A 55091-nucleotide genomic window follows, 5' to 3' on the forward strand; every position below is an offset into this window, starting at 1 on the left:
CAATGCCGGAACCCAGGCGCTGACCGTGGCGGTCCGCGCGCTGGCCACGAAGGACCTCACCGTCTCGAACGTCTGGCGCGTGGTCCGGCGCGAGGCGGCGGTGGGGGTCATCAACGGTTTGCTCTTCGCCCTGCTGATGGGGATCGTGGGGGTTGTCTGGTTCGGTTCGGGTGCGCTGGCGCTGGTGATCGCGGCGGCGATGATCATCAATCTCGGGGTTGCGGCACTGGCAGGCATTCTGGTGCCGGTGATGCTCGACCGTTTCGGGATCGACCCGGCGCTGGCCTCGGGGACCTTCGTGACAACGGTGACCGATGTCGTGGGCTTTTTCGCCTTTCTCGGCCTCGCCTCGATGGTGCTTTTGTGATCGCCGAGGCGAAGGCCACGCTGCGGAGCGAGGCACAGGCGCGGCGGGCCGCGGCGCATGATCCCGATCGCGGCGCGGCGGCGCTTTCGCGGCTCGAGACGGTTCTGACGCCGCATCGGGGCCGTCCGGCCGCGGGCTATCTGCCGATCCGGACCGAGCTCGATCCGCGCCCGGCAATGGCCGGTCTGGCTGCTGCGGGGCCGGTCGGCGTGCCGGTGATCGAGAGCAGGGGCCGGCCGCTCGGCTTTCGGCTCTGGGCACCTGACTGCGTCCTGGAGGCGGGGCCCTTCGGCGTGGCGGTTCCGGCAGGGGCGCGACCGATGGTCCCGGAGGTGCTGATCGTGCCGCTTCTGGCCTTCGACCGGCGCGGCATCCGGCTGGGCTATGGCGGCGGTTTCTACGACCGGACGCTTGCGATGCTGCGCGCCCGTGGGCCCGTTCTTGCGGTCGGTCTGGCCTATGCGGCACAGGAAATGTCCGATCTGCCGGCCGAGCCGACCGATCTGCCGCTGGATGCGATCGTTACCGAGACGGAAGTCATCCTGCCCTAAGAGGCTTGCGCGCGCCGCCGCTCCGTCCTAGGCGTGACGGTCATGAAATTGCTGTTTCTCGGAGATGTGATGGGCCGCTCTGGCCGGTCGGCCGTGGCCGACCGCCTTCCGGCTCTGCGCGAGGCCTGGGGCCTCGATTTCGTGGTGGTCAATGGCGAGAACGCCTCTTCGGGCGCGGGGCTCACACCCGCCCATGCCAGAGGTCTGCTCGAGGCCGGGGCCGATTGCGTGACGCTCGGCGATCATGCCTTCGACCAGAAGGACATGCTGGGCTTCATCGAGCAAGAGCCGCGTGTCCTGCGGCCGCTGAACTTCGCAAAGGGCGCGCCGGGCAAGGGCGCGCGGCTGTTCAATGCCAGGGGCGGGCGCAAGGTGCTGGTGGCTCAGATCCTGGGCCAGGTCTTCATGAAGCGGCCCTTCGACGACCCGTTCTCGGCCATCGAGACCGTTCTGAAGGCGCATCCTCTGGGCGGGCTTGCCCAGGCTGCGGTGGTCGATGTGCATTGCGAGGCGACCTCCGAGAAGATGGCGCTGGGCCATTATTGCGACGGCCGCGCCAGCCTTGTCGTCGGCACCCATACCCATGTGCCGACGGGCGACGCCCAGATCCTGCCCGACGGCACCGCCTATCTGACCGATGCCGGCATGTGCGGCGATTACAATTCGGTCATCGGCATGGACCGGGCCGAGCCGATGCGCCGTTTCGTTACCGGCATGTCCAAGGGCCGCTTCACCCCCGCCATGGGCGAGGCGACGCTGTCGGGCGTCTATGTCGAGACCGACGACCGCACCGGCCGTGCCACGCGCGTGCGCATGATCCGCCAGGGCGGACGGCTGGAGCAGGCCGCGCCGTGACCGCGGCCCCCCCGGGGGCCGGTCTTTCCAATGACGGCGCGCGGCCGGGAGGTGTGAACCGCCCCGGCCAGCCAGACCATTTTCGACCCGGCCGGGAGGCTTGCCGCGGCCCGGCCGGGCACAGATATTTGTCTCGAAGCCAGTGAAGGGTCGTCGATGATTCCGATTTCGCTCCCCCCCACCGGCATGGCGCTGCTGGCGCTGGCGGTCGTGGTCGCGATGTTCGTGGCCTTCGTGCGCGAGCGTTATCCGGCCGAGGTGATCGCGATCTGCGGCGCCGCGGTGATGCTGGTGCTGGGCATCCTGCCCTATGAGGACGCGTTGCGGGTCTTGTCGAACCCCGCGCCCTGGACCATCGCCGCGATGTTCCTGGTGATGGGGGCTCTGGTCAGGACCGGCGCACTTGACTGGGTGATCCATGCCGCCGAGCGCGGCGGCAGGCAAAAGCCCAGGCGGGCCATTGCCACGCTGATGGCCTTCGTGGTGATTTCATCCGCCTTCGTCTCGAATACGCCGGTCGTGGTGGTGATGCTGCCGGTCTTCGTGCAGCTCGCGCGCAGCCTCGGGGTCTCGACCTCGAAGCTTCTGATCCCGCTCAGCTATGCCGCGATCCTCGGCGGCACGCTGACGCTGATCGGCACCTCGACCAACCTGCTGGTCGACGGTGTCGCCCGGACCCAGGGGCTCGAGCCCTTCTCGATTTTCGAGGTCACGCCGCTGGCGGTGGTGCTGATCCTCTGGGGCATGATCTATCTGCGTCTCTTCGGGCCGCGGCTTCTGCCCGCCCGCGACAGCATGGCCGACCTGCTGTCGGACAAGTCGAAGATGAAGTTCTTCACCGAGGCGGTGATCCCGCCCGACAGCAACCTGATCGGCCGCGAGGTCACGGGGGTACAGCTTTTCAAGCGCGAGGGCGTCCGGCTGATCGACGTGATCCGGGGCGACGTCTCGCTCCGGCGCGATCTCAAGGGGGTGACGCTGCAGGTCGGCGACCGGGTGGTGCTGCGGACCCAGGTGACCGAACTGCTGTCGCTCCAGCGCAACAAGTCGCTCAGGAGGGTCGACCAGTTGTCGGCGGTCGAGACCTCTACGGTCGAGGTGCTGATCTCGCCCGGTTGCAAGATGATCGGGCAGACGCTTGGCTCGCTCCGGCTCCGGCGGAAATACGGGCTCTATGTGCTGGCTGCGCATCGCCGGAACCAGAATATCGGGCGCCAGCTCGACGATCTGGTGGTGCGTGTCGGCGACACGCTGCTGCTGGAGGGCGCGCCCGGCGACATCAAGCGGCTGGCCGCCGATATGGGGCTGGTCGATATCACCCATCCCTCGGGCCGCGCCTATCGCCGGACCCAGGCACCCATCGCCATAGGTGCGCTGGTGGCCATCGTGGCGCTGGCAGGGCTGGGCGTCGCACCGATCCTGCTGCTGGCGGTGGCGGCGGTGGCGCTGGTTCTGGCGACCCGCTGCATCGATGCCGAAGAGGCCTTCACCTTCGTAGAGGGGCGGCTGCTGGCGCTCATCTTCGCGATGCTGGCGGTCGGTGCGGCACTCGAGGCCTCGGGCGCGGTCAAGCTTATCGTCGACGGGCTCGCGCCCTATCTTGGCCAGCTTCCGCCCTTTTTCGTGGTCTGGGCGATGTATCTTCTGACCTCGGTTCTGACCGAACTGGTCTCGAACAATGCGGTCGCGGTCGTGGTGACGCCGATCGCGGTGGGGCTGGGCCATGCGCTGGGCGTCGATCCGCGGCCGCTGGTGGTTGCGGTGATGATCGCGGCCTCGGCCAGCTTCGCGACGCCGATCGGCTATCAGACCAACATGATGGTCTATGGCCCGGGCGGGTATCGCTTTACCGATTTCCTGCGGGTGGGCATTCCGCTGAATCTGACCATGGGGCTGCTGTCCTCGGCGCTGATCCCGCTTCTCTGGCCGCTATAGCCGGGGTGCGATCGGATCAGGGTGCGCCGAGGTGCAGTGCCAGCCAGATCGTGCCGCCAAGCCCCAGGGCCCAGCCATAGCCCGCCGTGACCCAGACCAGGATCAGGAGCACGAAGAAGGCGAGGAAACCCGACACCAGGAAGGCGCGGATATAGGGCTCGGCTGGGCGTATGGGACGGTCTGACATGGTCCCAGACTGCCACGAATCGGGCCGCGATGGGTAAACGCGGCTCAGCCCCGCTCAGCCCCGCGCGGCTGCCAGCGCCTTCGGCAACTCGTCGGCCAGAACCGCCAGCTGATCTTCCGGCCCCGAGGCGATCCGGATGCAGCGGTCGAGCGGCGCGACGCCCGGCATCCGCACGAAGACGTCGCGCTCGGTCAGCCCGGCCAGCACCCTCCGGGCGAAATCGCCGTCGCCGCCGCAATCGACCGTCACGAAATTGGTGGCGGAGGGCAGGGCGCTCAGCCCGTTGGCCTCGGCGATCCGTGCGATCATGGCGCGGCCCTCGGCGACCTGGGCCTTGACCTCGGTCAGCCAGGCGGTGTCGGCCAGCGAGGCCAGCGCCCCGGCCTGACTGATCCGGCACATGCCGAAATGGTTGCGGACCTTTTCGAAGGCCGCGATCAGCGGCGCCGCGGCGATGGCATAGCCCACCCGCGCCCCGGCCAGACCATGCGCCTTCGAGAAGGTCCGGAACCGGATCACCCGGGGATCTTCGGGGTCGATGGCGGGCGCGGTGCCCTCGGGGGCGAATTCGATATAGGCCTCGTCCAGCACCATCAGCGTGCCCTCGGGCACCGCCTCGATCATCTCCTGCACCTGCCCCGCTGGAAGCCAGGTGCCCATCGGGTTGTCGGGATTGGACAGATAGACCAGCTTGGCCTTCAGTTCGGCGGCCTTGCCGATCAGCGCCTCCGGGTCTTCGTGGTCGTCGCGATAGGGCACCTTGTGCAGCGCGCCGCCGAACCCCGCGACGTGGTAATTGAAGGTCGGATAGGCCCCCTCCGAGGTCACGACCGGATCGCCGGGCGCAATCAGCAGCCGCACCAGGTAGCCCAGAAGCCCGTCGATGCCCTCGCCGACCATGATGCAGTCTGGCGAGACCCCATGCGTCTCGGCCAGCGCCAGGCGCAGCTCGTGGTTCTGGGCGTCACCGTATTTCCAGGCCTCGCGCACCGCCGCCTGCATCGCGGCGACCGCCTTCGGCGAGGGGCCGAAGAGGCTTTCATTGGCGCCGAGCCGGGCCCGGAACGGGCGGCCACGGCTGCGCTCCAGCGTTTCGGGTCCGATAAAGGGCACGGTCGCGGGCAGGCTGTCGACGAGCGGGGTGAAACGGGGTCCTGTCATGGCCGGAGCAAACCCCAATTCGGCGCCGCCCGCAAGAGCCGCCGACGCGGCGGGGCTTGCCTCGACCTCGGTGCGCGCCTAGCGTCCGGCGGCAATCGACGACATCCGAGAAGGAGACCGGGGCCGATGACCGAACCGCAGATGCTGAGCACGCCCGAAGGCCGCCACCTGGCCTATCATCGGACCGAGGGGGCAGGGCCCGGCATCGTCTTTCTCGGCGGGTTCATGTCGGACATGGAAGGCACCAAGGCCACCCATCTCGAAGCCTGGGCCCGGGCGCAGGGGCGCGCTTTCCTGCGGTTCGACTATTCCGGCCATGGCCAGAGTTCGGGCCGCTTTGACGAGGGCGCCATCGGCGACTGGGCCGCCGATGCCCGTACGGCGCTCGGGGCACTCACCGAGGGACGCCAGGTGCTGGTGGGCTCGTCCATGGGCGGCTGGATCGCGCTTCTGCTGGCCCGCGCGCTGCCCGAGCGCGTGGCGGGCCTTGTCGGCATCGCTGCCGCGCCGGATTTCACCGAGGACAGCATGTGGGCCGGGTTCTCGGAGGCCCAGCGCGCCGAATTGACTGAAACCGGCCGGGTCGAGCTCCCCTCGGCCTATGCCGACAGCCCCTATGTCATCACCCGCCATCTGATCGAGGATGGCCGGCGGAACCTCGTGCTGCGCGCGCCGCTTGCCTTCGGCTTCCCGGTGCGGCTTCTGCAGGGCACGGCCGACGAGGATGTCGAGACTCGCGTCGCGCTCCGGCTGCTGGAGCGGATCGAGGCCCCGGATCTGCGGCTGACCCTCGTCAAGGGCGCCGATCACCGCTTCTCGAGCCCCGAGGCCCTTGCCCTGATCGAGCAGGCCATCCTCGAGATCGGCTGACGCTTCGGGCCCGAGAATCCGGCGTCGGGTCTTCTTCTTGGTTCAAATACCCATGCGCCGCAGGCGCCCGCGCCCTGTCGGGGCGCGGCTTCCGGTCAGACCGTTTTCAGATGGGCCCGCGCCGGTTGCGGATCGCCGGAATTGGCGTCGATGAAGTGCAGCACCAGCGGGCGGATGTTGTTGCGCCAGCTCTTGCCCGCGAAGATGCCGTAATGGCCCGCACCGGGTTCCAGATGGCTGGCCTTCTTGTTTTCAGGCAGCCCGGTCAGCAGATCGAGCGCGGCGATGCACTGGCCAGGCGCCGAGATATCGTCATTGGCGCCCTCGACGGTCTTGACCGCAACCTCGGTGATCGCGGCGATGTCGACCTTGCGACCGTTGACCGAAAACGCGTTCCGGGCGATCTCGCGCCGCTTGAAGACCCGGTCGACCGTCGTCAGGTAGAATTCCGAGGTCATGTCCATCACGGCGAGATATTCGTCATAGAAGCGGTTGTGCTTGTCATGATCGCCCGCATCGCCCTTGGCCGCGCGCAGGATCTGTTCCGAAAAGGCGCGGCTGTGCCGGTCCGAGTTCATCGACATGAACGAGGCCAGTTGCAGCATGCCCGGATAGACCAGCCGTCCGACGCCCGCATATTTGAACCCGACGCGCTGGATCACCAGCTGCTCGAGCTGGCCCATGGTCACCCGCCGGCCGAAATCGGTGACGTCGGTGGCGGCGGCATCGGGATCGATCGGCCCGCCGATCAGGGTCAGCGTGCGCGGCTGGGCGGCGGGGTCCTCCTCGGCCAGATAGGCGGTCGCGGCCAGCGCCAGCGGCGCGGGCTGGCAGACCGCGATGACATGGGTGTCGGGGCCCAGATGCTTGAGGAAGTCGACCAGATAGAGGGTGTAATCCTCGATGTCGAACTTGCCCTCCGAAACCGGGATGTCGCGGGCATTGTGCCAGTCGGTGATATAGACGTCGCAATCGGGCAGAAGGCTGGCCACGGTCGAGCGCAGCAGCGTGGCATAATGTCCCGACATCGGGGCCACCAGCATCACCCGGCGCCGCATCTGCGGCCGGCCATGTACCTTGAAATGGATGAGATCGCCGAAGGGCCGGGTCACGCATTTCTCGACCGAGACGATATGGTCGCGCCCGTCCGCGCCCACCACGGTGTTGATGTTCCAGTCGGGCTTTGCCACCATGCGGGCGAAGGTGCGTTCAGTGACTTCGCCCCAGGCGGCGATCATCTGGAAGAGGGGGGAGGGAACCATGGCGACAGCCGGATAGGACCCCAATGCGCGTGCGGTGGCGCCGAACCACTGGTTCGTGTTGCGCGCGGTCTCCATCAGGTCATAGGTCGTCATGAAATTCATTCGCCACTCCATCTGTGATGGTATATCGGGGGCCGGCCGCAACGGCCGGCTGCGCGCGTCTATGCTGCATCTGCGAAGGTTAAGGGGGAAACAACGTCGTGACAACAAAAGATGATGCGCCGGCCACCAATCTGGAGCGGCTGAACGAGAATCTGGTTAAGCTGGAAGAGCTGACGGAACGACTGGTTTCGGCGATGTCGAAGAAGCGGCGCATCGACCCGAACCTGCAGACGCCGGGGCATGATCTCTACATGAAGGCCGCGGCCGCCTACATGGCCGAGATGATGCAGAACCCCTCCAAGCTGATCGAGCATCAGGTGTCCTACTGGGGCAAGGCGCTCAAGCATTTCGTCGAGGCCCAAGAGGCGCTGGCCCGCGGCAAGCTGCAGGCGCCGACCGACAAGACGCCGAAGGATCCGCGCTTTTCCAATCCGCTCTGGCAGACCCATCCCTATTTCAACTACATAAAGCAGCAATACCTGATGAGCGCCGAGGCGATCTCGAGCGCGGTCAGGGATATCGACGGGCTCAATCCACGCGATGCAAGGCGGCTGGAATATTTCACCCAGCAGATCGTCGACCTGATGTCGCCCGCGAATTTCCTCGGCACCAACCCCGAGGCGCTCGAGCGTGCGGCCGCGACCGATGGCCAGTCGCTGGTCGACGGGCTCGAGAACCTGGTGCGCGACATCGAGGCCAATGACGGCGAGATCCTGGTCACGCTTGCTGATCGCGAGGCCTTTGCCGTCGGCCGCAACCTGGCTACCGCGCCGGGCAAGGTGGTGTTCCGCAACCGCATGCTCGAACTGATACAGTACGCGCCCGCGACCGAGACTGTTCACGCCACGCCCATCCTGATCTTCCCGCCCTGGATCAACAAGTTCTACATTCTCGACCTGACGCCGCAGAAATCCCTGATCCGCTGGCTCGTCGGGCAGGGCTACACGGTCTTCGTCGTGTCCTGGGTCAATCCAGATGCCAGCTATGCCGATGTCGGCCTCGGGCAATATGTCGAGGAAGGCTATCTGACCGCCATTGCCGAGGTGAAGGCGATCACCGGCGAAGACAAGATCAACGCGGTCGGCTACTGCATCGCGGGCACCACGCTGGCGCTGACGCTTGCGCTGATGCAGAAACGTGGCGACAGCTCGATCCGCTCTGCCACGTTCTTCACCACGCTGACCGACTTTTCCGATCAGGGCGAGGTCGGGGTCTTCCTCGACAATGATTTCGTCGACGGGATCGAGCGAGAGGTGATGCGGAAGGGGGTTCTCGACAGTTTCTTCATGTCGCGGACCTTCTCCTTCCTGCGCTCGAACGACCTGATCTACCGTCCGGCGATCCGCAATTACATGATGGGCGAAACCCCGCCCGCCTTCGATCTGCTCTACTGGAACGGAGATTCGACCAACCTCCCGGCGCGGATGGCGGTCGAATATCTGCGCGGGCTCTGCCAGGGGGACCGGTTTGCGACCGAGGGGTTCGAGATCTGCGGCGAGCGGGTGCATATCTCGGAGGTCCGCCTGCCGCTTTGCGCCGTGGCCTGCGAGACCGACCATATCGCGGCCTGGAGGTCGAGTTACGAAGGGGTGCGCAAGATGGGCTCGACCAGCAAGACCTTCATCTTGTCGCAATCGGGGCATATCGCGGGCATCGTCAATCCGCCCGAGCGCAGGAAATACGGCCATTACGTCAATGACGCGCCGATGAAGGACCTCGCCGCCGATGCCTGGCGCGAGGATGCCGCCTTCACCGAGGGATCTTGGTGGCCGCGCTGGGATGCCTGGCTGAAGCGTCGCTCGGGTCGGCAGGTTCCCGCCCGCGAGCCGGGGGCGGACGGCCACCCGCTGCTTGGAGATGCCCCCGGAACCTATGTCATGGGAAGTAAAGAGGACTGATATCAGGGGCTTGCCGTCAATGCTGCGCTGCAGCAAAATAATCTTGAAATGCTGCGCTGCAGCGTGTATATTCAGTCTCGGATCACAGCAGAGTTCGGGTGCAGTTTACCCGTAAGAGGAGAGAGACCCATGGCTGACGCACAAGACTTTACCAAGATGATGCAGGACATGATGTCGGCGTTCTCGATGGACCCGACCGCGATGCAGGACGCCTTCAGGACCCAGGCCGCCCTTGCCGAGAAGATGTCCAAGGTGGCGCTGGAAGCCGCCGAGAAATCGACCGAGATTTCCGCCAAATGGACCAAGGACACCCTGTCCAAGGTCGGCGAGGTGACCACGCTCAAGGACGAGCCCACCGATTACACCAAGGCCATGACCGACTTCGCGTCGACCTCGGCCGAGATGGCGGCCGAGAACATGGCGGCCTTCGCGGAAGTGGCGAAGAAGGTCCAGATGGAGACCGTCGAGCTGATGCTGGCTGCGGGCAAGGACTTCTCCGAGGATGCGACCTCGGCGATGAAAAAAGCCACCGCGACCGCGACCAAGACCGCCAAGAAGGCCACCACCGTCGCGTCGGAAAAGGCCTGACCGGACATTTTGTCCGGCAATCCTGAAGTCCTGTTGCCGGACCGGTTCGGGAAGGGCGGGTGCATCTGCACCCGCCCTTTCTTTTTGTTGCCGCTGCGCCTAAGCTTCCTGCCCTAAGCTTTCTGCGCTGCAATATCGGCGGCGAACCCAGCGGGGAGGAGTACAGTCCGTGACTGACGCGAAAGAGCCGCTTCTTATAAAGCGCTATGCCAGCCGGCGTCTCTACAATACGGAGACCAGCGATTACGTGACGCTGGAGGATATCGCCAAGGTGATCCGGACCGGCCGCGACGTGAAGATCGTCGATCTCAAAAGCGGTGACGACCTGACGCGCCAGTATCTGCTTCAGATCATCGCCGAGCACGAGAGCAAGGGCGAGAGCGTGCTGCCGATCAACGTGCTCACCGATCTCGTGCGCAGTTACACCACCTCGGCCCAGAGTGTCGTGCCGCAATTCCTTGCCGCAAGCTTCGAGATGCTGCGCGACAGCCAGTCGAAGATGATGGAGAATTTCGGCCGCATCAACCCGATGGCGATGCCGGGGCTGGGTGCGATGCAGGCACAGCAGGAAGCCTTCCTGAAAGCGATGACGGCCGGCTGGAGTGGCGGTGCGGCTCCCGGCACGGAAGGGGAGGGGGGCGAAGAGCGCGAACTGGAGCAGATCAAGCGCCAGCTCGCGGAACTGCAGCAGAAGCTCTCGAAGATGAACGGATAGGCTGCGGGCCGGGGCGCGCAGATACGGGGGGGCGTGGCGGGACGGCCGCGCGTGTCGCAGCGCCGGACCCTTCGGCAAGTCGGCCCCCAGCAAGTTGGCCTCAGCAATTCGGCCTCAGCAATTCGGCCTCAGCAATTCGGAATGTTGACGGCCAGCCCTCCCAGCGCGGTTTCCTTGTATTTCTCGTTCATGTCGCGACCGGTCTGGCGCATGGTCTCGATGCAGGCGTCCAGCGGCACGAAATGGTGCCCGTCTCCGCGCAGGGCCAGCGAGGCGGCCGAGACCGCCTTGATCGCGCCCAGGCCGTTGCGCTCGATGCAGGGCACCTGAACCAGCCCCTTCACCGGGTCGCAGGTCATGCCCAGATGGTGTTCCAGCGCGATCTCGGCCGCATTCTCGACCTGTTCGGGGCTGCCCCCCATCACCGCCGCCAAACCTGCCGCCGCCATCGCCGAGGCCGAGCCCACCTCGGCCTGACAGCCGCATTCCGCTCCCGAGATCGAGGCATTCTTCTTGATCAGCCCGCCGATCGCCGCGGCGGTCAGCAGGAAATCCCCGACCTTCGACGGCTGCGCGGCGGGCACATGGCTCAGCCAGTAGCGGATCGTGGCGGGGACCACCCCGGCCGCGCCGTTGGTCGGGGCCGTCACCACCTGCCCGCCTGCCGCGTTCTCTTCGTTCACGGCCATCGCATAGACGCTCATCCAGTCGTTGATCGTGTGCGGCGGCGTCAGGTTCATGCCGCGTTCGGCCTGCAGCGCTTTATGGATCGCATGGGCCCGCCTGCGGATGCCGAGGCCGCCGGGCAGCAGACCGTCGGTCGCGAGCCCCCGCTCGATGCAGTCCGACATGGCCGACCAGATCCGCGCCAGTCCGGTCTCGAGCGCCTCGGGCCCCATCCGCGCGATCTCATTGGCACGTTTCATGGCGGCGATCGACTTGCCCGAGGTCTCGGCCAGGGCCAGAAGTTCGGCCGCGCTGGCAAAGGGATAGGGCAGGGATGGCGCTGCGCCCCTGTCGGTATCGCCCGCGGCAAGCTCGGCCTCGGTCCGCACGAATCCGCCGCCGATCGAGTAATAGGTCTCGCGGGTCAGGATGTCGCCTTCCGCGTCGATGGCCGAGAGGGTCATGCCATTTGCATGGCCGGGCAGGGCGCGGTCGTGATCGAAGACGAGATCGGAGGCCGGATCGAAACGCAGCGGCGGCAGGCCTTTGGGGCGGACCTCGGCCTCGGCCCGGATCCGCGCCAGCGCATCCTCGGCGGCGTCGCGATCATAGCTTTCTGGGGTGAAACCGTCGAGCCCGAGGATCACCGCCCGGTCGGTGGCGTGCCCGATCCCGGTGAAGGCCAGAGAACCGTGCAGCGAGGCGCGCAGACCCACCGGATGGAAGGGTGAGCCCCGCAGCAGGTCGAGAAACCGCGCGGCCGCCAGCATCGGCCCCATCGTATGCGACGAGGAGGGGCCGATGCCGATCTTGAAGATGTCGAAAACGGACAGGTCCATGCGTGCCTCCCTTTCCAGCCAAGGTGGCCCGTGGCACCGACAAGTCCATTCCGAAAGCGACATTCGGCCGCCGCTCAGCGCAGGGCGGGGCGTCCCTGGCGCATTCTCAGGCCGTCGCGCAGATTGGCGCCCAGAAGCGTGAGATTGATCGCCCCCGCCGCCAGTTCGCTCAGTTGCACCACGACAAAGGCGGCGTCGAAATCCTGTGCCGCAGCCTTCTTGGCCAGGAACAGGGCCGAGGGCACGAGGATCAGCAGCCCGTTCAGCGCGACGAGCCGCATCCGCTGTGCCTTGCGGGCAACAAGAGGGCCGTGGCGGTCGCGCGCCAGCCGGGCCCCGCCCGCCCCGGCAACGATCAGCGCAGGCACCAGCAGGACAAGCCCGTAGGGGATCGCGGTCTTGACCGCCACGATCTGGGGCGTCGTTCCGAAAAGTTCGGCGCCAAGCGTCGACAGCCAGAACGAGGCGATCAGGGCAAGGCCAAGCGCGCCGGCTGCGGCATGCAGTCCGGGGAGGCGGGAGGTCTCGGTCGGGATCGGTGTCATGACGATTCTCCAAATGGATAGCCTGCTATTCAAAATGCCATTGTATAGCGAGCTATGCAATGGCAGAACAGCGCATGAGCTTTAACAAGGATGACTCGGCGGGATATCTCGCCAACCACATGGCGCGGCTCTTCGCGGCGGCGCTGACCCGGCGGATCGCGCCTCTGGGGCTGATGCCGGGGCAGTTCATGGTGCTGCTCGAGCTGTGGCGCGAAGACGGGCTGACCCAGCGCGATCTGGTCGAGCGGCTGGATGTGGAGCAGGCGACCATCGCCAATACCCTGAACCGGATGGAGCGCGACGGGCTGATCCTGCGCGAGCCTGACGCGGCCGACAGGCGGGCGCGCCGGGTGCGGCTGACCGAGCGGGCCCGCGCCCTGGAGGCGCCGGCCACCGAAGCCGCGACCGAGGTCAATGGCATCGCGCTGGCGCGGCTTGCGCCCGCGGATCGCGCCCGCTTCGCCGATCTGTTGCACGCGGTGATCGCGGCGCTCCGGGAGGGGCGGTAACCGACCGTCAAGGCTGTTGTGACAGATTTCTCTCCGGGGTCCGGTCGGCGCCGGAATGGACGGTCGTGGCCCCGACGATCCCTCTCTCGCTTTCCGGTCTTGCCTCCCTGTCGATGCCCGCTCCGGGCAATTCGGTCTCGCGGCTCTGACGCTTGGCGTCTATAACGGCCGGGACCGCACAAGGAGAGGCATCATGGCCGCAGAGCTTTCCCCCATCGAACTGGCCAAATATGTCGCCGGACGCCGCGCCGCCGATCTGATCGAGGACGGCATGCGCGTGGGCCTCGGCACCGGCTCGACCGCGGCCTGGCTGGTGAAAAGCCTGGGCGCGCGGGTGCGCAACGAGGGGCTCTCGATCACCGCCGTTCCGACCTCGGCCCGGACCGCGGCGCTGGCCCGCGAGGTCGGCATCGACGTGGTCAGCCTCGAGGATGCGCGCTGGCTCGATCTGACCATCGACGGCGCCGACGAATTCGACCCGGCCTTCAACCTGATCAAGGGTGGCGGCGGCGCGCATCTGCAGGAAAAGATCGTGGCGACGGCCTCGGACCGGATGGTGGTGATCGCCGACCCGGCCAAGGCCGTGGCCCAGCTCGGCGCGTTTCCGCTGCCGGTCGAGGTGATCGGTTTCGGCTGGTCGGCCAGCCGCAAGCTGATCGCCGAGGCGCTGGAGGGGCTCGATGTCCTCGGCCGCGAGATCACGCTCCGGATGGCGGGCGAGCTGCCGTTCCGCACCGATGAGGGCAATCTGGTGCTCGACCTGCATCTGGGCCGGATCGGCAATCCGCGCCAGCTGGCGCTGGTCCTGAACCAGATCCCGGGCGTGGTCGAGAACGGTCTGTTCATCGACATCTGCGACGCCGTGGTGATCGGAAATCCCGACGGCCGGGCCGAGCTGCGCGATGCCGAGGGCAGCGAGGAGGCCCGGGTCGATCTGCCCGAAAGCGACAATCTCTTCGCCGATCTCTGAGGGAGGGGACATGAGCTTCGATTACGATCTCTTCGTCATCGGCGGCGGCTCTGGCGGGGTGCGCGCGGCGCGTCTCGCGGCGGCCGAGGCCGGCGCCCGGGTCGGGCTGGCCGAGGAATACCGCATGGGCGGCACCTGCGTGATCCGGGGCTGCGTGCCGAAAAAGCTGATGGTCTATGCCTCGGCCTTTCCGCAATCGGTCGAGGATGCGCGGGCCTATGGCTGGCAGGTTCATGGCGGCGAGTTCGACTGGTCGCTGTTCAAGGCACGGCTCGATGACGAGCTGACCCGGCTCGAGGGCATCTATCGCGGCAATCTCGAGCGCGCGGGCGTCGAGATCTTCGACAGCCGCGCGGTGCTGGCCGATCCGCACAGGGTGCGGTTGGCCGATGGCACCGAGAAGACCGCGCGCCATATCCTGATCGCGACCGGCGGGCGGCCCTTCGTGCCCGAGTTTCCGGGCTCGGATCTGGCGATCACCTCGAATGACGTGTTCCTGTTCGAGCGCCTTCCGAAACGCATCCTGATCGTCGGCGGCGGCTATATCGCCTGCGAATTCGCCTGCATCCTCAACGGGCTCGGGGTCGAGGTCACGCAGTTCTACCGCGGCGCCCAGATCCTGCGGGGTTTCGATGACGAGGCGCGGGGCCATATTGCGGGGGCGATGTGCGCGCAGGGGGTCGATCTGCGCGTCGGCTGCAACGTGCAGCGCATCGACCGGGTCGAGGACGGGCTCTGGGTCAAGGCCACCGATGGCGGGGATGCGGTCTTCGATGCGGTGCTGTTTGCCACCGGGCGGCGGCCCAATACCGACGGGATGGGGCTCGAGCAGGCGGGCGTCGCGCTGAACCCCAATGGCGCGGTCTCGGTCGACGAATGGTCGCAAAGCTCGGTGCCCTCGGTCTATGCGGTGGGCGATGTCACCGACCGGATCGCGCTGACGCCTGTCGCGATCCGCGAGGGCGCGGCCTTCGTCGAGACCGTGTTCAAGGGCAATCCGACCCGTGCCGATCACGAGCTGGTGCCGGGCGCGGTCTTCACCCGCCCCGAATACGGCTCGGTCGGCATGACCGAGGAGGAGGCGCGCAGCCGCGGCCCGGTCGAGATCTATTCGACCGCCTTCCGGCCGATGCAGTCGGGCTTTGCCGGGCGGCCCGACCGGGTGATGATGAAGCTCGTCGTCGCGGCCGACAGCCGCAAGGTGGTGGGCTGCCATATCGTGGCCGATCAGGCGGGCGAAATGATCCAGCTGGCGGCGGTGGCGATCAAGATGGGCGCGACCAAGGAGGATTTCGACCGGACCGTGGCGGTGCATCCGACCATGGCCGAAGAGCTGGTGACGATGAAGGTCCCGGTTCGCACGGGTTGAATTCGGGCGCGCGGTGACCAGTTACAAAGCAGTCATCGCGAAAATGAGAACGAGATTGAGCAAGACAAGAGGTAAGACCCCATATGGCTGGAAATAGTGGCGGTCCCTGGGGGAGCGGAGGCTCTGGACAGGGTGGCGGAGGCAACCGGGGCGGCGGCGGTGGACGCGGCCCGGGCGACGAGCCGCCCCAGATTCCGGAAATCGACGAGCTGATGCGTCGCGGGCAGGAGCAGCTGCGCGTGCTGATGGGCGGTCGCGGCGGTCGTGGCGGCGGCCCGAAATTCACCCGGACCGGCGTGGCGCTGGCGGTGCTGGCGGCCGGCGTGGCCTGGGCCTGGGCCTCGTTTTACACGGTCAAGCCCGAGGAGCAGTCGGTCGAGCTTTTCCTGGGCCGCTATCTCGATACCGGCAATCCGGGCCTGAACTTCGCGCCCTGGCCGCTGGTCAGCGCCGAGGTGATCCCGGTCACCCGCGAGCAGACCGAGGACATGGGCGTGGGCCGGGCCGGCGTCGATGCCGGGCTGATGCTGACCGGCGACGAGAACATCGTCGATGTCGACTTCCAGGTGGTCTGGAACATCAACGATCCGGCCAAGTTCCTGTTCAACCTGCGCGATCCGCGTCAGACCATCCGCGCCGTGTCCGAATCGGCCATGCGCGAGATCATTGCCCAGTCGGAACTGGCGCCGATCCTGAACCGTGACCGCGGGCTGATCGCCTCGCGCCTCACGGATCTGATCCAGCAGACGCTCGACAGCTACGATTCCGGCATGAACGTGGTCCGGGTCAACTTTGACAAGGCCGACCCGCCCAAGGAGGTCATCGACAGCTTCCGCGAGGTGCAGGCCGCCGAACAGGAACGCGACCGGCTCGAGAAACAGGCCGATGCCTATGCCAACCGCGTCGTCGCCGGTGCGCGCGGCGAGGCGGCGCAGATCCTCGAAGAGGCCGAGGGCTACCGTGCCCGCGTCGTCAACGAGGCCGAGGGTGAAGCCAGTCGCTTCAGTGCGGTGCTGGACGAATATGCCAAGGCACCCGAGGTGACGCGCAAGCGGCTCTATCTGGAAACCATGGAAGAGGTGCTGGGCAAGGTCGACATGATCATGCTCGACAAGGACCTGACCGGGCCGGGCGGCGTGGTGCCCTACCTGCCGCTGAACGAATTGCGGCGCACCGATACCGGAGGGAGGAACTGATCCATGAAGAAGAGTGCACTCCTCATCCCTCTCGCCATTCTCGTCGGGGCCACGGCCCTGTCGTCGATGTTCATCGTCGACGAACGCGAACGCGCGCTCGTGCTGCAGTTCGGCCAGGTCAAGGCGGTGAAGTCCGAGCCGGGGCTGGCCTTCAAGATCCCGCTGATCCAGGAAGTCGTGAAATATGACGACCGTATCCTCAGCCGCGATATCGATCCGCTGGAGGTGACGCCGTCCGACGACCGCCGTCTGGTGGTCGACGCCTTCGCCCGCTACCGCATCGCCGATGTGGTCCAGTTCCGCCAGGCGGTCGGCGTGGGCGGCATCCGCGCCGCCGAGGACAGGCTCGACAGCGTGCTGCGCGCCAATACCCGCGAAGTGCTGGGCTCGGTCTCGTCCAACGACATTCTCAGCTCGGACCGGGCCGCGCTGATGATGCGGATCCGCAATGCCGCCGCTACAGAGGCAAGGGGGATCGGGCTCGAGATCGTCGATGTGCGGCTCAAGCGCACCGACCTGCCGGAGCAGAACCTCGAGGCCACCTTCGCGCGGATGCGGGCCGAACGCGAACGCGAGGCGGCCGACGAGATCGCGCGCGGGGACGAGGCGGCGCAGCGGATCCGGGCGCAATCCGACCGGACCGTGGTCGAGCTGGTCTCGGACGCGCGGCGCGAAGCCGAGATCATTCGCGGTCAGGCCGACGCCCAGCGCAACAGTGTGTTCGCGGAAGCCTTCGGTGCCGACAAGGAATTCTTCGAGTTCTACCGCTCGCTCAATGCCTACAAGGCGGCATTCGGCAAGGGGAATGCCTCGATGGTTCTCTCGCCCGACAGCGAGTTCTTCGAATATCTCGAGCGTGCCGACCGTCCTCTGGCGCCCGCGCCGTCGGCGCCGACCGGCCCCGCTGCGGCATCTGGCCCGGCTGCGGAGTGACGCGATGGAAAAGATCGTCCTGGGCCTTGGCATGGTCCTGGTGATCGAGGGGCTGGTGTTCGCACTGGCCCCTTCGCGTCTGGAGGAGGCGCTGGAGATCCTCCGCCGTATTCCGGCCGACACCCGGCGGCTGCTAGGTCTGGCCGCGATCGGCCTTGGCACGGCTCTCGTTTGGCTTGCCCAATCGCTTTGGGGCTGAAACAGTTGCGAACAGAGCCATTCACGTCCTGTTGAGGCGACCGGGCCCGTCCCCGTGTTGCACGGAGGGGCGGGCTGGCACCATAACTCACGGGAACCGGTCCCTTGCGCAAAGGGATGACGGCACAGCTTTCAGGAGGATATATCGGTGACATCGCAGGCCATCTCTCTTTCGGTCAGGGGCGCGTCGTCCTCGGAACGGTTGCGTCCGCTCTGGGCGCTGATGCTGGGCCTGGCGCTTCTCATGGCGCAGGCGAGCCTTGCCCTGGCCCGTGCCGCGCCCGAAAGCTTTGCCGATCTCGCCGAGAAGGTCAGCCCGGCCGTGGTCAACATCACCACCTCGACCACGGTCGAAGGCCGGACCGGTCCAAATCCGCTGCTGCCCGAAGGGTCGCCCTTCGAGGAATTCTTCCGCGATTTCATGAATCCCGACGGCAATCCGAACATGCCGCCGCGGCGCAGCCAGGCGCTGGGCTCGGGCTTCGTGATCTCGGAAGACGGCTATATCGTCACCAACAATCACGTCATCGAGAAGGCCGACGAGATCCAGGTCGAGCTGTTTGAGGGCGAGACGCTCGAAGCCGAGGTGGTCGGCACCGACCCCAATACCGACATCGCGCTTCTGAAGGTGAAAAGCGACAGGCCGCTGCCCTTCGTGCCCTTCGGCAAGAGCGAGATGATGCGGGTCGGCGACTGGGTGATGGCGATGGGCAACCCGCTGGGGCAGGGCTTTTCCGTCTCGGCCGGGATCATCTCGGCCCGCGGCCGGGCGCTCAGCGGCACCTATGACGACTTTCTTCAGACCGATGCCGCGATCAACAAGGGCAATTCGGGCGGGCCGCTCTTCAACATGGAGGGCGAGGTGGTCGGCGTGAATACCGCGATCCTGTCGCCCACCGGCGGCTCGATCGGCATCGGGTTCGCGATGTCCTCCGAAGTGGTGGCCAATGTCGTCTCGCAACTCAAGGAATTCGGCGAGACCCGGCGCGGCTGGCTTGGCGTGCGGATCCAGGACGTGACGCCCGACATGGCCGAGGCGCTGGGGCTCGGGCAGGCGCGCGGCGCGCTGGTGACCGATGTGCCCGAGGGCCCGGCGGCCGAGGCCGGCATGCAGTCGGGCGACGTGATTCTCTCCTTCGACGGCATCGATGTGGAGGACACCCACGGGCTGGTGCGGCAGGTCGGCAATGCCCCGGTCGGGAAGGCCGTGCGCGTGGTCGTGTTCCGCGAGGGCAAGACACAGACATTGCTGGTGACGCTCGGTCGTCGCGAGACGGCGGAAGGCGCCGGTTCGGGCGGCTCCTCCGACGGCTCCTCTGCCCCCGAGCCCGAGGCGGCCGAGATCCTCGGCATGACCCTGGTGCCGCTGACCGACGAGCTGCGCGATCAGCTTGGCGCCGGGAACCTGGCCGACGGGCTGGCGGTCAGCGATATCGACGAGGCCGGCGAGGCCTATTCCAAGGGCCTGCGGGCGGGCGATGTCATCACCGAGGCCGGACAGCGTCCGGTCGCCACCGCCGCCGATCTGCAGGAGCGGATCGAGGAAGCCCGCGATGCCGGCCGCAAGTCGCTTCTGCTTCTGGTCCGCCGTCAGGGCGAGCCCCGCTTCGTGGCGCTGTCGGTCGGGGAGTAGGCGGCTAGACCCGACCCTCGGGCACCACGCTCGGCTAAGGGCGAGAAATACGGCCGGAGCGGTGGCAAGCCGCGGCTCCGGCCTTATGCTTTTGAAGACGCGCTTATGTCTCCGCAGGGCACTCTCCCAGGGAGAGCGGCCTGCTTGCTGGCGGTCTCGCCTTGCGGAATGCCACCTGCTGCCTGGGCGCAGGAGCTACAGCCTTCGCGATCAACAGGCCGATGTTTCAGCGGCATTGCCGGACAGCGGGCGCTCAGCGATCGTCCCGGCGCTGCCGGAAATGCGTCAGGACATGCACCCGCAGCGCCGAGGCGAGCCCGACATCCATTCCGCGGCTGTCGTCGATCTCGGCGGCCAGCGCGTTGACCGCAATGCCCCGCTCGGCCGCGATGTCGCGGAGCGCGCGCCAGAATTCGTCTTCCAGCGAGACCGAGGTCCGGTGCCCCCGGAGCGTCAGCGAGCGCTTGACCGGCCGTCCGCTCATGCCTCGTCGTCCGGGGCCCGCCTGTGCCCGTCAAGGGCGTCTCGGGCGCGGGTGGCGTCAAGCTCCTCCCGCGCCTTCTGGCCCTTGCTCCGGCCGAAGCGGGCGGCATTCCCGTCGCCCTGCACCTTCTTCGCCGCCCGCTCGCGGGCCTTGCGTGCCTGACGCAGGTTGACGACGCCGCCCGTCATCAGTCTTTGGGGCCGATCATGTCTTCGGGCCGCACCACGCGGTCGAAGGTCTCGGCATCGACGAAGCCAAGCGCGATGGCCTCTTCGCGCAGCGTCGTGCCGTTCTTGTGCGCGGTCTTGGCGACCTTGGTGGCATTGTCATAGCCGATGGTCGGCGCCAGTGCCGTCACCAGCATCAGGCTTTCCTTCATCAGCTTCTCGATCCGCGCGGTGTTGGCCTTGGTGCCCGCCACCATGTTATCGGTGAAGCTCGACGCCGCGTCGCCCAGAAGCTGCATGGATTGCAGCACGTTATAGGACATCATCGGATTGTAGACATTCAGCTCGAAATGGCCCTGGCTGCCGGCAAAGCCCACGGCCGCGTCATTGCCCATGACATGGGCGCAGACCATGGTCAGGGCCTCGGCCTGGGTCGGGTTGACCTTGCCGGGCATGATCGACGAGCCGGGCTCGTTCTCGGGCAGGATCAGCTCGCCCAGCCCCGAGCGGGGCCCCGAGCCCAGCAGCCGCATGTCATTGGCGATCTTGAACAGCGAGGCCGCCACCGTCTTCAGCGCGCCCGAGAACATCACCATCGCATCATGCGCGGCCAGCGCCTCGAACTTGTTCTCGGCGGTGACGAAGGGCAGGCCGGTGATCTCGGCTATGCGGGCGGCGACCCGGCCGTCCCAACCCTTCCTGGTGTTCAACCCGGTGCCGACGGCGGTGCCGCCCTGGGCGAGCTCGTAGATGTCGGGCAGGGCGGACTTGACGCGGGCGATGCCCTTTTCCACCTGCTTGGCATAGCCCGAGAATTCCTGGCCCAACGTCAGCGGCGTCGCGTCCTGGGTATGGGTCCGTCCGATCTTGATGATATCGGCGAATTCGTCCGATTTGGCGGTCAGCGCCTCATGCAGCTTTTCCAGCCCCGGCAGCAGCACGTCGCGCGCCATCATGCCGATGGCCACATGCATCGCGGTGGGGAAGGTGTCGTTCGAGGACTGGCCCATGTTGCAGTGATCGTTCGGATGCACCGGGTCCTTCGAACCCTTCTCGCCGCCCAGCATCTCGATGGCGCGGTTCGAGATCACCTCATTGGCGTTCATGTTCGACTGGGTGCCCGAGCCGGTCTGCCACACGACCAGCGGGAAGTTGTCGTCGAACCGGCCGTCGATGACTTCCTGCGCCGCTGCAGCGATGGCCTCGCCCAGTTTCGGGTCCAGCCCGCCCTGGTCGATATTGACCAGCGCGCAGGCCTTCTTGATGACGCCGAGCGCGCGGATGATGGCCACCGGCTGGCGTTCCCAGCCGATCGGGAAATTCTGGATCGAGCGCTGGGTCTGGGCGCCCCAGTACTTGTCGGCGGGCACATCCAGCGGGCCGAAGCTGTCGGTCTCGGTGCGGGTCTCGGTCATCGCAATCCTCCGGTCGGGTTCGGCCCAGCTAATAGGCCGGGCCGTGCCTCGGAGCAATGCCCGTGCGAGCGGTCCGGGCGGACTACTTGCGGAACTTGTCGAGGCTCACGACCTGGGCGTCGCCGTTCCCGGCGCCGTCGTCATGCGGCTCGGCCTCGGGCTGGTCGGAGGCTTCGTCCTCCTCGTCTTCGTCCTCGTCGCTGTCCTGGGTTTCGAAGCGGAGCCCGAATTCGACAGACGGGTCGACGAAGGTGCGGATTGCGTCGAAGGGAATGAACAGCGGCTCGGGGCTTTCGCCGAAATTGAGCGTGACCGAAAAGCCGTCCTCGCCGACCGAGAGGTGATCGTACCAGTGCTGCAGCACCACGGTCATTTCCGAAGGATAGCGCTGGCGCAGCCAGTCCGCCAGCTGCGCCTCGGGATGGGTCGTATCGAAGGTGATGAAGAAGTGATGCTCGCCCGGCAATCCGTCGGCGGCAACATCCGACAGAACCGTGCGGATCAGACTCCGCATCGCGGCATGCATCAGATTGCCATACTCGATCCGGTCGGACATCGCGCTGATACCTCTAGGTTGTGTTGCGCCCAGCATAGGGGATTCGACGGTCAGGAAAAGGGGGCGATGCAACTGCATCGGTCGTCCGGCCCCAATTCCGGCCCAGTTCCCTGTGCGGCACGGACCGAAAGAGGCGCGGGTCACCCGATCTTCCGGTCGTCGTACCCGGGCTCGGTTGCATCCTTGGAAAGATGTCTGAAATGCCGGAAAAGACCAGCGAAATCTGGCCTCAGGATCTGTCGATTCCAGGCTCCCGGGATGTTTCAGGCCCCGCGGGGGGATCTGATCCATGGGCAACCTATACCGGCTTTCCGAGGCGAAAATGAAGATGGGGGGCTTGACGCCGTTCCTGCCCAAGAGCCACGGCCTCCCTTCGGGTCGATGACCGGCATGTGTGGCGAGGCATAATGTCATTCAATCGCAATGACCTGCTGTGTACGACGTGCCTGGCGAGCAGGGCCCCCTCAGGACATTCTGCAACCGGTGAACGCTCTGGAGCGAGAACGGTGTCCTTGTCCGGATCATGGCAGGGCCGGGGGCCGGGGGCGCCGAATACAAGACGATCATGATCGACGTGAGCAGGCCAATGCCCTGCATTCAAGCGCGCAAGTATCTGACAGCACATCCTGCGGCCCCGAGCGCGTCCGCCTTTCCTGGAATGGTATGGAAAGAAGGTTAAGTGGACCAATTGGCGCGCCTGGTCTTACCCGTTCAGCTCGGTTGCGAGGAAGCGTTCGAAGGCGTCGAGATTGACCGCCTCGAACTGGCCGAAGCCCTGCATCCAGATCGAGGCATCCCTCAGCGCGTCGGGTTCGAGCTTGCACCATTTCACCCGGCCGCGCTTTTCCTGGCTGATCAACCCGGCCCGGGTCAGGATCGCCAGATGCTTCGAGATCGCCGCCAGCGACATCTCGAAGGGATCGGCCACGTCGGTCACCGCCATGTCATCCTCGAGCAGCATCGCGAGGATCGCTCGCCGGGTCGGGTCGGCGAGGGCGGAAAAGACGATGTCGAGCCGGTCATCCATCGCCGCAGGATGCGCCTTTCCCGAAGCGATCGTCAACCGTCCGGTTGAATATGGCAAAGCTGTGCCAGGGCCGGGTTCTGCGCGGCAGCATCCGGCAAAAACACGTTTTTTCAATGACTTGAGCAAGACGCAATCCGCTTGACTCATTCCCCCCCTCTGACTAGCTTCGCCGCGACTGTCCGAGGGGGACGTTCGCATGGTTGACCCGGCCGAAAAGGAACGGCTCGCCCGGCTGGAAGCCCGGCTTGCCGAACTCAGGAAGGCCAAGGCCGCGCCCGCGCCCTCTCACATGGACTCGCATTACACCCAGGCACAGCTGGCCTGGCGCATGGTGATCGAACTGGTCTCCGGTCTGGGGATCGGCTTCGGCATCGGGTACGGGCTGGACTCCTGGTTGGAGACCATGCCGATTTTCCTGGTGCTGTTCATATTGTTGGGCCTCGCGGCCGGCATCCGGGTGATGCTGCGCACCGCGCAGGAGGTCCAGGGCCAACAGGCGGCGGCGGCCGCTGAGGACGAGAAGAGGGATTGAACGTGGCGAGCGAAGACGCGACCGGCGGAGTGAATATCGATACCATGCACCAGTTCATGGTGACGCCTCTCTTCGGCGATGGCGCCGTGCACTGGTATACGCCCACCAATGTGACGCTCTGGATGGGCATCGCCGTTCTCTGCACCGTGCTGCTTCTGGTGATGGGGACCCGGGGCCGCGCCATCGTGCCCTCGCGCATCCAGTCGGTGGCCGAGCTGGCCTATGGCTTCGTCTACAAGATGGTCGAGGACGTGTCGGGGCGCGAGGGGCTGAAATACTTCCCCTACATCATGTCGCTCTTCATCTTCATCGTCTTCGCCAACTTCCTCGGCCTGATCCCGGGCGCCTTCACCACCACCTCGCATCTCGCGGTCACCGCGACCATGGCGCTGGCGGTCTTCTTCGGCGTCACCATCCTCGGCTTCGTCAAGCATGGCGCGAGCTTCCTCAGCCTGTTCTGGATCACCGCCGCGCCGCTGGCGCTGCGCCCGATCCTGGCCATGATCGAGGTGATTTCCTACTTCGTGCGCCCCGTCAGCCACTCGATCCGGCTTATGGGCAACATGATGGCCGGCCACGCCGTGATGAAGGTGTTCGCGGGCTTCGCTGGTGTGCTCGGCGTCGGGGCCGTGTTCCCGGTCGTGGCGATCGGCGCCATCTATGCGCTCGAATTTCTGGTGGCCTTCATCCAGGCCTATGTCTTCGCGATCCTGACCTGCGTCTACCTGCGCGATGCGCTGCATCCGCATCACTGACGCCCGGTCCCGGATCACATCCTGAATCTGCCAATTCCAACGTAAGGAGAAATCGACATGGAAGGCGATATCGTTCAAATGGGTGCCTATATCGGTGCTGGTCTGGCCTGTACCGGCATGGGCGGCGCCTCCGTCGGCATCGGCCACGTCGTCGGCAACTACATCTCCGGCGCCCTGCGCAACCCCTCGGCGGCTGCCTCGCAAACCGCCACCATGTTCATCGGTATCGCGTTCGCCGAAGCGCTGGGGATCTTCTCGTTCCTCGTCGCGCTTCTGCTGATGTTCGCCGTCTGATCTCCGACTGAACCGATCCTTACGGCCGGGTGGGGCCTGACCACAGGCACCCACCCGGTGTGATCCGGGGTTCCAGGGGGACGACATGGCAACAGAACTAGAGGCCGCAGAATCTGCCGGGCACGCTGCCGACGCCGTCGGCATGCCTCAGCTCGACTTCTCGACCTATCCGAACCAGATCTTCTGGCTCGTCGTCACGCTGTTCGCGATCTATTTCGTGCTGTCGCGCATCGCGCTGCCGCGGATCGGTGCCGTTCTGGCCGAGCGCCAAGGCACGATCTCGAACGACATCGCCGTCGCCGAAGAACTGAAGCTGCAGGCCCAGGAGGCCGAGCGCGCCTATGAGAAGGCGCTGGCCGATGCGCGGGCCGAGGCGCAGCGGATCGTCGCCGAGGCCAAGGCCGAGATCAAGGCCGATCTCGACGCCGCCACCGCCAAGGCGGATGCGGAAATCGCGGCACGCTCGGCCGAGGCCGAGGCGCAGATCGCCGAGATCCGCGCCGGTGCGCTGGAAAGCGTGACCGAGGTCGCCAAGTCGACCGCTGTCGATGTGGTGGCCGCGATGGGCTTCAGGGCCGATGCGGGCACGATCGATGCCGCCGTCGACAGCAAGCTGAAAGGGTGAGACCGATGAAGAAACTCGCAGTCGCCCTGAGCTTCGTGGCGTCTCCGGCGCTGGCGGCGGAAGGCCCGTTCTTCTCGCTGAACAACGCCGAATTCGTCGTCACGATCAGCTTCATCGCCTTTCTCGCTCTGCTCGTCTACCTGCGGGTGCCGGGCAAGCTGATGGCGATGCTCGACAAGCGTGCGGCCGGCATCAAGGCCGATCTCGACGAGGCGCGGGCGCTGCGCGAAGAGGCGCAGACCGTTCTGGCCTCCTACGAGCGCAAGCAGAAGGAAGTCCAGGTCCAGGCAGAGCGGATCGTCGAGACCGCCAAGGCCGAGGCCGAGATGGCTGCCGCCAAGGCCAAGGAAGATCTCAAGGTCGCGATCGCGCGCCGTCTGGCCGCCGCCGACGATCAGATCGAATCGGCCAAGGCCGGCGCGGTCAAGGAAGTGCGCGACCGGGCGGTTGCCGTGGCTGTTTCCGCCGCGCGCGACGTGATCGTCAGCCAGATGACCGAGAAGACCAGTGACAAGCTCGTCCATGACGCCATCGGCGAGGTTCGCGGCAAGCTTCACCTGCACTGATCCGGAAGGCTGTCGGCGTCCCGCCGCAGCGCCTTTCCGAAGCCAGGACCCCGGCCTCGCGGCCGGGGTCCTGCTTTTTTGGCGACGGCCCGACAGGCCGAGGCGCGCCCGCTGTGCCGCAGCGGGGACCTGGCGTGATCCGCGCCCGATCTTCTGTTTTCCTGCGTTTCCCCGCGTCCCGGGCATCTCCTCGCCATAATTTCAGGGTCTGATGGGACTGCGTCGGGACGGTTCCCGATGCCGTCTCGCGATGGTGTTTCGCACCGCCGTTTCGCACCGCCGTTTCGCAGGGAGCCCCGTGATGATCGCCGCCCTCGTTCTTGCCCCGATCTGTCTTGCCTCGCTTGCCGGGATACTTGCCCTGACCTGTCTCGCTGCTGCGGCAGAGAGGGCGCGCCGGTCCGGTCGGGTCCTGCTTCCTGTCCCACTTGCCGTTCCGGTTCGGGTCCCGGCTTCCCACCGGGCGCCGGGCTCGTGGCGGCCGGTGAGCGGAGGGCGCAGAGCGGGGTAGGGCAGCGGCGCCCTGTCCGCGCGCCCGTTCCGACCCGCTGCCGCAAGCAAAGATGCCTGCTCCGCCCCGGAAATTCCCCTATCCCGATCGGCGTCCCGAGCCCGGCGACAGGTCCGCCCGCTGGACGGTCTCTGCGCGGCGGCAGATGCCGGGAGAGGGCAGAAACGCCTCGTCCGTCAGCCGGGCGCTGTTTCGACCGCGCACCTTCTCGGCGCTGCTGCTGGTGGGCGGGCTGGTTGCCTTGCTGGCGCTGACCGGGGTCGGGCCGGCCCGCCGTCTGCTGGAAAATCACAGTGCGGGCATACGTGCCGCGCAGCACGAGGCCGCCATCGAGGCGGTGATGGCCGAAGATCCGCTGCGGCAGCGCCGCCAGGATCTGACCGAGCGGGCGCGGCGCTATGCGGGCAATGCGGTCGAGGCGGGGTTCTTCCTTCGCACGCCCACTGCCGAGAAGCTGGCCTGCATCACCTTCCGGGGCGGCGACATGCATGCGCCCGAACCCTATCTGGTACGCATCGATCTCGACACCCTGGGCCGGATGCTGGCGGTGCGGGACGAGCTGGATTTCACCACCTACTGGGCGCTCTACAAGCGCTGCCGGACCCATGCCAACCTGGCCAACAGCGTGAACTGAGCGCGGTCGGCGCCTGTTCGGCCCGCGCTTCAGCCCCCGCTTCAGCCCTTGTTCAGCGCTTGCTCCAGCCGCTGGCGGGCGACGGCCTCGTTGCGCTCGACATCCTGATCGGCCCGGAGCGCCTCGACCACATAATCGAGATGGCGTTCGATCGCGGCGCGGGCGGCGGCGCCGTCGCGGGCCTGCAGGGCGGCATTGATGGCGCGGTGCTGGTCCAGCAGCATGCGTCGCGTGGTGCGCTGGCGGAACATGATCTGGCGATTGTAGAACACCCCTTCGCGCAGCAGCTCGAACATTGCCCGCATCACATGGGTCATCACCACGTTATGGCTGGCCTCGATGATCGAGAGGTGGAATTCGGCGTCGAGCCGCGCCTCTTCGGCCGGGCTGCGCCGGGCATGGGCGGCCTCCATCCGGGTGAAGAGCGTGTCGACGACGGCAAGGTCGGTATCCGAGCCGCTGCGCGCGGCGCGGTCGGCGGCCAGCCCCTCGAGATCGCGGCGGAAGGCGATATAGTCGAACAGCGCCTCGTCATGGGTGGCGAACAGCCGGACCAGCGCATCCGAGAAGGCCGCGCCCAGCATCTCGGCCACGAAGACGCCCGCGCCCGCGCGCCGGACCAGCAGTCCGCGCGCCTCGAGCGCCTCGATCGCCTCGCGCAGCGAGGGCCGCGACACGCCCAGCCGCTCGGACAGGTCGCGCTCGGCTGGCAGGCGTTCGCCGGGGCGCAGCACGCCGCGCAGGATCAGAAGCTCGATCTGGCGTATGACGGTGGCCGAGAGCTTCTCGGGCTGGACTTTCTGGAAGGGCATGGCGCGGCGCGGGTCTCCGTTGAACCGGGCGCAGGATATGGCGCGCCGAGCCGGGCGGCAATGGGCGCGCGAGCGGATCGCCACGCGCGCCCGGGGCCGTCTCCCGTTACGACATCGGGCGGATGACGATCTCGACCCGGCGGTTCTGGGCCCGGCCCTCGGGTGAGAGGTTCGAGGCGATGGGCTGTTCCTCGCCGCGGCCATAGGCGCGGATCCGGCTCGAATTGACGCCGGCGCCGGTCAGCACCGAGGCCACCGCGCTGGCGCGGCGGGTCGAGAGCTCTTGGTTGTAGCTGGCCGAGCCGGTATTGTCGGTATGCCCGATGACATCGACGGTGGTGCCGGGATAGTCGTTCAGGCTGTAGGCCAGGGTCTGCAGATCGGCCCGGAGCCCGGACTGGATCGAGGCGCTGTCGGTGGCGAACAGGATGTCCTGGGGCATGGTCACGACCAGCGCATTGCCGGTATTGACCACGCCGATCCGGTTGCTGTCGAAGCTTTGCCGCAGCTCGGCGGCCTGCTTGTCGAGATTGTTGCCGATGGCGGCCCCGGCGGCGGCGCCGACCGCAGCGCCGATCAGCGCGCTCTTGGCATCGTTGCCGCCCCGGTTCGAGGCGATCAGCCCGGTCACCGCACCGAGGCCCGCGCCGATTGCCGCGCCCTCCTTGGTGCGCTGCCGCGCGTCGCCGGTCTGGACGGAGGGATCTGTACAGGCGCCGAGCGCCAGCACGGCCGCGATGGTCAGAAGAAGGGGGTTGCTCGGTCGGATCATGACTGCCTCTTTGCTTGCGCCACGTTCGGGGGGGTGCCCGTTGAGCCCCGTTCGGGGGGCTTTGCGACGAATATAGTCGCATGGCGGCCGTCTTCGAGGGGGATCGTGAGCTGTCGGCAGCCTGCGGGCGGTAAAAGGCCGATCTGGCCGTGGCGCGGGAACGCCTGGGGCGGTGCTGGCCGCGAGTCGCTCAACCGGTCCGGGTGTCGGGCCCCAATTCGGCCTCGGTCCGGGCCGCCTCCCAGGCCAGAATCGCGCGCTTGACCGGGAGACCCCAGTGATAGCCGCCCAGCGCGCCGGTCTTGCGCAGCGCCCGGTGGCAGGGGATCAGATAGCCGATCGGGTTGCGCCCGACCGCGGTGCCGACGGCGCGCACCGCGCGCGGATGGCCGATGGCGCGGGCGATTTCCGAATAGGTCGTGACCTGGCCCGGCGGCACGCTCAGCAGCGCTTCCCAGACCTTGATCTGGAACGGGGCCCCGATCAGGTGAAGCCGCGCCTCGCCGCCCTGCCGCCTGAAGGCGGTTTCGCCATCCCGCCGCCCGGAGACGGCGTTGCCGTCTTTCCGTCCGGAGGAGGTCTTGTCATCTTGTCGCCCGAAGGCGGCTTCGGCCCAAGGGGCAAGCGCTGCCGGATCCTCGACGAAACTGGCCTGCGGCCAGCGCGAGGTCAGGTCGGCCAAGGCGGCGTCCGATCCGGTCTCGGCGGCGAAGCCGATGCCGCAGATCCCGCGCGCCGTGGCCATCACCAGGGCCGGGCCGAACGGGCTGTCGACCCAGCCCCAGCGGATCTCCAGCCCGGCGCCGCCCCTGGCATAGTCGCCCGGGCTCATCGCCTCCCAGCGCAGGAACATGTCATGCAGCCGTCCCGCGCCCGAAAGCCCCAGCGCATCGGCGGTCTCGAGCGTGGTGAAGCGCTCGCGCATCAGCGCCCTCGCATGGCCGAGCGTCAGATATTGCTGATAGCGCTTGGGCGAGACCCCGGCCCAGCGCGAGAAGACGCGCTGGAAATGCGCCGGGCTCATGTTCATCTCGGCCGCGAGGGTTTCCAGCGGCAGGCTCTCGCCGCCCGCGGCGTCGATCCGGTCGATGGCCCGGCGGATCACCGAGAAATGATAGGCCTGGTTCTGGTCCCGGTCGGTGTCCTTTGGCATCGCGCATCCTTTCCCGTCGCTCGGCCCAGAATAGGCGCGGCCGGGGACCGGCGCGACCCGGAACCTGCGCCAAAAGGCGGCCCCGCTCCGGCCTTGCCTCTGCCCCGTCGCGCGGGCATAGGAAGGCCGATGGCCCAGGCATTGCCCTATCATACGATCCACGAGATCTTTTCGCGCTTCCAAGCGGCCGAACCCGAGCCGAAGGGCGAGCTCGAACATGTCAACGCCTATACCCTGCTGGTCGCGGTGGCGCTGTCGGCGCAGGCGACCGATGCCGGCGTGAACCGGGCGACGCGGGCGCTGTTCGCCGAAGCCGACACGCCCGGGAAGATGCTGGCCTTGGGCGAGGAAGGGCTGATCGGGCACATCCGGACGATCGGGCTTTTTCGCAACAAGGCGAAGAACGTCATCAAACTGAGCCGGATCCTCGTCGAGGAGTATGGCGGCGAGGTGCCGTCCTCGCGCGCGGCGCTGCAGGCGCTGCCGGGGGTCGGGCGCAAGACCGCGAATGTGGTTCTGAACATGTGGTGGGGGCTGCCCGCCCAGGCGGTCGACACCCATATCTTCAGGGTCGGCAACCGCACCCTGATCGCGCCCGGCAAGACCGTCGAGGCGGTCGAGCGCGCCGTCGAGGACAATGTGCCTGCCGAGTTCCAGCGCCATGCGCATCACTGGCTGATCCTGCATGGCCGTTACCTGTGCAAGGCACGCAAGCCGATGTGCGGGACCTGCCCGATCCGGGATCTCTGCCCATACGAGGACAAGACCTTATGACCAAGACCTATCACGTCGTCGGCATCGGCAATGCGCTGGTCGACGTTCTGGCCCATGCCGAAGACGATTTCCTGGCCGCGCAGGGCGTCGAGAAGGGCATCATGCAGCTCATCGACACCGACCGCGCGGTCGAGCTTTACGGCCGGATCGGTCCGGCGCAGGAGATCTCGGGCGGCTCTGCCGCGAACACGATCGCGGGGATCGCGCATCTGGGCGGGCGCACCGCCTATGTCGGCAAGGTCAAGGACGACCAGCTGGGCGCGATCTTCGCCCATGACCTGCGTGCCCAGGGCGCCGATTTCGCCACACCGATGGCGCCAAGATCGGAGGCGGGCGAGACCGGGCGCTGCATCATTCTGGTCACGCCCGATGGCGAGCGGTCGATGAACACCTATCTGGGCCTGTCCGAGCGGCTGTCCGCGGCCGATATCGACGCGGCGCAGATCGCCGATGCCGAATGGATCTATCTCGAGGGCTACCGCTTCGACGGCGCCGAGAGCCATGCTGCCTTCGCCAGGGCCATCTCGGCCGCCAAGGCCGCGGGCGGCAGGGTGGCGCTGACCCTGTCGGATCCGTTCTGCGTGGAGCGCCATCGCGATGCCTTCCGCCGGATGATCCGCGAGGATGTGGATCTTCTGTTCGCGAACCGGGCCGAGATCCTGTCGATGTACCAGACCGAGGTCTTTGACGAGGCGCTGGCCCGGGCCGCGGCCGAGATCGGGATGGTGGCCTGCACCGACAGCGCCGATGGCGCGCATATCCTCTCGGGCGAGGGGCGCTGGCATGTGCCTGCCGTGGCCACCCGGGTGGTCGATGCGACCGGGGCGGGCGATCTTTTTGCCGGGGCGTTTCTCTGGGGGCTGACCCAGGGCCACGATCTGGAAAGCTGCGGCCGGATGGGCTGCGTGGCGGCAAGCGAGGTCATCAGCCATATCGGTGCGCGTGCCGAGACCGATCTGAGCGCGCTTTTCCGCAGCCACGGGTTGATCTGAGGGGCGGATCCGAGGGGCGGGGCTCTCCCGCCCCCGGCCCGCACGGGGCGCGCTGCGCGCGCTCCGCTTGTCCGGCCTTGGGCCGGGCCGCGCGCAGGCGCGCGGCGACGCCTCCGGCGGGGGGATTTCGACCAAGAAGAGTGGGCGCGGAGTGGGCGGCGTCGGGCAGGGGATCATGCCGGTGGCAATCCGGTCCGGGGCGTCGCAACAGGGCGTGCTTGGCGGGCAGGCGCTTTCGGTCTGGTGGCGGAGGGACCGAAATGCGCTGGTGCATGCGGGCGCGTGCCCCGCGCTACGTAGAGCCTGGCGATCCGGAGCGAGGCCGCCCGACGGTGCCGGTCCAGCCGGGGCGGGAGGACGGGGTGGCCTCGGGCGACGAGTGCGGATCGTCTTTGGGGCGAGGTGCCTGGCGCGACGGAGCAGGCCATCCTGTCGGCCGGGTTGTGCTCCATTACCTCCCTGCTGCCTTTTGCCGGTACCGGGACCACCAAGGCGTCTGGCCTGTCGAGCGGCCTGGAGACGAGCGCCGATCTGGGGCCGGCCGGAATGCGGGATGATTCGGCCAAGTGGCGCAGGGCCGTGCCGGTGTGAGACTTCGCCAATCCGGAAGGGCCTGCGCGCCTTTGTCAGACCGCTGAAAGATGTCTCGCGGCGCTCGTTGCCGCCAGATGCTTCGGCCCCCCTGTCGCGATGAACTTCCTGCAAGGCAACGAGAGAAGCTGGGAACGGGGTTCTGGCATCGTCTTCGTCTCATGACTTTATCAGCGGCCTGTCGTTTCGGCCCCGCAAGGCGTCAGGCGAGGCCCCGTGTTCGGTGACTTATCTTTCGAGAGAGGGTAGTGTCTGGAAAACGCGCTGAAGGCGAAAGCTGCGGTTGCGGGACCGCATGGTTGGGGGAACCGGGATGGCGACGATCGCCTATCTGTTGCTCTGTCGCGGGCGCTCTGCCAGCGCTCTCGCCCTTGCCGGGCGGCTGAGCGCGGCGGGCGATCTGGTGGCCCTGCATGTGGACCGGTGCGCGCGGTCAGCCGAGACCGCCGCGATCCGGAAGGCTTTCGCGGGCAATCCCTCGGTCGTCCTCGCGCGCTCTGTCCGCTGCGATCCGGGGGGCTGGTCCGCGATGCAGGCCGTCCTGAATGCCGCCCGGGCCGCGCTGGCCGCCTTTCCGCAGGCCACGCATCTTTACCTGCTCTCGGAGGATTGCCTGCCGATCAAGCCCGCCGCGCGGCTGCGCGCAGCACTTGAGGCCGAGGATTGCGATCATATCGAAAGCCTCGATGTCCAGGAAGCGGATGCGGGCGGGGGGGCGAAGCCGCCGGGGCCGATCCGCCGGCAGGAGGACGCCGCGCCCCGGCGCAGGGCAGGCCTTCGGGCGCTGGTCCGGAGGCCGGAGGCCGGGCGCGCGCCGCCCCGCGATCTGCGGATCATGACCGGAAGCCGGTGGTGGTGTCTGCGCAGGGCCACCGTCGAGGCGGTTCTGGCCCTCCTCGCCGCGCGGTCGGATCTGCGGCGCTTTTTCCGGGCCGGCGAATCGCCCGAAGCGACCTTGTTTCAGACCCTCGTCCGCCATCTGGTGCCCGGCGACGAGATCCGGTCGCGGGCGCCCACCTTTCAGATCGTTGCCGAGGATGGGCGGCCGGTGAGCTTCTACAACGATCACTTCGAGCTGCTGACGGTGCAGGAGGGGTTCTTTGCCCACAGGATCTCGGCCGGGGCGGCACAGCTTCGGGCGCGGTTGCTGGCGCTGCATGCGGCGCCGGGGCCGGGGCCCTCGGTCTCGGGCGGCGGTGCCGGGATATACCGCTTCCTGAGCGGACGCGGCCGGATCGGGCAGCGCTTCGGCGGCCGGGCCTGGGAGCGCGGGGTGTCCCTCGGGCCAGACCATGATCTGATGCTGGTTATCTGCGGGAAGCGGGCCGTCGCGCGACGTCTGGCCGGGCGGGTGCGCCGGATCCTCGGCATGCCCACGGTTGAATTCCCCTTCGACGACGCGGGTGCCGAGCTGCCCGATCTGGGGGGAATAGAGCGTGGCCTGGCCAAGCGCGGCCGTCATCGGGGCGCCTTTCTGCGGCTGGTCTTCGAGAGTTACGGCACCGACCGGCTGCTGCTTTTCCTCGACCCCTCCGATCTGGATGTGATGATCGATCTGCAGGGCGATGGCGCGCGCCTGCGGATGCTGGAAATCGCCTGTCCCTTCAGCCAGGCCGATCTTCTGGGCCATGCCCGCGAGATGGGGCTTTTGTCGCAGGGCAGCCCGCCGGGGCTGGCGGCGCTGGTGCTGCCGGTGCTTGGACAGCAGATCAAGGGGGATAGCGCGCGGCTGCGGGCTGCGGGTTTTCCTGCCCTTTACAGGCTGGAGCCGGGGCTGGCGCTGAGCGAGGCGGCGCTGGTGCTGGCGAAATTCCTCGAGATCCCCTATGACACGGCCCGCGGGATCGCCGATACGGCGACCTTCTTCGACGATTGAGGCCGGAACGGTCCCGGGAACCGGGGCCGGAGCGCGGCTGGTGAGTGAGGACCGACATGACTTACGCCTATGACGACCAGAATGTCTTTGCCCGGATCCTGCGCGGCGAAATTCCCAATGCCACGGTGCTGGAAACCGAGCACAGCCTTGCCTTCAACGACATCGCGCCGCAGGCGCCGGTCCATGTGCTGGTGATCCCGAAGGGGCCCTATGTCTGCTACGACCATTTCGCGGCCGAGGCCTCGGATGCCGAGATCGTCGATTTCACCCGCACCATCGCGAAGGTCTGCGAGATGAAGGAGCTGGCGGCCGATGGCTTCCGGATGATCTCGAATGCGGGTGCGCATGGCGTGCAGGAAGTGCCGCATCTGCATGTGCACATCCTCGGCGGGCGCGTGTTGGGCCGGATGCTGGAGAAGGCCTGAGGCAAGGCCCGGCCGTCTCGGACGATCCGGGGCGCCAGCTTTGACGGGGCGTCGGTCTCGGCATGCCGGAAGGCGTGGGCCTCGGCGGGCCAGACGGGACGGCCGATCCCCGAACGCAGGGGCATCGGTCGTGTGGCGCCCAGAGCCCGTGGCTTCGATGACCTCGATGGCTGGCGGTGTCGGGCGTCAGCATGTGATGCAGGCGCGGGGCTTTGGCCCGCCACGACGAGCGTGCGCGGAGCCGGGGGCGGGGCACTGGCGAAAGCGCGCCGCTCTTGCGCCGTAAGCCGCTGCCGGAACATCTGGAAGGGCCGTGCAGGCCATGGTCTCGGACGTGAGGGCGATCCGGTCCCGGGCTCTTCGGGAAAGGCAGGGACCCCGTGCAAGTCGGGAAAGGCGTGGCATGGCGGCAGGTCCCGGGCCTCGGCTGGCCCCGGTCGCCGGCGGCTCAGGCGGCGCGCCAGGTCCCGGGCGCGATCCCGTCCAGCGTCCAGTCGCCGACCCGGCAGCGGATCAGCCGCAGGGTGGGGTGGCCCACGGTGGCCGTCATGCGGCGGACCTGGCGGTTGCGGCCTTCGGAAATCGTCAGCTCGATCCAGCAATCGGGCACCGATTTGCGGTATCTGACCGGCGGCTCGCGCGGCCAGAGTCCCGGGGGCGCGTCGATCCGGCGGACGCGCGCGGGCCGCGTCGGGCCATCCTTGAGGGTGACGCCGCGGGCCAGCGCCTCGAGCGCGGTCTCCGGGGGAATGCCCTCGACCTGCGCCCAGTAGGTCTTTTCGGTCTTTGCCTTCGGGCTCGCGATGCGGGCCTGCAACCGCCCGTCATCGGTCAGGACCAGCAAGCCCTCGCTGTCGCGGTCGAGCCGCCCGGCCGGATAGACCCCGGGCAGGTCGATGAATTCGGCTAGCGTCCGGCGGTCGGGACGCGGCGCGCCCTCGTCGGTGAATTGCGACAGCACCCCCCAGGGCTTGTTGAACAGGATGACCCGGCTCACGCGGCGGTCTTGCTGGAGGTGAGCGCGACGAAGACGTCCTCGAGATTGGGTTCCTCGGTCGCGATGTCGCGGATCGAGATGCCCGCGCTCCGGACCGCCTCGATCACCGCGCCGGTGCCGATCTCGCTGCGGCGATAGGTGAAGCAGAGCGCGCCGTCGGGACGGCGGCAGCTTTCGACCGGGCCGGGCATCTCGGGCAGGGTCGCGACCTCGCCCTCGGGCTGGATCACCAGCGTCTTGGCATCCATCCGCCCAATCAGGGCCGAGGTCGAATCGCGCGCGATCAGTTCGCCATGGTTGATGATGGCGATCTCGCCGCACATCTCCTGCGCCTCTTCCAGATAATGCGTGGTCAGGATGATGGTGGTGCCCATTTCCTCGTTCAGCCGCCGAATATTGGCCCAGAGCATCTGGCGCAGCTCGATATCGACGCCCGCGGTGGGTTCGTCCAGAACCAGCACCTGCGGCCGGTGGACCAGCGCCTTGCCCAGCAGAAGCCGCCGCCGCATGCCGCCCGAGAGGTTCCGGGCATAGGCATCGGCCTTGTCCTCGAGCCCGATGGCCTTCAGCACCCGGTCGGTGATGCGCTGCGATTTCGGCACGCCATAGAGCCCAGCCTGCACCTCGAGCGCGGCGCGGGGCGTGAAGAACGGGTCGATGTTCAGCTCCTGCGGCATCACCCCGATCGAGGCGCGCGACTGGCGCGGGTTCACGTCCTGATCGAAGCCCCAGATGCTGACCCTGCCGCCGGTCTTCAACACCAGCCCCGCGAGGATGTTGATCAGCGTCGACTTGCCCGCGCCGTTCGGCCCCAGCAGCCCGAAGATCGAGCCCGCGGGGATGTCGAGGTCGATGCCCTTCAGCGCTTCCTTGGGCGGCTGGCTGCCGCTGGCGGCATAGGTCTTGGTCAGACCCTCGATCTCGATCGCATTCCCTGTCATTTCCTTGCCTCTGCCGCTTGCCCGTGCCGGTTCAATCGCTATCATGCCGTCCGACATAAGGCGACCCGGTCGCCCCGGCAACGAGCGGAGCGCAAACGCATGGCCCCTGACGCCCCCGGACAGGAAAAAGACACCACCCCTCCCGAAACCACGATCACTGCCGAGTGGCGGGTCTGCTGCGATGGCAGCGGACCGGGGCTCGGCCATCCGCGGGTCTGGCTCTCGATCCCGCGTGATCGGGGCTTCGTCGAATGCGGCTATTGTGACCGCAAGTTCGTGCATGAGAGCTTTGCCGACAAGCTGAAGACCTGACCGGCCGGTCGCGGCGCAGATGACCGTCACCCGCCGCGGGCTGGGCTGGCTGATCGGCGCAGCGGGCGTGACAGCGGCGGTTTCGGCCGGGCCCGGGCTCTGGCGCCGGGCCGTCCCGCCCGAGATCCGGACTGAACCGGTACCGGGCCTGCCAGGCTTTCGTCGCGTGCCAAGGCCCGGCCCCGCACTGTCGCCGCTGGTCGGGCTGGCGACCGGGGCCCCGCCGCCGTTGCCCGATGACCTCTGCGCCGCGCTTTTCGGTCCCGCTTCCGAGGGTCCGGGGCCAGACCTTTCCGGGCCCGACTTTCCGGGGCCCGATCTTCCCGGAACAGTGCCGGTCGCCTGTTTCACCGATATCCGCTGTCCCTGGTGCCGCCAGCTGACGCCGCTGCTGATCGCGCGCGCGGTGCGCAGACCGGCCGCGATCCGCATCGCCTGGCAGCCGCTGCCCTTGTTGGGCGAGGGGTCGGTGCTGGCCGCGCGGGCGACACTGGCGGCCGAGGCGCAGGGCGCCGCGCTCGACTGGCAGGCGCGGATGATGCGCGGTGTGCTGGTGCCGACCCTGCGCGGGATGCGCGAGATCGCGGCCGGGATGGGGCTCGACATGGCTGCCTTCGAGCGGGACATGGACCTTCCGCGCACCGAGGCACGGCTGGCAGCGGCACGGGCGTTGGCCGCGGCTTTCGGCTTTGTCGGCACGCCGGGTCTTGTCGTCGGTCGCGTGGCGATCCTTGGAGGGGTCGACGGGCCGATGCTGGACCGGCTGATCGCCGAGGCCCAAACCGCGCCCGCCCCTGCGTCCGCGCCCTTATCCGGCCCCGCCTGCGGCTGAGGGCGGGGCGTCCGGCACTGGCGAAGCCCTGCGCTTCATGGCAAGACCGCAGACAGGTCCGGCAGGCGGGCCAGCGACGGGGAGAACGACATGACTGAAGGTTTCGGCAAGGGCTGCCATCTGCATCTGATCGACGGCTCGGCCTTCATCTTCCGCGCCTTTCACGCGCTGCCGCCCCTGACGCGGAAATCCGACGGGCTGCCGATCGGGGCCGTCGCGGGCTTCTGCAACATGATCCACAAATATGTGCAGGACAATCGCGGCCCCGATGCGCCGACCCATGTCGCGGTGATCTTCGACAAGGGCAGCCACACCTTCCGCAACGATCTCTACGATCTCTACAAGGCCAACCGGGACGAGATGCCGGCCGATCTGCGCCCGCAGATCCCGCTGACCCGCGAGGCCACGCGCGCCTTCAACATCGCCTGCATCGAGAAGGAGAATTACGAGGCCGACGATATCATCGCGACCTTTGCGCGGCAGGCGGTCGAAAAGGGCGGGCGGGTGACCATCGTCAGTTCCGACAAGGACCTGATGCAGCTGGTCGGCAACGGGGTCGAGATGCTCGATGCGATGAAGAACAGGCGGATCGGCGTCGAGGAGGTCGAGGCCAAGTTCGGCGTCGGGCCCGACCGTGTCGTCGACGTGCAGGCGCTGGCGGGCGATTCCGTCGACAACATTCCCGGCGCGCCGGGGATCGGGATCAAGACCGCCGCCCAGCTGATCCAGGACTATGGCGATCTGGAAACGCTGCTGGACCGGGCCGAGGAGATCAAGCAGCCCAAGCGCCGCCAGACCCTGATCGAGAACCGCGCCCAGATCGAGCTGTCGAAGAAGCTGGTGACGCTCGATGCCGCGACGCCGCTCGACGAGACCCTGGATGATCTCGAGGTGAAGGCGCCCGATGCCGGGGCCCTGCTCGGGTTCCTGTCGCAGATGGAGTTCCGCACCCTGCTGAAGCGGGTCGCGGATGCGCTGGGCGCCGAGCCGCCCGCGCTACCCGAGACAAGCCCCACCTCCGCCGATCCCGCCGCGTCCGAGGCGCCGGCCGCGCTGCCTTTCGAGCCCGGGGCTTATGACTGCGTGCGCGACGCCGCCGCGCTTGAGGTCTGGATTGCGCGCGCCCATGCCCGGGGCTGGGTCGCGGTCGATACCGAGACCACCGGGCTTGATGAGATGCGGGTGGATCTCGTGGGCATCTCGCTGGCGGTCGAGCCGGGGCAGGCCTGCTATATCCCGCTGGGCCATCGCGAGGGGGAGGGCGATCTCTTCGGCTCGGCGGCGCTGGCCGGGGGGCAGATGCCGATGGACGAGGCGCTGGCCCTGCTCAAACCGCTCCTGGAAGATCCGGCGGTGATGAAGATCGGGCAGAACATGAAATACGATGCCAAGATCCTTGCCCGTCACGGCATCGCGGTGGCGCCGATCGACGACACGATGCTGATGTCCTATGCGATGCATGCGGGGCTGCATGGCCATTCTATGGATGCGCTGTCGGAACGCTATCTCGGGCACGAGCCGATCCCGATCAAGTCGCTGCTGGGCTCGGGCAAGTCGCAGATCACCTTCGACAAGGTGCCGGTCGCCGAGGCGGTGAAATACGCGGCCGAGGATGCCGATGTCACGCTGAGGCTCGCCCGGCTCTTCAAGCCGCAGCTGCACCGGGCCAGGGTCGCGACGGTCTACGAGACGCTCGAACGTCCGCTGGTGCCGGTGCTGGCCCAGATGGAGATGCATGGCATCAAGGTCGACCGCGAAACGCTGTCGAGGATGTCGAATGCCTTCGCCCAGAAGATGGCCGCGCTCGAGGCCGAGATCCACGAGCTGGCGGGCGAGAGCTTCAATGTGGGCAGCCCCAAGCAGCTGGGCGAGATCCTGTTCGACAAGATGAGCCTCTCGGGCGGCAAGAAGGGCAAGACCGGCGCCTATGGCACCGGCGCCGACGTGCTGGAGGATCTCGCGGCCGAGGGCCACGACCTGCCCGCACGGGTACTGGACTGGCGCCAGCTCTCGAAGCTGAAATCGACCTATACCGACGCGCTGCAGGACCATATCAACCCCGAGACGGGGCGCGTGCATACCTCTTACGTGATCACCGGGGCGGTGACGGGGCGCCTTGCCTCGACCGATCCGAACCTGCAGAACATTCCCGTGCGCTCCGAAGAGGGGCGCCGCATCCGCGAGGCTTTCGTGGCCGAGGAGGGCAAGGTTCTGCTGAGCCTCGACTATTCGCAGATCGAGCTTCGCATCCTGGCCCATGTGGCCGGGATCGAGGCCCTGAAACAGGCCTTCCGCGACGGTCAGGACATCCATGCCATGACCGCCTCCGAGATGTTCGATGTGCCGATGGCCGAGATGACGCCCGAGATCCGCCGCCGCGCCAAGGCAATCAATTTCGGGGTGATCTACGGGATTTCGGGCTTTGGCCTCGCGCGGAACCTGCGCATTCCGCGCAGCGAGGCGCAGGGCTTCATCGACCGCTATTTCGAGCGCTTCCCGGGCATCCGCGACTACATGGATGCGACCGTGGCCTTCGCGAAGGATCACGGCTACGTGCAGACCCTGTTCGGGCGGCGCATCCATACGCCTGAGATCGGTGCCAAGGGCCCGCAGGCGGGCTTTGCCAAGCGCGCCGCGATCAACGCGCCGATCCAGGGCACCGCGGCCGACATCATCCGCCGCGCGATGATCAGGATGCCCGAGGCGATTTCAGGGATGCCGGCGAAGATGCTGCTGCAGGTCCATGACGAACTGATCTTCGAGGTCGAGGCGGGCGCGGCGGACGAGGTGGCCGCGCGCGTGCGCGAGGTGATGGAGGGGGCAGCGCTTCCCGTGGTCGCGCTCGACGTGCCGCTGGTCGTCGATGCCGGACAGGGGCCGAACTGGGCCGCGGCGCATTGAACGCAATTCTTCTGCGAAGAATTGGAGCCCGGCCGGACCGGAGCGCGAGCAGGGCACCGCGCTGGGCGATATGAACCGGGAAGACGCGGTCTGGTCTTCTTCTTGGCCTAAATACCCATGGCGCGACGCCGGCCAGGGGGCCGCGGCCGGGTCAGCTCAGCTCGGCGGCAGGGATCGCGGGAAAGAATGCGCCCTGCGAGCGGAAGCCGAACCAGTCCTGCCCCTCATGGCGCCGGGTCTCGCCGATCTCGGCCAGACGGTAGAAGCTTTTCCGGTCGATCAGCGCCTCGAGACCGGCACGGACATGGAGATATGGCGTGGGCTCGCCGGTCTCGGGGTCGCGGCTGACGCGGATCTCGTGGTTCGGTCCGGCTGCGACGCGGTCGCCGACATTGGTGGTGAAAGTCAGGACGGGCTCGTCCGCGTCTTCGCCGCGCTCGAAATCGACGGCGACGAAGGGCGCGTCATCGACTGTGATGCCGACCTTCTCGACAGGGGTCACCAGATAGAACTTCCCGCCCTCGCGCTTGAGGATGGTCGAGAACAGCCGCACCAGCGGGGCCCGGCCGATCGGCGTGCCGAGATAGAACCAGGTGCCGTCGCGGGCGATCCGCATGTCGATATCGCCGCAGAAGGGCGGGTCCCACAGATGGACCGGCGGCAGCCCCTTGCCCGAGGCGGCGCGGGCGGCTTCGGCGAGGCTTTCGGTAACGGGTTTCACGATCATTTGTCCGGACCGGTTTTTTGCCATTTGTGGTAGGGGGGATATCTGCCGATAATACTCCATATAGGCGAACAGGAGAAAAGTCATGTCCGACGAGACCGAACTGGTGGCCGCGATCGAGACGCTGGGCGAGAAGCTCGCACAGGCCAAGGCCTCGATCACCCGGCGCTTCATCGGTCAGGAGCGGGTCGTCGATCTGACGCTTTCGGCACTGCTCTGCGGCGGGCATGCCCTGCTGATCGGGCTGCCGGGGCTTGGCAAGACCCGGCTGGTCGGCACGCTCTCGACGGTGATGGGGCTGAACGGCGCGCGGATCCAGTTCACGCCTGACCTGATGCCCGCCGACATTCTGGGCTCGGAGGTGCTGGAGACCGCGCCCGACGGCTCGCGCGCCTTCCGCTTCATCGAGGGGCCGATCTTCTGCCAGCTGCTTATGGCCGACGAGATCAACCGCGCCAGCCCGCGGACCCAGTCGGCGCTGTTGCAGGCGATGCAGGAGAAATCTGTGACCATCGCGGGCGAGGCGCATCCGCTGTCGCCGCCCTTCCATGTGCTCGCGACCCAGAACCCCATCGAGCAGGAAGGCACCTATCCGCTGCCCGAGGCCCAGCTCGACCGCTTTCTGGTGCGCATCGACGTGCCCTATCCCGACCGCAAGACCGAGCATGACATCCTTCTGGCCACCACCGGGGTCGCCGAGGACGAGGCCCATGCCGTCTTCACCGCCGACGAACTGATCGCCGCGCAGAAGATCGTGCGGCGGATGCCGGTCGGCGAGGGCGTGGTCGAGATGATCCTCGATCTGGTGCGCGCCTGCCGCCCGGCCGAGCCCGAGGCGCCGAAGATCGTGCGCGAGGCCGTGGCCTGGGGGCCGGGGCCGCGTGCCGCGCAGGCGCTGATGCTGACGGTCCGGGCGCAGGCCCTGCTGGAAGGCCGGCTCGCGCCCTCGGCCGAGGATGTGCTGAAGATGGCCGGGCCGGTGCTGATCCACCGCATGGCGCTGAGCTTTGCCGCTCGTGCCCGGGGCGAGGATCTGCCCCGGATCATCGAGGCCGTGGCGCGAGAGACCGTGCAGGTCGAGGCCGCGGCGTGATTGCCGCCGCCGCCCTCCGCGCCCGCGCCGAGGGGCTGGCCGGGGCATTGCCGCCACTTCTGGCCGAGGCCGAGCATCTGGCCCAGGCCGTGCTGCTCGGCGAGCATGGACGGCGGCGGGCGGGGTTCGGCGATGAATTCTGGCAATACCGCCCGACCCATTCCGGCGACGAGGCGCGGATGATCGACTGGCGCCGCTCGGCACGCTCGGATGCGCATTTCGTGCGCGAGAAGGAATGGCAGGCGGCGCAAAGCGTGCTGCTCTGGGTCGATGACGCGGCCTCGATGGGGTTTTCCGGCGCGAATGACCATCCGCCCAAGGTCGAGCGCGCCCGGGTGCTGGCGCTGGCGCTTGCGGTGCTTCTGACCCGCGGCGGCGAGCGGGTGGGGCTTCTTGGCTCCGACCTGCCGCCCCGGCGCGGTCCGCACCAGATCCTCCGGCTGACCGAGGCGCTGGGGCGGGCGCTGTCGACAAGCGATTACGGGTTGCCCGCGACCGGGGGCATGCCACCCCATTCGCGCGCGGTTTTCCTGTCGGATTTCCTCGGCGATCTCGCCCCGATCGAGACCGCGCTGACCGAGGCCGCCGACCGGGGCGTCAAGGGCGCGCTGTTGCAGGTACTCGACCCGGCCGAGGAGGCCTTCCCCTTCGACGGGCGCACCATCTTCGAGAGCATGGGCGGCGGCCTGCGCCATGAGACGCTGAAGGCGGGCGATCTGCGCGACCGCTATCTGGCGCGGCTGGCCGAGCGCAAGGCGCGGCTGGCCGATCTGGCGCGGGTGACGGGCTGGCATTATTCGGCGCATCACACCGGCGAGGGTGCGCAGGGCGCGCTGCTGTGGATCTACCGCGCGCTGGAGCGCAGGCGCTGATGGCGGGTCTCAGTGCCTTCGGCTTCACCGCGCCGCTCCTGCTCTGGGGACTGGTCCTGCTGCCGGCACTGTGGTTTCTGCTGCGCGCGGTGCCGCCCGCGCCGATCCGGCGGCGCTTTCCGGGCGTCGCCCTGCTGCTGGGGCTTGCCGATGACGAGGTCCAGACCGACCGCACGCCCTGGTGGCTTCTGCTCCTGCGCATGCTGGCGGCGGCGGCGCTGATCCTCGGCTTTGCCGGGCCGGTCCTGAACCCGCAGGAGCGCACGCCCGGGCAGGGCCCGCTGCTGGTCCTGCTGGATGGAAGCTGGGCCGATGCCCGCGACTGGCCACGCCGGATCGACAGGCTGGAGGCGGTTCTGGACGAGGCCGGGCGCGACGGGCGTCCGGTGGCGGTGGTGCTGGCGACCGATCTGCCGGGCAAGGGAGGCGGGGGGATGCCGTTCCAGGCCGCCGAGCTCTGGTCCGCGCGGCTGGCCGGGGTGCAACCGGCCGCCTGGCTGCCCGATCCTGAGGCGGTTGCGGCCTGGGCCGAAGGGCTCGAGGGGCGGTTCGACACGGTCTGGCTGTCGGGCGGGCTCGACTGGCCGGGGCGCACGGCGCTGCTCTCGGCGCTCGAAGACCATGGCCGGGTCTCGGTGCTGGAAAGCCCGCGCGCGCTGATGGCGCTGCGCCCGGCCGTTTTCAGCGACGGGGCCATCGCGCTGACCGCGCTGCGGTCCCGGCCCGGCCCCGGCACCGAGGCGGTGCTGACCGCGACCGGCCGCGATCCGGCCGGGGTCGAGCGGGTGCTGGCGCGCCTGCCGGTCGGTTTCGCCCCGGGCGAGACCGAGGCCAGGGCCGAGCTTGTGCTGCCGCCCGAATTGCGCAACCGGATCTCGCGCTTCGCCATCGAGGGGGTGCGCTCGGCCGGGGCGGTCAGCCTGAGCGATGACAGCCTGAGGCGCCGCGAGGTGGCGCTGATCGCGGGGCACGAGAACCGCGAGGGGCTGCAACTCCTGTCGCCGCTCCATTACCTGCAACAGGCGCTTGCCCCAACCGCCGATCTGATCGAGGGCACGCTGGGCGATGTAGTGCTGGCGCATCCCGATGTGATCGTGCTGGCGGATGTCGCGACGCTGTCGCCGGCCGAATCCGAGGCCCTGCAGGGATGGGTCGAGGCGGGTGGCATGCTGCTGCGCTTTGCCGGGCCGCGGCTTGCGGCCTCGGATGTCAGCCGCGCCGAGGAAGACCCCTTGATGCCGGTCCGGCTGCGCGCCGGCGGGCGCACCGTCGGCGGGGCGATGAGCTGGGGCGAGCCGAAGACGCTGCGCCCCTTCGGCGAGGCCTCGCCCTTCTTCGGGCTGCCTGTGCCGGACGATGTGCGGGTCAATGCGCAGGTGATGGCGCAACCCGACCCTTCGCTGGCCGGGCGTTCCATCGCGGCGCTGAGCGATGGCACGCCGCTTGTGACGCGCAAGAAGCTGGGGCAGGGCGAGGTGGTGCTGTTCCATGTCACCGCCAATGCCGAATGGTCGACCCTGCCGCTGTCGGGGCTGTTCGTGCAGATGCTGGAACGGCTTGCTGTCTCGACCCGGCCGGCCCGGCCCGATGCGGTCGAACTGGCGGGCACGACCTGGGTCCCGGAAACCGTGCTCGACGCCTTCGGTGCGCTGGGCGAGGCCGGAGCCCTGCCCGGCGTGGCGGGCGAGGCGCTGGCCGAGGCCCGGCCCGGACCCGGTCTGCCGCCCGGGCTTTACGCTGGCGAGGACCGGCGGCTTGCGGTGAACGTGATCGGCGCCGGGACCGTCCTGAGCCCCGCTGCCTGGCCCGCCCGGATTGCGGTCGAGGGCTTTGCGGTGGCGCGCGAGACGGTTCTGAAGGGCTGGGTTCTGGCGCTGGCCCTGGCGCTGCTGGCCGTCGACATCCTGGCCTCGCTCTGGCTGTCGGGGCGGCTGCGCGGTGCACGGGTGGCATCCCGGGCGGGCGGGGCGATGGTGCTGGCGCTGGCGCTGATGCTGCCGGGCGGGCTGCGCGCCGAGGAGGCGGTGCCGGATGACGCGCTGGCGCTGAAGGCCACGACCGAGGTGGTGCTGGCCCATGTCCGGACCGGCGACGCACAGGTCGACCGGGTCGCCGATGCCGGGCTCAGGGGGCTTTCGAGAAAGCTTGCAGAGCGGACCTCGATCGAGCCTGCCGCGCCCATTGCCGTCGATCTGGAAACCGATGAGCTGTCTTTCTTTCCCTTCCTCTACTGGCCGGTGACGGCAAATCAGCCGGTGCCTTCGCCCGACGCCTATGCCCGGCTCAACCGCTATCTGAGGACCGGCGGCATGATCCTGTTCGACACCCGCGATGCCGATGTGGCGGCCTATGGCGGCGGCTCGTCCGAGGGGCGGCGGCTGCAGCAACTGGCGCGCCCGCTCGACATTCCGCCGCTGGAGCCGATCCCCCCTGACCATGTGCTGACCCGCACCTTCTACCTGTTGCAGGACTTTCCCGGACGAAATGCCGGCCGTGAGGTCTGGGTCGAGGCCGCCCCCGCCGATGCCGAGCGGGTCGAGGGCATGCCGTTCCGCGATCTCAATGACGGGGTGACGCCGGTGGTGATCGGCGGCAATGACTGGGCCTCGGCCTGGGCCGTCGACGCGCAGGGCGTGGCGATGTTCCCGGTCGGGCGCGGCTATGCCGGAGACCGTCAGCGCGAGATCGCCTTCCGCTTCGGGATCAACCTCATCATGCATGTGCTGACCGGCAACTACAAATCCGACCAGGTCCATGTGCCCGCGCTGCTCGACAGGCTCGGCCAGTGACGGGCGAAGTGATCTTCGACCCGCTTCTGCCGCTGCCGCTGATCTGGGCGCTGGCGGTTCTGGCCGCGGGGATCGTGGCCTTCGCGCTCTGGCGCGGTCTGGCGGGCTGGTGGCTGAGGGGGCTTGCCGCGCTGGCGATCCTGGCGGCGCTGGCCAATCCCTCGCTGCAGACCGAGCTGCGCACGCCCTTGTCCGATATCGTGGTGCTGGTGGTCGATGAAAGCGCCTCGCAGCGGTTGTCGGACCGGCCCGAGCAGACCGCCCGCGCGGTCGAGCGGGTCCGGGCCGAGGTCGCGGCGCTGGACAATACCGAGCTGCGCATCGTCCGGCTTGGCGATGGCGCGGGCGACGAGGGCACGCTGCTGATGACGGCGCTGTCCGAGGCGCTAGCAGAGGTGCCGCGGGCGCGGCTGGCGGGCGCGATCCTGCTGACCGACGGCCAGCTCCACGATCTCGACCGCGCGCCTGCGCTGCCCGCGCCGCTCCATGCGCTGCTGACCGGGCGGGAAGAGGACTGGGACCGGCGGCTTCTGGTCGAGAACGCGCCCGCCTTCGCGATCCTCGGCGAAGAGGTCACCCTGACCCTGAAGATCGAGGATCAGGGCGCGGTGCCCAAGGCGATGGGCGACACGACCTTTGTCACGGTCTCGGTCGATGGCGGCACACCGCAAAGCTACCAGGTGCCGGTCGGGCAGGCGCTCGACGTGCCGGTGGTTCTCGATCATGCCGGGCAGAACGTCATCCAGTTCTCGGTCGCGGCCGAGGAGGGCGAGCTGACCGACCGCAACAATGCCGCCATCGTCCAGATCAACGGCGTGCGCGACCGGCTGCGGGTGCTGCTGGTCTCGGGCGAGCCGCATCCGGGCGAGCGCACCTGGCGCAACCTGCTGAAATCGGACAGTTCCGTCGATCTGGTGCATTTCACCATCCTGCGTCCGCCCGACAAGCATGACGGGGTGCCGGTCTCGGAACTGTCGCTGATCGCCTTTCCGACCCGCGAGCTGTTTCTCGACAAGATCGACGAGTTCGACCTGATCATCTTCGATCGCTACAAGCGGCGCGGCATCCTGCCCTCGATCTATTTCGACAATGTGCGCGATTACGTCGAGAAGGGCGGGGCGCTGCTGATCGCGGCCGGGCCCGATTTCGCCGGGGCCGAGTCGATCTACCGCTCGCCGCTGGCCGATATCCTGCCCGCCGAGCCGAGCGCGCGGGTGATCGAGCAGGGCTACCGCCCCGAGATCACCGGGCTTGGCCGGCGCCACCCGGTGACCGAGGGGCTGAAGGCCGAGGCGGGTGGCGCCTGGGGGCGCTGGTTCCGTCTGATCGACCTGCTGCCGAAGCGGGGCGAGGTCGTGATGAGCGGCATCGACGAGCGCCCGCTGCTGGTGCTCGACCGCGTCGGCGAGGGGCGCGTCGCGCTTCTGGCCTCCGACCATGCCTGGCTCTGGAGCCGGGGCTTCGAGGGCGGCGGGCCGCAGCTCGAGCTGCTTCGGCGGCTGGCGCATTGGATGATGAAGGAGCCCGAGCTGGAAGAGGAGGCGCTGAGTGCCACTGCCGAGGGCCAGGTGATGACGATCACCCGCCGCTCGCTGTCGGAAGAGCCCCGAAGCGTCGAGATCGCGCGGCCCGATGGCGGCACCGACCGGCTCGATCTGGTCGAGACCGCGCCGGGCCGGTTCGCGGCAACCTATGAAGGGCCCGAGATGGGGCTTTACCGGCTGACGGACGGCACGCTGGGGACGGTGATCGCGCTGGGCCCCGCGGCCCCGCGCGAATTCGAGCAGACCATCGCCGATGGCGCCCGGCTCGAGGCGCCGGTCTCGGCCACGCGCGGCGGGATCGTGGCGCTGTCGGAGGGGATGCCGGATCTGCGCCGGGTGCGCGAGGGGCGGACCGCCCATGGCCGGGGCTGGCTCGGGATCACCCCGCGCGAGGCCTATCTGACCAGCGACGTGACGATCAGGCCGCTGGCCCCTGCCTGGGCCTTCCTGCTGCTGGCGGGGCTGTTGAGCCTTGGTGCCTGGCTCCGCGAGGGACGGCGCTGATCCAGGCCTCGGGCAGTCTCCTCTTGCCAATGGCGCGGTCCGGTCATATTTTTTGACCAATTCGAGGGAGGAGTGCCGGACATGCAGATGCCCGTCCCCGACGCCCGGGTGATGGCGAAGAAGGATCATGTGCTGCGTCGCCTGATGGCGGTGCTGCCCGAGGGGGCGGTCATTCACGATCCGACCGAGACCCGTGCCTATGAATGCGATGCGCTGACCGCCTATCGCTGCCCGCCTCTGGCCGCCGTGCTGCCGGCCTCGACCGCCGAGGTCTCGGCCGTGCTGCGGATCTGCCATGAGGAAGGCGTGCCGGTGGTGCCGCGCGGTTCGGGCACGTCGCTTGCGGGGGGCGCGCTGCCCACAGCCGATTGCGTGATCCTGGGCGTGGCGAAGCTCAATGAGGTGCTCGAGGTCGATTACCCCAACCGCATGATCCGGGTGCAGGCGGGGCGCACCAACCTGTCGGTCAGTGCCGCGGTCGAGGGCGATGGCTGGTTCTATGCGCCCGATCCGTCCTCGCAGCTGGCCTGTGCCATCGCGGGCAATATCGCGATGAACTCGGGCGGCGCGCATTGCCTGAAATACGGGGTGACGACCAACAACCTGCTGGGCGTGACCATGGTCCTGATGGACGGCACCGTGGTCGAGATCGGCGGCGCCCATCTCGATGCGGCGGGCTATGACTGGCTGGGCGTGATCTGCGGCTCGGAGGGCCAGTTGGGCGTCGTGACCGAGGCCAGCCTAAGGATCCTGCCCAGGCCAGAGGGCGCGCGGCCGGTGCTGATGGGCTTCGGCTCGTCCGAGGTGGCGGGGGCCTGCGTCGCCGACATCATCCGGGCGGGCGTGCTGCCGGTCGCCATCGAGTTCATGGACCGGCCCTGCATCGAGGCGACCGAGGCCTTCGCGCAGGCGGGCTATCCCGATTGCGAGGCGCTTCTGATCGTCGAGGTCGAGGGCAGCCCGGCCGAGATCGACGAGCAGCTGGCGCTGATCCTGCGGATCGCGCGGGCGCATGACCCGGTCGAGCTGCGCGAAAGCGGTTCGGCCGAGGAAAGCGCGCGGATCTGGCTGGGGCGCAAGTCGGCCTTCGGGGCGATGGGGCAGCTGGGCGATTACATGTGTCTCGACGGCACCATCCCGGTTTCGGCCCTGCCCGAAGTGCTGCGCCGGATCGGCGAGCTGTCGGCCGAGGTCGGGCTGAGGGTCGCCAATGTCTTTCATGCCGGCGACGGCAACATGCATCCGCTGATCCTGTTCGATGCCAATGCCCCGGGCGATCTGGAGCGCTGCGAGGCGCTGGGCGCCGAGATCCTGAAGCTTTGCGTCGAGGCGGGCGGCTGTCTGACCGGCGAGCATGGCGTCGGCGTCGAGAAGCGCGACCTGATGGGGGTGCAATATGCGCCCGCGGATCTCGAGGCGCAGATGCGGGTAAAGGACGTGTTCGATCCGGGCTGGCTTCTGAACCCGGCCAAGGTGTTTCCGCTGCAGGCCAGTGCCGGGCGGCGCGCGGGGTGAAGGGGGCTGTCCGCCCCCCCTCTTGTCCTGACGGACAATTCACCCCCCGAGGGTATTTGGACCAGGAAGAATGATGAGACCTGAGACAGAGGCCGAGCTGGCCGGAATGGTGGCGGCGGCAGAGGCGCCGTTTCGGATCGAAGGCGGCGGCACGCGCGGCCCTGGTGGCGCGGGGGCGGGGCTGAGCCTTTCGGCGCTGTCGGGCGTCGTGCTCTACGAGCCGGGCGCGCTGACCCTGGTGGTGAAGGCGGGCACGGCTCTGGCCGATGTCGAGGCGGTGCTGGCGGCCGAGGGGCAGCGGCTGGCCTTCGAGCCGATGGATCATCGCAGGCTTCTGGGCCGCGCGGGCGTGCCGACCATCGGCGGGGTGGCGGCGGCGAATGTTTCGGGGCCGCGCCGGGTTCAGGCCGGGGCCTGCCGGGATGCGATGCTGGGGGTGCGTTTCGTCGACGGGCGCGGCGAGGTGGTCCGGAATGGCGGGCGGGTGATGAAGAACGTCACCGGCTACGATCTGGTCAAGCTGATGGCGGGCAGTCGCGGCACGCTGGGGGTTCTGACCGAGATCGCCTTCAAGGTTCTGCCGGTGCCCGAGGCTGCGGCGACGCTGGTTCTAGAGGGGCTGTCCGAGGAGGCGGCTGTCGCGGCGATGGCGGCTGCGCTGGGGGCGCCTTTCGACGTGTCGGGCGCGGCGCATCTGCCAGAGACGGGCGAGACGCTGATCCGCATCGAGGGTTTCGCAGCCTCGGTCGGGTATCGCGCCGGGCGGCTTTCGGAACTGCTGGGCCGGTTCGGGGCGGCGCGGATCGAGCGCGATCCGGAGGCCGGGGCGGCGCTCTGGCGCCGGGTGCGCGATGTCGAGGATTTCGCGGACCGGCCGGGCGATGTCTGGCGGATCTCGGTCCGGCCCTCGGACGGGCCGCGGGCGGCCCGCGCCGCCGGGGCCGGGGCTGCGGTCTATGACTGGGGCGGCGGGCTGGTCTGGGTTCTGGTGGAGGCGGGGCGCGACATCCGCCCGGATCTGGCCGGGATTGCGGGCCATGCGACGCGGGTCCGGGGGGCGGGGCCGCTCACCACTGCCGAGCCTGCGCCGCTGGCCGCGATGGCGGCGCGACTGAAGGCGGCCTTCGACCCGAAGAACATTCTCAATCCGGGGGCGATGGGCTGAACCGATGCAGACGAATTTCACCGAGGCGCAGCTGCAGGACCCGGCGCTTGCCCGGGCCAACGAGATCCTCAGGGCCTGCGTTCATTGCGGCTTCTGTACCGCGACCTGCCCGACCTATCAGATCCTCGGCGACGAGCTCGACAGTCCGCGCGGACGGATCTACCTGATCAAGGACATGCTCGAGAGCGGCCGGCCCGCCGATGAGAAGACCGTGCGTCATGTCGACCGCTGCCTGTCCTGCCTTGCCTGCATGACGACCTGCCCCTCGGGCGTGCATTACATGCATCTGGTCGATCAGGCCCGCGCCCATATCGAGGCGACCTACCGGCGGCCCTGGCGCGACCGGGCTTTGCGCTGGCTGGTGGCGAAGACGCTGCCCTTTCCGGGGCGGTTCCGGGTCGCGCTGCGGTTGGCGCGGCTGGGGCGGCCGTTCGCGCGGCTGATGCCCGATCCGCGGCTTCGGGCCATGCTGGAGATGGCGCCGCCCGATCTGCGTCCGCCGGGCGAGAGCGACCGGCCGCAGGTGTTTCCGGCCCGGGGCGCGCGACGGATGCGGGTCGCGCTTCTGACCGGTTGCGCGCAGAAGGCGCTCGATCCCGATATCAACGATGCGACGATCCGGGTGCTGACCCGGCACGGGGTCGAGGTGGTGGTGGCGCGCGGCATGGGCTGCTGCGGGGCGCTGACCCATCATATGGGCCGCGCCGGGGAGGCTCATGCCCAGGCGGCACAGGCGATCCGGGCCTGGTCGGCCGAGATCGCGGGCGAGGGGCTTGACGCCATCGTCGTCAATACCAGCGGCTGCGGCACCACGGTGAAGGATTACGGCCACATGTTCCGCAACGATCCGCTGGCCGGGCAGGCGGCGGCGGTGGCCGAACGCGCGGTGGACATTTCCGAACTGCTCGAGCGGCTGGATCTGCCGCCCGGCCGGGGCGGGCTGCGCGTGGCCTATCATGCGGCCTGCTCGCTGCAGCACGGGCAGAAGGTGAAGGACGCGCCGAAGACGGTGCTGCGCCGGGCGGGCTTCGAGGTGGTCGAGCCGGTCGATGCGCATCTGTGCTGCGGGTCGGCCGGCACCTACAATCTGCTTCAGCCCGGGATCGCGGGGCAGCTGAAGGCGCGCAAGGTCCGGACATTGGAAGCGAAGGCGCCGGATGTGATCGCGGCGGGCAATATCGGCTGCATCGCGCAGATCGGCTCGGGCACGGGTGTGCCGGTCCTGCATACGGTCGAGCTGGTCGACTGGGCGACCGGCGGGCCGCGGCCGCGGGCGCTGGGGGCGGGCTGAGCGTCATTCCCTGTCGGTGACGGCCCGGATGCCGTATCCCGCCCGGCGCATGCCGCAATATCGCCGTGCGCGGGTGCCAGGGCGGTGGCATGCATCCATGCCGCCTTTTCTTTCCGCGTCCTGATGCGCTTTTCCGCCGGGGCCTGCGCCTCTGTGGGGTGGTGCTGGCCGGGATGATCGCGGGGCTGGCGGCCTCGGCACCCGCTTGGGCCGCCGCGCCCGAGGCCGCGTTTGGGGGAACGGCCGGGACGGGCGCCGACCGGCCGCTGCAACCGCTTGTCACCGGCCAGCAGTCGCGGGGCTGGGAGGCGGTCGGGCGGCTCGAACTGGGCGGGGGCGGCTTCTGCACGGCCGCGCTGGTCGCGCCCGATCAGGTGCTGACCGCCGCGCATTGCCTCTTTGACGGGACAACCGGCCGTCGGCTGCCGCTGGCGGGGCTGGAATTCCGCGCGGGCTGGCGCAACGGCCGGGCCGAAGCCTTGCACCGCATCCGGCGCGGCGCGGTGCATCCCGGTTACATCCATGGCAAGGCGGCCTCGGTCGGCCGGGTGCGGCACGATCTGGCATTGCTGGAGCTGGACCGGGCGATCCGGCTGCCGGGGCTCGTGCCCTTCGGCATCGCACCCGGGCCGCGGCAGGGCGAGGCAGTGGCGGTGGTGTCCCATGCGCGCGAGCGCCCGGACATGGCCTCGCTGCAGGAGGGCTGCCATGTGTTGGCCGGGATCGATGGCGTGGTGATGCTGTCCTGCGCGGTCGGTTTCGGAGCCTCCGGCGCGCCGGTCTTCCGGATCGGGGACGGCCTGCCGCGCATCCTGTCGGTGGTCTCGGCCAGGGCCGCGTTCGGAACAGATGAGGTGGCGCTGGCTGCGGTCCCTCATGACGGGCTGAAGGGGCTGCGCGCAGGGCTGGCGGCGGATCGCCCCGTCGCGGCGCGCCGGGGGCGCCATGGCATGTCCCGGTTCGGCACGGGATTGGTGCCCGGCGCTGACGTCAGGCCTCTGCGGCCCTGATCCCGGCGCGATAGCGCAAGGGCAGGGGCAGGGGGCTTTCCGGCAGGGTGTTCCGGACGGCCACAGGCGCCGCCGTGAAGGTCTTGACACCGGCCCCGCCCGTTCCCAGCTAGAGATTGCGGACGCCTTCTGGGTCCGCGAAACCGGCCAGTCCCCTGTCGGGAGGGCCAGCAGACAGACGACATCGCTCAATGGAGGATGCACCATGCGTCACTATGATTTTGCCCCGCTTTACCGCGCCACCGTCGGCTTCGACCGGGTCGCGGACCTGATGGACCGGGTGATGGCCAGCGACATGGCCCAGCCGACCTACCCGCCCTACAATATCGAGAAGACCTCGGATCAGGGCTACCGGATCTCGGTCGCCGTGGCCGGCTTTGCCGCCGATGAACTGGCGGTCGAGGTCAAGGACGGCGCGCTGGTGATCGCCGCGCGCAAGGCGCCCGAGGAGACCGAGCGGACCTTCCTGCATCGCGGCATCGCGACCCGCGCCTTCGAGCGCCGCTTTGCGCTGGCCGATCATGTCCGCGTGACCGGCGCGACCCATGCCGACGGCATGCTGCATGTCGATCTGATGCGCGAGGTGCCCGAGGCGCTGAAACCCCGCCGGATCGAGATCTCGAGCGATGCGGCGCGCAGCATCGAGGCCCGCGAGACTGCCGCGCAGCCCGAGGGCGCGGCGGTCTGAGCCACCGCATACGGAACCGACGGTCATGGGCGCGCGGGACATCCCGCGCGCCCTTTCGTGCCAACCCCGCGCGCAGAGGCCGGGCCTTCCGGCAGGACGATGGCCCGCAAGCCCGATTGGCGCTGGTCATCTTTCATTCGAAGCATCTTCCGGTTTCCCGGCCCGTGCCGGCCGTGGCACGATGCCTGAGCGACGAAAATACGGGCATCACGCGGAGGATTTGCGAAGGGACCCCCTGCCTCGTTTCAAGAAGGCCCTGCACGCGACCTGGGTCTGGTATCTGGCGCAGTCGGCTTTCGTCAGGGCAATTCTTCTCGTTCCGATCGTCTGCGGCCTTCTGATGACATTCCTGATCGGAAATATGGGCCTTGCCCTGATGGGAACGGCAGTTGCCATAAATGCCTTTCTGGCGGGCTGGATCGGCGGCGCGATTGCCGTTGTGGTGAGCAAGGCGCTTCAGATCATCGCTAGGGATGGTCGTCACTCCCGTTGATCACCGGCTGATCATCGGCCGGGACGCGGGGGGCAGGGTGTCCCCTGCGCCCCTCCTCGTTGCTGGCCTCCCGAGGGGCGGGCCGCGCCGGTGTCTGCGGCAGCCCGTCCCGTCAGGCAAGGCGCGCCGGTCAGGCCAGCTCGGCGGCGCGGGCCTCGCGGATGCGGTCGGCATCCTTGCCGTGAAGCTCCTCGTAATGGTCGAAATGGCTCTCGAACCAGGCGGTGCCCTGGCTGAGACCGCCCAGCGCCTGGAACAGCTCTTCCCGGGCCGCGGCCGGAAGCAGCGCCCGGAACAGGTCCCAGCCGCGGGCGCGGCCATGGGCCTCGAAGCCCAGGACCTGGCCCTTGAGGCTGCTGACCAGCGCCACCAGCGCGCCGGAATGGAGGGCGGGCACATGGATCTCGACCCGCTCGATCGGCTGCAGCACGACCGTGCCGGCCTGCTCCAGCGCCTCGCGGATCCCGGCCTTGGCCGCGGTGCGGAAGGCATGGTCCGAGCTGTCGACCGCATGGGCCTTGCCGTCGAGCAGCGTCACCGCGACATCGACCACCGGAAAGCCGAGCGGCCCGCGCTCCATCGCCTCGCGCGCCCCGGCCTCGACCGCGGGAATGTAGTTGCGGGGCACGGTGCCGCCCTTGATGGTTTCGTCGAAGGCAAAGCCCGCGCCGCGCCCCTGCGGCCGGACCGCGAGCACCACATCGGCGAACTGCCCGGCACCGCCCGATTGCTTGCGGTGGCGGTAATGGGTCTCGACCGGCTTCGTCACGGTCTCGCGGTAGATCCCCGAAACCGGCTGCTCGACCGCCTCGATGCCGAAATCCTCGGCCAGCCTGGCCAGCACCCGGCGCAGATGGATCGGGCCCTGCAGATGCACAACCGCATGACCGGTCTCGCCATCCTGCGCGGTCTCCATCCCCGGATCGGTCGCCGCCATCCGGCCCAGGGCGGCCGAGAGGCGCGCATCGTCGCGTTCGTTCGCGGGCAGGAGCAGGCGCGGATAGCTCGGCGGCCGGCCCCGGGTCCAGCGCGGCAGCGGCAGGCTGGTTTCGGCGCCATAGGCCATGCCCGGGTCGAGATGGTCGGACTTGACCGCCACCGCCAGCGTGC

General features: G+C 68.2%; 55 protein-coding genes (2 of these 55 cut by a window edge). 38 read left to right on the forward strand and 17 right to left on the reverse strand.

The features are described 5' to 3' along the window. The 4 genes from mgtE to ACK8CO_RS14395 form a co-directional block, all read left to right on the forward strand. Nucleotides 1–367, forward strand: the end of a protein-coding gene (mgtE, locus tag ACK8CO_RS14380) for a magnesium transporter (RefSeq protein ID WP_080617217.1). It extends 1019 nt beyond the left edge of the window; 367 of the gene's 1386 nt are visible here — the last part of the coding sequence; its start codon lies beyond the left edge, outside the window; it ends in the stop codon at nt 365–367. Beyond that, a complete protein-coding gene (locus ACK8CO_RS14385; RefSeq protein WP_414897063.1) occupies nt 364–918 on the forward strand; it encodes a 5-formyltetrahydrofolate cyclo-ligase in 555 nt (184 codons plus the stop codon). The genes mgtE and ACK8CO_RS14385 overlap by 4 nt, the downstream gene beginning before the upstream one ends. Before the next feature lie 42 nt (nt 919–960). After that, on the forward strand, nt 961–1773 hold the full coding sequence (locus ACK8CO_RS14390; RefSeq protein WP_080617215.1) for a TIGR00282 family metallophosphoesterase: 813 nt from the start codon (nt 961–963) through the stop codon (nt 1771–1773). A 156-nt stretch (nt 1774–1929) separates the two neighbouring features. After that, a complete protein-coding gene (locus tag ACK8CO_RS14395) occupies nt 1930–3708 on the forward strand; it encodes an SLC13 family permease (RefSeq protein ID WP_414897064.1) in 1779 nt (592 codons plus the stop codon). A gap of 16 nt (nt 3709–3724) precedes the next feature. Here the strand turns inward: ACK8CO_RS14395 and ACK8CO_RS14400 are convergent, their stop codons facing one another. Together ACK8CO_RS14400 and ACK8CO_RS14405 are read right to left on the reverse strand one after the other, a co-directional pair. Further along, the gene (locus tag ACK8CO_RS14400) at nt 3725–3895 is read right to left on the reverse strand and encodes a hypothetical protein (RefSeq protein WP_155774065.1); all 171 of its coding nucleotides are present in this window, start codon (nt 3893–3895) and stop codon (nt 3725–3727) included. Between the two features lie 54 nt (nt 3896–3949). After that, nucleotides 3950–5056 (reverse strand): pyridoxal phosphate-dependent aminotransferase, encoded by a 1107-nt coding sequence (locus ACK8CO_RS14405; protein WP_414897065.1) that lies wholly within the window; start codon nt 5054–5056, stop codon nt 3950–3952. A 126-nt stretch (nt 5057–5182) separates the two neighbouring features. On the opposite strand from ACK8CO_RS14405, the gene ACK8CO_RS14410 reads away from it, so the two are divergent. Continuing rightward, nucleotides 5183–5926: an alpha/beta hydrolase gene (locus ACK8CO_RS14410; protein ID WP_414897066.1), complete on the forward strand. Its 744-nt coding sequence runs from the start codon at nt 5183–5185 to the stop codon at nt 5924–5926. Nucleotides 5927–6021: 95 nt separating this feature from the next. Here the strand turns inward: ACK8CO_RS14410 and phaZ are convergent, their stop codons facing one another. Further along, a complete protein-coding gene (gene phaZ / locus ACK8CO_RS14415; RefSeq protein WP_080617211.1) occupies nt 6022–7290 on the reverse strand; it encodes a polyhydroxyalkanoate depolymerase in 1269 nt (422 codons plus the stop codon). Between the two features lie 98 nt (nt 7291–7388). Here phaZ and ACK8CO_RS14420 point away from each other — a divergent pair, with 98 nt between their 5' ends. The 3 genes from ACK8CO_RS14420 to phaR all read left to right on the forward strand — a co-directional run bounded on the left by ACK8CO_RS14420 (nt 7389) and on the right by phaR (nt 10491). Beyond that, nucleotides 7389–9188: a PHA/PHB synthase family protein gene (locus ACK8CO_RS14420; RefSeq protein ID WP_414897067.1), complete on the forward strand. Its 1800-nt coding sequence runs from the start codon at nt 7389–7391 to the stop codon at nt 9186–9188. A 129-nt stretch (nt 9189–9317) separates the two neighbouring features. Beyond that, a complete protein-coding gene (locus ACK8CO_RS14425) occupies nt 9318–9776 on the forward strand; it encodes a Phasin (RefSeq protein WP_080617210.1) in 459 nt (152 codons plus the stop codon). 169 nt (nt 9777–9945) lie between these two features. Beyond that, nucleotides 9946–10491, forward strand: a complete 546-nt coding sequence (gene phaR / locus ACK8CO_RS14430; RefSeq protein ID WP_080617209.1) for a polyhydroxyalkanoate synthesis repressor PhaR — start codon at nt 9946–9948, stop codon at nt 10489–10491. Nucleotides 10492–10619: 128 nt separating this feature from the next. Here the strand turns inward: phaR and ACK8CO_RS14435 are convergent, their stop codons facing one another. After that, nucleotides 10620–11996 (reverse strand): L-serine ammonia-lyase, encoded by a 1377-nt coding sequence (locus ACK8CO_RS14435; RefSeq protein WP_414897068.1) that lies wholly within the window; start codon nt 11994–11996, stop codon nt 10620–10622. A gap of 74 nt (nt 11997–12070) precedes the next feature. Then, nucleotides 12071–12541, reverse strand: a complete 471-nt coding sequence (locus ACK8CO_RS14440; protein WP_414897069.1) for a hypothetical protein — start codon at nt 12539–12541, stop codon at nt 12071–12073. Nucleotides 12542–12615: 74 nt separating this feature from the next. Here ACK8CO_RS14440 and ACK8CO_RS14445 point away from each other — a divergent pair, with 74 nt between their 5' ends. The 7 genes from ACK8CO_RS14445 to ACK8CO_RS14475 all read left to right on the forward strand — a co-directional run bounded on the left by ACK8CO_RS14445 (nt 12616) and on the right by ACK8CO_RS14475 (nt 19349). After that, the gene (locus ACK8CO_RS14445) at nt 12616–13050 is read left to right on the forward strand and encodes a MarR family winged helix-turn-helix transcriptional regulator (RefSeq protein WP_414897070.1); all 435 of its coding nucleotides are present in this window, start codon (nt 12616–12618) and stop codon (nt 13048–13050) included. 193 nt (nt 13051–13243) lie between these two features. Continuing rightward, entirely contained in the window at nt 13244–14020 is a 777-nt protein-coding gene (gene rpiA, locus ACK8CO_RS14450) for a ribose-5-phosphate isomerase RpiA (RefSeq protein ID WP_414897071.1), read from the forward strand. A 10-nt stretch (nt 14021–14030) separates the two neighbouring features. Continuing rightward, on the forward strand, nt 14031–15389 hold the full coding sequence (gene gor / locus ACK8CO_RS14455) for a glutathione-disulfide reductase (RefSeq protein ID WP_414897072.1): 1359 nt from the start codon (nt 14031–14033) through the stop codon (nt 15387–15389). A gap of 83 nt (nt 15390–15472) precedes the next feature. Next, nucleotides 15473–16585: an FtsH protease activity modulator HflK gene (hflK, locus tag ACK8CO_RS14460; RefSeq protein ID WP_080617203.1), complete on the forward strand. Its 1113-nt coding sequence runs from the start codon at nt 15473–15475 to the stop codon at nt 16583–16585. Nucleotides 16586–16588: 3 nt separating this feature from the next. Beyond that, complete coding sequence (gene hflC / locus ACK8CO_RS14465; RefSeq protein ID WP_414897073.1) at nt 16589–17518, forward strand: protease modulator HflC; 930 nt, start codon at nt 16589–16591, stop codon at nt 17516–17518. A gap of 4 nt (nt 17519–17522) precedes the next feature. Further along, nucleotides 17523–17717, forward strand: coding sequence for a DUF2065 domain-containing protein (locus ACK8CO_RS14470; RefSeq protein ID WP_080617201.1), 195 nt, complete (start codon nt 17523–17525; stop codon nt 17715–17717). A 147-nt stretch (nt 17718–17864) separates the two neighbouring features. Beyond that, nucleotides 17865–19349, forward strand: coding sequence for a DegQ family serine endoprotease (locus ACK8CO_RS14475; protein ID WP_369822786.1), 1485 nt, complete (start codon nt 17865–17867; stop codon nt 19347–19349). A 253-nt stretch (nt 19350–19602) separates the two neighbouring features. On the opposite strand, the gene ACK8CO_RS14480 is transcribed toward ACK8CO_RS14475, so the two are convergent. From ACK8CO_RS14480 to ACK8CO_RS14500, 5 genes are all read right to left on the reverse strand, one after another. Next, nucleotides 19603–19833 carry a ribbon-helix-helix domain-containing protein gene (locus ACK8CO_RS14480; protein WP_414897074.1) on the reverse strand — a complete coding sequence of 77 codons (231 nt, stop codon included), beginning with the start codon at nt 19831–19833 and terminating at the stop codon, nt 19603–19605. Next, nucleotides 19830–20021 (reverse strand): DUF4169 family protein, encoded by a 192-nt coding sequence (locus ACK8CO_RS14485; protein WP_414897075.1) that lies wholly within the window; start codon nt 20019–20021, stop codon nt 19830–19832. Before ACK8CO_RS14485 ends, ACK8CO_RS14480 begins: the two co-directional genes overlap by 4 nt. Beyond that, nucleotides 20021–21415 carry a class II fumarate hydratase gene (gene fumC / locus ACK8CO_RS14490; RefSeq protein WP_414897076.1) on the reverse strand — a complete coding sequence of 465 codons (1395 nt, stop codon included), beginning with the start codon at nt 21413–21415 and terminating at the stop codon, nt 20021–20023. Before fumC ends, ACK8CO_RS14485 begins: the two co-directional genes overlap by 1 nt. Before the next feature lie 82 nt (nt 21416–21497). Further along, the gene (locus tag ACK8CO_RS14495) at nt 21498–21971 is read right to left on the reverse strand and encodes an SspB family protein (protein WP_080617197.1); all 474 of its coding nucleotides are present in this window, start codon (nt 21969–21971) and stop codon (nt 21498–21500) included. A gap of 703 nt (nt 21972–22674) precedes the next feature. Continuing rightward, a complete protein-coding gene (locus tag ACK8CO_RS14500) occupies nt 22675–22998 on the reverse strand; it encodes an ArsR/SmtB family transcription factor (RefSeq protein ID WP_414897077.1) in 324 nt (107 codons plus the stop codon). A gap of 196 nt (nt 22999–23194) precedes the next feature. Between ACK8CO_RS14500 and ACK8CO_RS14505 the strand changes: the two genes are divergently transcribed. From ACK8CO_RS14505 to ACK8CO_RS14530, 6 genes are all read left to right on the forward strand, one after another. Beyond that, nucleotides 23195–23530 (forward strand): AtpZ/AtpI family protein, encoded by a 336-nt coding sequence (locus tag ACK8CO_RS14505; protein WP_414897078.1) that lies wholly within the window; start codon nt 23195–23197, stop codon nt 23528–23530. Between the two features lie 2 nt (nt 23531–23532). Further along, a complete protein-coding gene (locus ACK8CO_RS14510) occupies nt 23533–24285 on the forward strand; it encodes a F0F1 ATP synthase subunit A (RefSeq protein WP_042456524.1) in 753 nt (250 codons plus the stop codon). 57 nt (nt 24286–24342) lie between these two features. Next, nucleotides 24343–24579 (forward strand): F0F1 ATP synthase subunit C, encoded by a 237-nt coding sequence (locus ACK8CO_RS14515; RefSeq protein WP_042456520.1) that lies wholly within the window; start codon nt 24343–24345, stop codon nt 24577–24579. A gap of 85 nt (nt 24580–24664) precedes the next feature. Beyond that, nucleotides 24665–25204 (forward strand): F0F1 ATP synthase subunit B', encoded by a 540-nt coding sequence (locus ACK8CO_RS14520; RefSeq protein WP_080617194.1) that lies wholly within the window; start codon nt 24665–24667, stop codon nt 25202–25204. 5 nt (nt 25205–25209) lie between these two features. Then, complete coding sequence (locus tag ACK8CO_RS14525; RefSeq protein WP_414897079.1) at nt 25210–25770, forward strand: F0F1 ATP synthase subunit B; 561 nt, start codon at nt 25210–25212, stop codon at nt 25768–25770. Nucleotides 25771–26333: 563 nt separating this feature from the next. Further along, nucleotides 26334–26915, forward strand: coding sequence for a hypothetical protein (locus ACK8CO_RS14530; RefSeq protein WP_414897080.1), 582 nt, complete (start codon nt 26334–26336; stop codon nt 26913–26915). Nucleotides 26916–26956: 41 nt separating this feature from the next. Here ACK8CO_RS14530 and ACK8CO_RS14535 read toward each other — a convergent pair whose 3' ends face one another. From ACK8CO_RS14535 to ACK8CO_RS14545, 3 genes are all read right to left on the reverse strand, one after another. Beyond that, nucleotides 26957–27727, reverse strand: a complete 771-nt coding sequence (locus ACK8CO_RS14535) for an FCD domain-containing protein (RefSeq protein WP_080617191.1) — start codon at nt 27725–27727, stop codon at nt 26957–26959. Between the two features lie 106 nt (nt 27728–27833). Beyond that, entirely contained in the window at nt 27834–28499 is a 666-nt protein-coding gene (locus ACK8CO_RS14540) for an OmpA family protein (RefSeq protein ID WP_080617190.1), read from the reverse strand. A 190-nt stretch (nt 28500–28689) separates the two neighbouring features. Further along, nucleotides 28690–29652, reverse strand: a complete 963-nt coding sequence (locus tag ACK8CO_RS14545) for a methylated-DNA--[protein]-cysteine S-methyltransferase (RefSeq protein WP_414897081.1) — start codon at nt 29650–29652, stop codon at nt 28690–28692. Nucleotides 29653–29781: 129 nt separating this feature from the next. Here ACK8CO_RS14545 and nth point away from each other — a divergent pair, with 129 nt between their 5' ends. From nth to ACK8CO_RS14565, 4 genes are all read left to right on the forward strand, one after another. Continuing rightward, nucleotides 29782–30426, forward strand: coding sequence for an endonuclease III (gene nth, locus ACK8CO_RS14550; RefSeq protein ID WP_080617188.1), 645 nt, complete (start codon nt 29782–29784; stop codon nt 30424–30426). Further along, nucleotides 30423–31418 (forward strand): adenosine kinase, encoded by a 996-nt coding sequence (locus tag ACK8CO_RS14555; protein ID WP_414897082.1) that lies wholly within the window; start codon nt 30423–30425, stop codon nt 31416–31418. Before nth ends, ACK8CO_RS14555 begins: the two co-directional genes overlap by 4 nt. A 904-nt stretch (nt 31419–32322) precedes the next feature. After that, the gene (locus ACK8CO_RS14560) at nt 32323–33885 is read left to right on the forward strand and encodes a DUF5928 domain-containing protein (protein WP_414897083.1); all 1563 of its coding nucleotides are present in this window, start codon (nt 32323–32325) and stop codon (nt 33883–33885) included. 56 nt (nt 33886–33941) lie between these two features. Beyond that, nucleotides 33942–34310: a histidine triad nucleotide-binding protein gene (locus ACK8CO_RS14565; RefSeq protein WP_042456489.1), complete on the forward strand. Its 369-nt coding sequence runs from the start codon at nt 33942–33944 to the stop codon at nt 34308–34310. A gap of 448 nt (nt 34311–34758) precedes the next feature. On the opposite strand, the gene ACK8CO_RS14570 is transcribed toward ACK8CO_RS14565, so the two are convergent. Next, nucleotides 34759–35307 carry a pseudouridine synthase gene (locus tag ACK8CO_RS14570; RefSeq protein ID WP_414897084.1) on the reverse strand — a complete coding sequence of 183 codons (549 nt, stop codon included), beginning with the start codon at nt 35305–35307 and terminating at the stop codon, nt 34759–34761. Further along, entirely contained in the window at nt 35304–36248 is a 945-nt protein-coding gene (locus ACK8CO_RS14575) for an ABC transporter ATP-binding protein (protein WP_080617182.1), read from the reverse strand. The genes ACK8CO_RS14570 and ACK8CO_RS14575 overlap by 4 nt, the downstream gene beginning before the upstream one ends. Nucleotides 36249–36347: 99 nt before the next feature. Here ACK8CO_RS14575 and ACK8CO_RS14580 point away from each other — a divergent pair, with 99 nt between their 5' ends. The 3 genes from ACK8CO_RS14580 (at nt 36348) to polA (ending at nt 40293) form a co-directional block, all read left to right on the forward strand. Beyond that, nucleotides 36348–36560 carry a zinc-finger domain-containing protein gene (locus ACK8CO_RS14580; RefSeq protein WP_080617181.1) on the forward strand — a complete coding sequence of 71 codons (213 nt, stop codon included), beginning with the start codon at nt 36348–36350 and terminating at the stop codon, nt 36558–36560. A gap of 19 nt (nt 36561–36579) precedes the next feature. After that, nucleotides 36580–37392: a DsbA family protein gene (locus ACK8CO_RS14585; protein WP_414897085.1), complete on the forward strand. Its 813-nt coding sequence runs from the start codon at nt 36580–36582 to the stop codon at nt 37390–37392. Between the two features lie 90 nt (nt 37393–37482). Continuing rightward, nucleotides 37483–40293 (forward strand): DNA polymerase I, encoded by a 2811-nt coding sequence (gene polA, locus ACK8CO_RS14590; protein WP_414897086.1) that lies wholly within the window; start codon nt 37483–37485, stop codon nt 40291–40293. Nucleotides 40294–40444: 151 nt separating this feature from the next. On the opposite strand, the gene ACK8CO_RS14595 is transcribed toward polA, so the two are convergent. Continuing rightward, a complete protein-coding gene (locus tag ACK8CO_RS14595) occupies nt 40445–41020 on the reverse strand; it encodes a DUF1285 domain-containing protein (protein ID WP_414897087.1) in 576 nt (191 codons plus the stop codon). Between the two features lie 82 nt (nt 41021–41102). On the opposite strand from ACK8CO_RS14595, the gene ACK8CO_RS14600 reads away from it, so the two are divergent. From ACK8CO_RS14600 to ACK8CO_RS14645, 10 genes are all read left to right on the forward strand, one after another. Next, entirely contained in the window at nt 41103–42110 is a 1008-nt protein-coding gene (locus tag ACK8CO_RS14600; RefSeq protein WP_414897088.1) for an AAA family ATPase, read from the forward strand. Further along, a complete protein-coding gene (locus ACK8CO_RS14605; protein ID WP_080617176.1) occupies nt 42107–42982 on the forward strand; it encodes a DUF58 domain-containing protein in 876 nt (291 codons plus the stop codon). The genes ACK8CO_RS14600 and ACK8CO_RS14605 overlap by 4 nt, the downstream gene beginning before the upstream one ends. Then, on the forward strand, nt 42982–45771 hold the full coding sequence (locus ACK8CO_RS14610; protein WP_414897089.1) for a DUF4159 domain-containing protein: 2790 nt from the start codon (nt 42982–42984) through the stop codon (nt 45769–45771). Before ACK8CO_RS14605 ends, ACK8CO_RS14610 begins: the two co-directional genes overlap by 1 nt. Continuing rightward, complete coding sequence (locus ACK8CO_RS14615; protein WP_414897090.1) at nt 45768–47819, forward strand: glutamine amidotransferase; 2052 nt, start codon at nt 45768–45770, stop codon at nt 47817–47819. Before ACK8CO_RS14610 ends, ACK8CO_RS14615 begins: the two co-directional genes overlap by 4 nt. Before the next feature lie 81 nt (nt 47820–47900). After that, nucleotides 47901–49334: an FAD-linked oxidase C-terminal domain-containing protein gene (locus ACK8CO_RS14620; RefSeq protein WP_414897091.1), complete on the forward strand. Its 1434-nt coding sequence runs from the start codon at nt 47901–47903 to the stop codon at nt 49332–49334. Between the two features lie 73 nt (nt 49335–49407). After that, nucleotides 49408–50499, forward strand: a complete 1092-nt coding sequence (locus ACK8CO_RS14625) for an FAD-binding protein (RefSeq protein WP_414897092.1) — start codon at nt 49408–49410, stop codon at nt 50497–50499. Between the two features lie 4 nt (nt 50500–50503). Further along, nucleotides 50504–51790: a glycolate oxidase subunit GlcF gene (gene glcF / locus ACK8CO_RS14630; protein WP_080617171.1), complete on the forward strand. Its 1287-nt coding sequence runs from the start codon at nt 50504–50506 to the stop codon at nt 51788–51790. 89 nt (nt 51791–51879) lie between these two features. Then, nucleotides 51880–52800 (forward strand): trypsin-like serine peptidase, encoded by a 921-nt coding sequence (locus ACK8CO_RS14635; protein WP_414897093.1) that lies wholly within the window; start codon nt 51880–51882, stop codon nt 52798–52800. A gap of 205 nt (nt 52801–53005) precedes the next feature. Then, the gene (locus ACK8CO_RS14640) at nt 53006–53488 is read left to right on the forward strand and encodes an Hsp20 family protein (RefSeq protein ID WP_414897094.1); all 483 of its coding nucleotides are present in this window, start codon (nt 53006–53008) and stop codon (nt 53486–53488) included. 25 nt (nt 53489–53513) lie between these two features. Then, nucleotides 53514–53981 (forward strand): hypothetical protein, encoded by a 468-nt coding sequence (locus tag ACK8CO_RS14645; RefSeq protein WP_414897095.1) that lies wholly within the window; start codon nt 53514–53516, stop codon nt 53979–53981. A gap of 130 nt (nt 53982–54111) precedes the next feature. Here ACK8CO_RS14645 and ACK8CO_RS14650 read toward each other — a convergent pair whose 3' ends face one another. Next, a protein-coding gene (locus tag ACK8CO_RS14650; RefSeq protein ID WP_414897096.1) for an elongation factor G crosses the window boundary here: on the reverse strand, nt 54112–55091 show its 3' portion. 955 nt of this gene lie beyond the right edge of the window; only the last 980 of its 1935 coding nucleotides appear in the window; its start codon lies beyond the right edge, outside the window; the stop codon is at nt 54112–54114.

The organism is Rhodovulum sp. HP10, assembly GCF_047553435.1.
Taxonomy (GTDB): Bacteria; Pseudomonadota; Alphaproteobacteria; order Rhodobacterales; family Rhodobacteraceae; genus Rhodovulum.

Coding starts and splice junctions, on each gene's coding strand:
- ACK8CO_RS14390 (WP_080617215.1), top strand. CDS start 961: ATGAAATTGCTGTTTCTCGGAGATGTGATGGGCCGCTCTGGCCGGTCG.
- ACK8CO_RS14395 (WP_414897064.1), top strand. CDS start 1,930: ATGATTCCGATTTCGCTCCCCCCCACCGGCATGGCGCTGCTGGCGCTG.
- ACK8CO_RS14400 (WP_155774065.1), bottom strand. CDS start 3,895: ATGTCAGACCGTCCCATACGCCCAGCCGAGCCCTATATCCGCGCCTTC.
- ACK8CO_RS14405 (WP_414897065.1), bottom strand. CDS start 5,056: ATGACAGGACCCCGTTTCACCCCGCTCGTCGACAGCCTGCCCGCGACC.
- ACK8CO_RS14410 (WP_414897066.1), top strand. CDS start 5,183: ATGACCGAACCGCAGATGCTGAGCACGCCCGAAGGCCGCCACCTGGCC.
- phaZ (WP_080617211.1), bottom strand. CDS start 7,290: ATGAATTTCATGACGACCTATGACCTGATGGAGACCGCGCGCAACACG.
- ACK8CO_RS14425 (WP_080617210.1), top strand. CDS start 9,318: ATGGCTGACGCACAAGACTTTACCAAGATGATGCAGGACATGATGTCG.
- ACK8CO_RS14435 (WP_414897068.1), bottom strand. CDS start 11,996: ATGGACCTGTCCGTTTTCGACATCTTCAAGATCGGCATCGGCCCCTCC.
- ACK8CO_RS14440 (WP_414897069.1), bottom strand. CDS start 12,541: ATGACACCGATCCCGACCGAGACCTCCCGCCTCCCCGGACTGCATGCC.
- ACK8CO_RS14445 (WP_414897070.1), top strand. CDS start 12,616: ATGAGCTTTAACAAGGATGACTCGGCGGGATATCTCGCCAACCACATG.
- rpiA (WP_414897071.1), top strand. CDS start 13,244: ATGGCCGCAGAGCTTTCCCCCATCGAACTGGCCAAATATGTCGCCGGA.
- gor (WP_414897072.1), top strand. CDS start 14,031: ATGAGCTTCGATTACGATCTCTTCGTCATCGGCGGCGGCTCTGGCGGG.
- hflK (WP_080617203.1), top strand. CDS start 15,473: ATGGCTGGAAATAGTGGCGGTCCCTGGGGGAGCGGAGGCTCTGGACAG.
- hflC (WP_414897073.1), top strand. CDS start 16,589: ATGAAGAAGAGTGCACTCCTCATCCCTCTCGCCATTCTCGTCGGGGCC.
- ACK8CO_RS14470 (WP_080617201.1), top strand. CDS start 17,523: ATGGAAAAGATCGTCCTGGGCCTTGGCATGGTCCTGGTGATCGAGGGG.
- ACK8CO_RS14480 (WP_414897074.1), bottom strand. CDS start 19,833: ATGAGCGGACGGCCGGTCAAGCGCTCGCTGACGCTCCGGGGGCACCGG.
- ACK8CO_RS14485 (WP_414897075.1), bottom strand. CDS start 20,021: ATGACGGGCGGCGTCGTCAACCTGCGTCAGGCACGCAAGGCCCGCGAG.
- fumC (WP_414897076.1), bottom strand. CDS start 21,415: ATGACCGAGACCCGCACCGAGACCGACAGCTTCGGCCCGCTGGATGTG.
- ACK8CO_RS14495 (WP_080617197.1), bottom strand. CDS start 21,971: ATGTCCGACCGGATCGAGTATGGCAATCTGATGCATGCCGCGATGCGG.
- ACK8CO_RS14500 (WP_414897077.1), bottom strand. CDS start 22,998: ATGGATGACCGGCTCGACATCGTCTTTTCCGCCCTCGCCGACCCGACC.
- ACK8CO_RS14505 (WP_414897078.1), top strand. CDS start 23,195: ATGGTTGACCCGGCCGAAAAGGAACGGCTCGCCCGGCTGGAAGCCCGG.
- ACK8CO_RS14515 (WP_042456520.1), top strand. CDS start 24,343: ATGGAAGGCGATATCGTTCAAATGGGTGCCTATATCGGTGCTGGTCTG.
- ACK8CO_RS14520 (WP_080617194.1), top strand. CDS start 24,665: ATGGCAACAGAACTAGAGGCCGCAGAATCTGCCGGGCACGCTGCCGAC.
- ACK8CO_RS14525 (WP_414897079.1), top strand. CDS start 25,210: ATGAAGAAACTCGCAGTCGCCCTGAGCTTCGTGGCGTCTCCGGCGCTG.
- ACK8CO_RS14530 (WP_414897080.1), top strand. CDS start 26,334: ATGCCTGCTCCGCCCCGGAAATTCCCCTATCCCGATCGGCGTCCCGAG.
- ACK8CO_RS14535 (WP_080617191.1), bottom strand. CDS start 27,727: ATGCCCTTCCAGAAAGTCCAGCCCGAGAAGCTCTCGGCCACCGTCATA.
- ACK8CO_RS14540 (WP_080617190.1), bottom strand. CDS start 28,499: ATGATCCGACCGAGCAACCCCCTTCTTCTGACCATCGCGGCCGTGCTG.
- ACK8CO_RS14545 (WP_414897081.1), bottom strand. CDS start 29,652: ATGCCAAAGGACACCGACCGGGACCAGAACCAGGCCTATCATTTCTCG.
- nth (WP_080617188.1), top strand. CDS start 29,782: ATGGCCCAGGCATTGCCCTATCATACGATCCACGAGATCTTTTCGCGC.
- ACK8CO_RS14555 (WP_414897082.1), top strand. CDS start 30,423: ATGACCAAGACCTATCACGTCGTCGGCATCGGCAATGCGCTGGTCGAC.
- ACK8CO_RS14560 (WP_414897083.1), top strand. CDS start 32,323: ATGGCGACGATCGCCTATCTGTTGCTCTGTCGCGGGCGCTCTGCCAGC.
- ACK8CO_RS14565 (WP_042456489.1), top strand. CDS start 33,942: ATGACTTACGCCTATGACGACCAGAATGTCTTTGCCCGGATCCTGCGC.
- ACK8CO_RS14575 (WP_080617182.1), bottom strand. CDS start 36,248: ATGACAGGGAATGCGATCGAGATCGAGGGTCTGACCAAGACCTATGCC.
- ACK8CO_RS14580 (WP_080617181.1), top strand. CDS start 36,348: ATGGCCCCTGACGCCCCCGGACAGGAAAAAGACACCACCCCTCCCGAA.
- ACK8CO_RS14585 (WP_414897085.1), top strand. CDS start 36,580: ATGACCGTCACCCGCCGCGGGCTGGGCTGGCTGATCGGCGCAGCGGGC.
- polA (WP_414897086.1), top strand. CDS start 37,483: ATGACTGAAGGTTTCGGCAAGGGCTGCCATCTGCATCTGATCGACGGC.
- ACK8CO_RS14595 (WP_414897087.1), bottom strand. CDS start 41,020: ATGATCGTGAAACCCGTTACCGAAAGCCTCGCCGAAGCCGCCCGCGCC.
- ACK8CO_RS14600 (WP_414897088.1), top strand. CDS start 41,103: ATGTCCGACGAGACCGAACTGGTGGCCGCGATCGAGACGCTGGGCGAG.
- ACK8CO_RS14610 (WP_414897089.1), top strand. CDS start 42,982: ATGGCGGGTCTCAGTGCCTTCGGCTTCACCGCGCCGCTCCTGCTCTGG.
- ACK8CO_RS14620 (WP_414897091.1), top strand. CDS start 47,901: ATGCAGATGCCCGTCCCCGACGCCCGGGTGATGGCGAAGAAGGATCAT.
- ACK8CO_RS14625 (WP_414897092.1), top strand. CDS start 49,408: ATGAGACCTGAGACAGAGGCCGAGCTGGCCGGAATGGTGGCGGCGGCA.
- glcF (WP_080617171.1), top strand. CDS start 50,504: ATGCAGACGAATTTCACCGAGGCGCAGCTGCAGGACCCGGCGCTTGCC.
- ACK8CO_RS14635 (WP_414897093.1), top strand. CDS start 51,880: ATGCATCCATGCCGCCTTTTCTTTCCGCGTCCTGATGCGCTTTTCCGC.
- ACK8CO_RS14640 (WP_414897094.1), top strand. CDS start 53,006: ATGCGTCACTATGATTTTGCCCCGCTTTACCGCGCCACCGTCGGCTTC.
- ACK8CO_RS14645 (WP_414897095.1), top strand. CDS start 53,514: ATGGGCGCGCGGGACATCCCGCGCGCCCTTTCGTGCCAACCCCGCGCG.